Origin of the sequence: Bacillus coahuilensis m4-4 (assembly GCF_000171615.1) — a bacterium.
In the GTDB taxonomy this organism is placed as follows: domain Bacteria; phylum Bacillota; class Bacilli; order Bacillales; family Bacillaceae_K; genus Bacillus_T; species Bacillus_T coahuilensis.
The window spans coordinates 1-57,671 of sequence record NZ_ABFU01000060.3 but is presented as its reverse complement, the minus strand read 5'-3'; the positions used below and the strand labels follow the sequence as shown (position 1 = coordinate 57,671).

57 protein-coding genes and 6 pseudogenes (1 of these 63 running past the window's edge) are annotated in these 57,671 nt (G+C 39.5%); 31 read left to right on the top strand and 32 right to left on the bottom strand.

What is annotated here, in order from left to right; translation table 11 throughout:
• From M44_RS15595 to M44_RS25575, 4 genes are all read right to left on the bottom strand, one after another.
• Positions 1 to 583, bottom strand: the 5' portion of a protein-coding gene (locus tag M44_RS15595) for an NAD-dependent epimerase/dehydratase family protein (RefSeq protein ID WP_010175076.1). Its footprint begins 368 nt before the window's first position; only the first 583 of its 951 coding nucleotides appear in the window; its start codon is at positions 581 to 583; its stop codon lies beyond the left edge, outside the window.
• Positions 584 to 665: 82 nt separating this feature from the next.
• Positions 666 to 1,049 (bottom strand): YkvA family protein, encoded by a 384-nt coding sequence (locus tag M44_RS15590; protein ID WP_010175073.1) that lies wholly within the window; start codon positions 1,047 to 1,049, stop codon positions 666 to 668.
• Between the two features lie 42 nt (positions 1,050 to 1,091).
• A complete protein-coding gene (locus M44_RS15585) occupies positions 1,092 to 2,168 on the bottom strand; it encodes a hypothetical protein (RefSeq protein WP_153007730.1) in 1,077 nt (358 codons plus the stop codon).
• Positions 2,169 to 2,551: 383 nt separating this feature from the next.
• Positions 2,552 to 2,734 (bottom strand): hypothetical protein, encoded by a 183-nt coding sequence (locus tag M44_RS25575; RefSeq protein WP_010175070.1) that lies wholly within the window; start codon positions 2,732 to 2,734, stop codon positions 2,552 to 2,554.
• 48 nt (positions 2,735 to 2,782) lie between these two features.
• Here M44_RS25575 and M44_RS25570 point away from each other — a divergent pair, with 48 nt between their 5' ends.
• From M44_RS25570 to M44_RS15540, 10 genes and pseudogenes are all read left to right on the top strand, one after another.
• Positions 2,783 to 3,400, top strand: coding sequence for an MFS transporter (locus tag M44_RS25570; RefSeq protein ID WP_010175068.1), 618 nt, complete (start codon positions 2,783 to 2,785; stop codon positions 3,398 to 3,400).
• A gap of 76 nt (positions 3,401 to 3,476) precedes the next feature.
• Positions 3,477 to 3,707: a hypothetical protein gene (locus M44_RS25565; RefSeq protein ID WP_010175066.1), complete on the top strand. Its 231-nt coding sequence runs from the start codon at positions 3,477 to 3,479 to the stop codon at positions 3,705 to 3,707.
• Between the two features lie 103 nt (positions 3,708 to 3,810).
• On the top strand, positions 3,811 to 4,407 hold the full coding sequence (locus tag M44_RS15575; RefSeq protein WP_010175065.1) for a hypothetical protein: 597 nt from the start codon (positions 3,811 to 3,813) through the stop codon (positions 4,405 to 4,407).
• Between the two features lie 4 nt (positions 4,408 to 4,411).
• Positions 4,412 to 4,873, top strand: coding sequence for a hypothetical protein (locus M44_RS15570; RefSeq protein WP_010175064.1), 462 nt, complete (start codon positions 4,412 to 4,414; stop codon positions 4,871 to 4,873).
• A 578-nt stretch (positions 4,874 to 5,451) separates the two neighbouring features.
• Positions 5,452 to 6,231, top strand: a complete 780-nt coding sequence (locus M44_RS15565; protein WP_010175062.1) for a glucose 1-dehydrogenase — start codon at positions 5,452 to 5,454, stop codon at positions 6,229 to 6,231.
• A 21-nt stretch (positions 6,232 to 6,252) separates the two neighbouring features.
• The gene (locus M44_RS15560; RefSeq protein ID WP_010175061.1) at positions 6,253 to 6,678 is read left to right on the top strand and encodes a hypothetical protein; all 426 of its coding nucleotides are present in this window, start codon (positions 6,253 to 6,255) and stop codon (positions 6,676 to 6,678) included.
• The gene (locus tag M44_RS25560; RefSeq protein ID WP_010175059.1) at positions 6,668 to 7,204 is read left to right on the top strand and encodes an alpha/beta fold hydrolase; all 537 of its coding nucleotides are present in this window, start codon (positions 6,668 to 6,670) and stop codon (positions 7,202 to 7,204) included. Before M44_RS15560 ends, M44_RS25560 begins: the two co-directional genes overlap by 11 nt.
• A 59-nt stretch (positions 7,205 to 7,263) precedes the next feature.
• Complete coding sequence (locus M44_RS25555) at positions 7,264 to 7,713, top strand: hypothetical protein (protein WP_010175056.1); 450 nt, start codon at positions 7,264 to 7,266, stop codon at positions 7,711 to 7,713.
• 325 nt (positions 7,714 to 8,038) lie between these two features.
• Positions 8,039 to 8,296 (top strand): annotated as a pseudogene (locus tag M44_RS15545) (cation:dicarboxylate symporter family transporter); the annotation flags it as partial.
• Between the two features lie 326 nt (positions 8,297 to 8,622).
• Entirely contained in the window at positions 8,623 to 9,546 is a 924-nt protein-coding gene (locus M44_RS15540; protein ID WP_010175052.1) for a manganese-dependent inorganic pyrophosphatase, read from the top strand.
• Positions 9,547 to 9,681: 135 nt separating this feature from the next.
• Here the strand turns inward: M44_RS15540 and M44_RS15535 are convergent, their stop codons facing one another.
• The gene (locus M44_RS15535) at positions 9,682 to 10,059 is read right to left on the bottom strand and encodes a VanZ family protein (RefSeq protein WP_010175051.1); all 378 of its coding nucleotides are present in this window, start codon (positions 10,057 to 10,059) and stop codon (positions 9,682 to 9,684) included.
• A gap of 292 nt (positions 10,060 to 10,351) precedes the next feature.
• On the opposite strand from M44_RS15535, the gene M44_RS15530 reads away from it, so the two are divergent.
• Positions 10,352 to 11,383, top strand: coding sequence for a HEAT repeat domain-containing protein (locus M44_RS15530; protein ID WP_010175049.1), 1,032 nt, complete (start codon positions 10,352 to 10,354; stop codon positions 11,381 to 11,383).
• Between the two features lie 37 nt (positions 11,384 to 11,420).
• On the opposite strand, the gene M44_RS15525 is transcribed toward M44_RS15530, so the two are convergent.
• The 8 genes and pseudogenes from M44_RS15525 to M44_RS29090 all read right to left on the bottom strand — a co-directional run bounded on the left by M44_RS15525 (position 11,421) and on the right by M44_RS29090 (position 15,049).
• On the bottom strand, positions 11,421 to 11,888 hold the full coding sequence (locus M44_RS15525) for a hypothetical protein (RefSeq protein ID WP_010175046.1): 468 nt from the start codon (positions 11,886 to 11,888) through the stop codon (positions 11,421 to 11,423).
• A 96-nt stretch (positions 11,889 to 11,984) separates the two neighbouring features.
• A complete protein-coding gene (locus tag M44_RS28435) occupies positions 11,985 to 12,206 on the bottom strand; it encodes a capsular polysaccharide biosynthesis protein (RefSeq protein WP_010175044.1) in 222 nt (73 codons plus the stop codon).
• A pseudogene (locus M44_RS30035) lies at positions 12,133 to 12,567 on the bottom strand (CpsB/CapC family capsule biosynthesis tyrosine phosphatase); the annotation flags it as partial. The pseudogene M44_RS30035 and the gene M44_RS28435, both read right to left, overlap by 74 nt.
• 17 nt (positions 12,568 to 12,584) lie before the next feature.
• Positions 12,585 to 12,707, bottom strand: a complete 123-nt coding sequence (locus M44_RS29095) for a hypothetical protein (protein WP_010175041.1) — start codon at positions 12,705 to 12,707, stop codon at positions 12,585 to 12,587.
• Between the two features lie 166 nt (positions 12,708 to 12,873).
• Positions 12,874 to 13,260: an SMU1112c/YaeR family gloxylase I-like metalloprotein gene (gloA2, locus tag M44_RS15510; RefSeq protein ID WP_010175039.1), complete on the bottom strand. Its 387-nt coding sequence runs from the start codon at positions 13,258 to 13,260 to the stop codon at positions 12,874 to 12,876.
• Between the two features lie 44 nt (positions 13,261 to 13,304).
• Entirely contained in the window at positions 13,305 to 14,135 is an 831-nt protein-coding gene (locus tag M44_RS23730; protein ID WP_010175037.1) for a sensor domain-containing diguanylate cyclase, read from the bottom strand.
• A gap of 258 nt (positions 14,136 to 14,393) precedes the next feature.
• On the bottom strand, positions 14,394 to 14,726 hold the full coding sequence (locus M44_RS15495; RefSeq protein WP_010175034.1) for a rhodanese-like domain-containing protein: 333 nt from the start codon (positions 14,724 to 14,726) through the stop codon (positions 14,394 to 14,396).
• Positions 14,727 to 14,917: 191 nt separating this feature from the next.
• The gene (locus M44_RS29090) at positions 14,918 to 15,049 is read right to left on the bottom strand and encodes a hypothetical protein (RefSeq protein ID WP_010175033.1); all 132 of its coding nucleotides are present in this window, start codon (positions 15,047 to 15,049) and stop codon (positions 14,918 to 14,920) included.
• A gap of 187 nt (positions 15,050 to 15,236) precedes the next feature.
• On the opposite strand from M44_RS29090, the gene M44_RS15485 reads away from it, so the two are divergent.
• Together M44_RS15485 and brnQ are read left to right on the top strand one after the other, a co-directional pair.
• A complete protein-coding gene (locus M44_RS15485; RefSeq protein ID WP_010175032.1) occupies positions 15,237 to 16,115 on the top strand; it encodes a helix-turn-helix domain-containing protein in 879 nt (292 codons plus the stop codon).
• Between the two features lie 176 nt (positions 16,116 to 16,291).
• Positions 16,292 to 17,602, top strand: a complete 1,311-nt coding sequence (gene brnQ / locus M44_RS15480; protein WP_010175031.1) for a branched-chain amino acid transport system II carrier protein — start codon at positions 16,292 to 16,294, stop codon at positions 17,600 to 17,602.
• Positions 17,603 to 17,678: 76 nt separating this feature from the next.
• Here the strand turns inward: brnQ and M44_RS15475 are convergent, their stop codons facing one another.
• Entirely contained in the window at positions 17,679 to 19,904 is a 2,226-nt protein-coding gene (locus M44_RS15475; protein WP_010175030.1) for a sensor domain-containing protein, read from the bottom strand.
• Positions 19,905 to 20,099: 195 nt separating this feature from the next.
• Between M44_RS15475 and M44_RS15470 the strand changes: the two genes are divergently transcribed.
• Positions 20,100 to 21,266, top strand: coding sequence for a nucleotide sugar dehydrogenase (locus tag M44_RS15470; RefSeq protein WP_010175029.1), 1,167 nt, complete (start codon positions 20,100 to 20,102; stop codon positions 21,264 to 21,266).
• A 78-nt stretch (positions 21,267 to 21,344) separates the two neighbouring features.
• Here the strand turns inward: M44_RS15470 and M44_RS15465 are convergent, their stop codons facing one another.
• The 3 genes and pseudogenes from M44_RS15465 to wecB all read right to left on the bottom strand — a co-directional run bounded on the left by M44_RS15465 (position 21,345) and on the right by wecB (position 25,235).
• Positions 21,345 to 23,036 (bottom strand): formate--tetrahydrofolate ligase, encoded by a 1,692-nt coding sequence (locus tag M44_RS15465; protein WP_010175028.1) that lies wholly within the window; start codon positions 23,034 to 23,036, stop codon positions 21,345 to 21,347.
• A gap of 382 nt (positions 23,037 to 23,418) precedes the next feature.
• Positions 23,419 to 24,021 (bottom strand): YdcF family protein, encoded by a 603-nt coding sequence (locus tag M44_RS15455; protein WP_010175026.1) that lies wholly within the window; start codon positions 24,019 to 24,021, stop codon positions 23,419 to 23,421.
• A gap of 87 nt (positions 24,022 to 24,108) precedes the next feature.
• Positions 24,109 to 25,235: pseudogene (gene wecB, locus M44_RS23725) on the bottom strand (non-hydrolyzing UDP-N-acetylglucosamine 2-epimerase).
• A gap of 224 nt (positions 25,236 to 25,459) precedes the next feature.
• On the opposite strand from wecB, the gene M44_RS23720 reads away from it, so the two are divergent.
• The 6 genes and pseudogenes from M44_RS23720 to M44_RS15420 all read left to right on the top strand — a co-directional run bounded on the left by M44_RS23720 (position 25,460) and on the right by M44_RS15420 (position 33,221).
• Complete coding sequence (locus tag M44_RS23720) at positions 25,460 to 27,208, top strand: polysaccharide deacetylase family protein (protein ID WP_010175021.1); 1,749 nt, start codon at positions 25,460 to 25,462, stop codon at positions 27,206 to 27,208.
• Positions 27,208 to 28,469: pseudogene (locus M44_RS23715) on the top strand (glycosyltransferase family 2 protein). The gene M44_RS23720 and the pseudogene M44_RS23715 overlap by 1 nt, the downstream one beginning before the upstream one ends.
• A 25-nt stretch (positions 28,470 to 28,494) precedes the next feature.
• Positions 28,495 to 29,097: a glycosyl hydrolase family 8 gene (locus tag M44_RS15435; protein WP_029326924.1), complete on the top strand. Its 603-nt coding sequence runs from the start codon at positions 28,495 to 28,497 to the stop codon at positions 29,095 to 29,097.
• 5 nt (positions 29,098 to 29,102) lie between these two features.
• Positions 29,103 to 29,639 carry a hypothetical protein gene (locus M44_RS15430; protein ID WP_029326923.1) on the top strand — a complete coding sequence of 179 codons (537 nt, stop codon included), beginning with the start codon at positions 29,103 to 29,105 and terminating at the stop codon, positions 29,637 to 29,639.
• A gap of 404 nt (positions 29,640 to 30,043) precedes the next feature.
• On the top strand, positions 30,044 to 31,909 hold the full coding sequence (locus M44_RS15425; protein ID WP_010175017.1) for an alpha/beta hydrolase family protein: 1,866 nt from the start codon (positions 30,044 to 30,046) through the stop codon (positions 31,907 to 31,909).
• A gap of 259 nt (positions 31,910 to 32,168) precedes the next feature.
• Entirely contained in the window at positions 32,169 to 33,221 is a 1,053-nt protein-coding gene (locus M44_RS15420) for a YecA family protein (RefSeq protein ID WP_010175014.1), read from the top strand.
• Between the two features lie 87 nt (positions 33,222 to 33,308).
• On the opposite strand, the gene M44_RS23710 is transcribed toward M44_RS15420, so the two are convergent.
• Positions 33,309 to 34,364, bottom strand: a complete 1,056-nt coding sequence (locus M44_RS23710; RefSeq protein ID WP_237705309.1) for a plasmid pRiA4b ORF-3 family protein — start codon at positions 34,362 to 34,364, stop codon at positions 33,309 to 33,311.
• 188 nt (positions 34,365 to 34,552) lie between these two features.
• On the opposite strand from M44_RS23710, the gene M44_RS15410 reads away from it, so the two are divergent.
• Positions 34,553 to 35,050 (top strand): plasmid pRiA4b ORF-3 family protein, encoded by a 498-nt coding sequence (locus tag M44_RS15410; protein ID WP_010175008.1) that lies wholly within the window; start codon positions 34,553 to 34,555, stop codon positions 35,048 to 35,050.
• Here M44_RS15410 and treR read toward each other — a convergent pair.
• From treR to treP, 3 genes are all read right to left on the bottom strand, one after another.
• A complete protein-coding gene (gene treR / locus M44_RS15405; protein ID WP_010175006.1) occupies positions 35,040 to 35,750 on the bottom strand; it encodes a trehalose operon repressor in 711 nt (236 codons plus the stop codon). The two genes, M44_RS15410 and treR, sit on opposite strands and share 11 nt — an antisense overlap.
• 104 nt (positions 35,751 to 35,854) lie before the next feature.
• The gene (treC, locus tag M44_RS15400) at positions 35,855 to 37,537 is read right to left on the bottom strand and encodes an alpha,alpha-phosphotrehalase (RefSeq protein WP_010175004.1); all 1,683 of its coding nucleotides are present in this window, start codon (positions 37,535 to 37,537) and stop codon (positions 35,855 to 35,857) included.
• A gap of 21 nt (positions 37,538 to 37,558) precedes the next feature.
• Positions 37,559 to 39,094, bottom strand: coding sequence for a PTS system trehalose-specific EIIBC component (treP, locus tag M44_RS15395; RefSeq protein WP_010175002.1), 1,536 nt, complete (start codon positions 39,092 to 39,094; stop codon positions 37,559 to 37,561).
• 424 nt (positions 39,095 to 39,518) lie between these two features.
• Between treP and M44_RS29085 the strand changes: the two genes are divergently transcribed.
• The 5 genes and pseudogenes from M44_RS29085 to M44_RS15375 all read left to right on the top strand — a co-directional run bounded on the left by M44_RS29085 (position 39,519) and on the right by M44_RS15375 (position 41,555).
• A complete protein-coding gene (locus tag M44_RS29085; RefSeq protein WP_010175000.1) occupies positions 39,519 to 39,650 on the top strand; it encodes a hypothetical protein in 132 nt (43 codons plus the stop codon).
• 48 nt (positions 39,651 to 39,698) lie between these two features.
• Positions 39,699 to 39,842 (top strand): DUF4362 domain-containing protein, encoded by a 144-nt coding sequence (locus M44_RS26425; protein WP_010174997.1) that lies wholly within the window; start codon positions 39,699 to 39,701, stop codon positions 39,840 to 39,842.
• Positions 39,826 to 40,017 (top strand): hypothetical protein, encoded by a 192-nt coding sequence (locus M44_RS15380; RefSeq protein ID WP_010174996.1) that lies wholly within the window; start codon positions 39,826 to 39,828, stop codon positions 40,015 to 40,017. The genes M44_RS26425 and M44_RS15380 overlap by 17 nt, the downstream gene beginning before the upstream one ends.
• 278 nt (positions 40,018 to 40,295) lie before the next feature.
• Positions 40,296 to 41,213: pseudogene (locus M44_RS26420) on the top strand (IS1595 family transposase); the annotation flags it as partial.
• 84 nt (positions 41,214 to 41,297) lie between these two features.
• Entirely contained in the window at positions 41,298 to 41,555 is a 258-nt protein-coding gene (locus M44_RS15375) for a membrane protein (RefSeq protein WP_010174993.1), read from the top strand.
• 147 nt (positions 41,556 to 41,702) lie between these two features.
• On the opposite strand, the gene M44_RS23705 is transcribed toward M44_RS15375, so the two are convergent.
• Complete coding sequence (locus M44_RS23705; protein WP_272941201.1) at positions 41,703 to 42,983, bottom strand: putative bifunctional diguanylate cyclase/phosphodiesterase; 1,281 nt, start codon at positions 42,981 to 42,983, stop codon at positions 41,703 to 41,705.
• 433 nt (positions 42,984 to 43,416) lie between these two features.
• Positions 43,417 to 44,121, bottom strand: coding sequence for a transposase (locus M44_RS15365; RefSeq protein WP_237705314.1), 705 nt, complete (start codon positions 44,119 to 44,121; stop codon positions 43,417 to 43,419).
• Between the two features lie 509 nt (positions 44,122 to 44,630).
• Between M44_RS15365 and M44_RS29585 the strand changes: the two genes are divergently transcribed.
• From M44_RS29585 to M44_RS15355, 3 genes are all read left to right on the top strand, one after another.
• Positions 44,631 to 45,242, top strand: coding sequence for a Gfo/Idh/MocA family protein (locus tag M44_RS29585; RefSeq protein WP_337444136.1), 612 nt, complete (start codon positions 44,631 to 44,633; stop codon positions 45,240 to 45,242).
• 34 nt (positions 45,243 to 45,276) lie between these two features.
• A complete protein-coding gene (locus M44_RS29580; RefSeq protein ID WP_337444135.1) occupies positions 45,277 to 45,624 on the top strand; it encodes a hypothetical protein in 348 nt (115 codons plus the stop codon).
• Between the two features lie 198 nt (positions 45,625 to 45,822).
• Positions 45,823 to 46,410 carry a class D sortase gene (locus tag M44_RS15355; RefSeq protein ID WP_050771009.1) on the top strand — a complete coding sequence of 196 codons (588 nt, stop codon included), beginning with the start codon at positions 45,823 to 45,825 and terminating at the stop codon, positions 46,408 to 46,410.
• Between the two features lie 77 nt (positions 46,411 to 46,487).
• Here M44_RS15355 and M44_RS23695 read toward each other — a convergent pair whose 3' ends face one another.
• The 4 genes from M44_RS23695 to M44_RS23690 all read right to left on the bottom strand — a co-directional run bounded on the left by M44_RS23695 (position 46,488) and on the right by M44_RS23690 (position 50,717).
• Positions 46,488 to 47,117, bottom strand: coding sequence for a hypothetical protein (locus M44_RS23695; RefSeq protein WP_010174987.1), 630 nt, complete (start codon positions 47,115 to 47,117; stop codon positions 46,488 to 46,490).
• Positions 47,118 to 47,144: 27 nt separating this feature from the next.
• Positions 47,145 to 48,569 (bottom strand): signal peptidase I SipW, encoded by a 1,425-nt coding sequence (gene sipW / locus M44_RS29575; RefSeq protein ID WP_155814981.1) that lies wholly within the window; start codon positions 48,567 to 48,569, stop codon positions 47,145 to 47,147.
• A 132-nt stretch (positions 48,570 to 48,701) separates the two neighbouring features.
• Entirely contained in the window at positions 48,702 to 49,304 is a 603-nt protein-coding gene (locus M44_RS15340; protein WP_010174983.1) for a CalY family protein, read from the bottom strand.
• 576 nt (positions 49,305 to 49,880) lie between these two features.
• Positions 49,881 to 50,717 (bottom strand): nuclease-related domain-containing protein, encoded by an 837-nt coding sequence (locus M44_RS23690; RefSeq protein WP_010174981.1) that lies wholly within the window; start codon positions 50,715 to 50,717, stop codon positions 49,881 to 49,883.
• A 214-nt stretch (positions 50,718 to 50,931) separates the two neighbouring features.
• On the opposite strand from M44_RS23690, the gene M44_RS28420 reads away from it, so the two are divergent.
• Positions 50,932 to 51,147 carry a hypothetical protein gene (locus tag M44_RS28420; RefSeq protein WP_010174979.1) on the top strand — a complete coding sequence of 72 codons (216 nt, stop codon included), beginning with the start codon at positions 50,932 to 50,934 and terminating at the stop codon, positions 51,145 to 51,147.
• A 13-nt stretch (positions 51,148 to 51,160) separates the two neighbouring features.
• Positions 51,161 to 52,228, top strand: coding sequence for an HRDC domain-containing protein (locus M44_RS23685; protein WP_010174978.1), 1,068 nt, complete (start codon positions 51,161 to 51,163; stop codon positions 52,226 to 52,228).
• Positions 52,229 to 52,326: 98 nt separating this feature from the next.
• Here the strand turns inward: M44_RS23685 and M44_RS15325 are convergent, their stop codons facing one another.
• From M44_RS15325 to M44_RS15305, 5 genes and pseudogenes are all read right to left on the bottom strand, one after another.
• Entirely contained in the window at positions 52,327 to 53,172 is an 846-nt protein-coding gene (locus tag M44_RS15325; protein WP_010174977.1) for a GNAT family N-acetyltransferase, read from the bottom strand.
• Positions 53,173 to 53,302: 130 nt separating this feature from the next.
• A pseudogene (gene nagB, locus M44_RS23680) lies at positions 53,303 to 54,023 on the bottom strand (glucosamine-6-phosphate deaminase).
• Positions 54,024 to 55,208, bottom strand: a complete 1,185-nt coding sequence (nagA, locus tag M44_RS15315) for an N-acetylglucosamine-6-phosphate deacetylase (RefSeq protein WP_010174971.1) — start codon at positions 55,206 to 55,208, stop codon at positions 54,024 to 54,026.
• Positions 55,209 to 55,613: 405 nt separating this feature from the next.
• Positions 55,614 to 56,000, bottom strand: a complete 387-nt coding sequence (locus M44_RS15310; RefSeq protein ID WP_010174969.1) for a hypothetical protein — start codon at positions 55,998 to 56,000, stop codon at positions 55,614 to 55,616.
• Between the two features lie 182 nt (positions 56,001 to 56,182).
• Positions 56,183 to 56,887 (bottom strand): hypothetical protein, encoded by a 705-nt coding sequence (locus tag M44_RS15305; RefSeq protein ID WP_010174967.1) that lies wholly within the window; start codon positions 56,885 to 56,887, stop codon positions 56,183 to 56,185.
• Positions 56,888 to 57,671 lie beyond the last annotated feature (784 nt).

Sequence of the window (57,671 nt, the reverse complement as noted above, 5' to 3'; positions counted from 1 at the left end):
CCGTGATAATGGAAATGACTCCTGAATAAGGAGAAGAAGGATTTTGTCTAGTGCCATACACATTAAAGAATCTTGTAGCAGCTGTTGGTATTCCGTAAAGTCTTGAATACGCTAAAACATATTGCTCCGACGCGAATTTATCAATGGCATAAGGAGTTAAAGGACGAATCTCTGACTTCTCTCTCTTTGGAAGAGTAGGCTCATCCCCGTAAACAGCAGCTGAGGAAGCAAAAACAAAACGCTCGATACTTCCTACTTTACGTACTTCTTCAAGTAAATAAAGAGTTCCCTCTAAATTGGTTTGATGAGTTTCGAATGGATGTTCTACAGATGCTGCAACACTTGCTATGGCACCTAGATGAAAGACCTTTTTAAAAGAATGTTGCGCAAATACCTCTTGAATTGTTAAGCGATGTGAAAGGTCTCCTTGAATAAAAATAAGGTTCTCATGATCTTGAAGATTTGTCTTAGATCCCATTGATAAATCATCAAGTACGACTACTTTTTCTCCTCTATGTAAAAGATGGTCCACTAAATGTGAACCAATAAATCCTGCTCCACCTGTTACTAGAATACTTGTCATAATTAAACTCCCATACATGAATTTCTTACATTATTACATAAAGTAGCTACTTTTAGAATGAAAAAACCATAATATATCTAGCTTATAGTAGCTTATTGTCTACTTCCTTTGTATCAATATCACCCTTAAACCACTCACCTAGTCTATTCTTAGCTTTTGCTTTTATCTCGTCATCAATATACATACTAACCTGTACAAGAGCAATACCTAGTGCTCCTAAATCATCTGTAAATCCTAGACCGAGAGCGAAATCTGGTATTAGGTCAGTTGGTAGAATAAAGTATCCTAAGGCACCTATTATGGTCACCTTCACCTTTTTAGGAACATCTTCTTTTTGGAGAGTATAGTAAAGCAGCAGAGCGGCATAAATAACAGATTGTCCAGCTTTTTTCGCAACACGACCGACTTTTCTCCAGAACTTATGGTCTGAATAATAGGATTCACTTTTTTTTATCTCTTCTTCCATCACTATTCCTCCTTCTTATGTTTCTTCCTATAGTATATACCCTCAATTAGGAATTTCAATATTATGCCCATAGCAGAGAGATTCTTTCCTATAGGTACATGCATAGGAATGTTTTTCAAAGCGATGAGTGTATCGATATAATGTGTATGGTGCTCCCTTTTTCTTAGATACCGTATAAAATACGATGGTGGGATGTCCCTCTTCGTAATAAAAATGTGGATACAATGTAGATGGAAATTCTTTGATGGGGTAAACGTGTAGAGATTGAAGGTACTCTTCAACTGAAGAATAGTCATCAGTGAATGGTAGAACTTGTTCATTCATGAACACTCTATATTCCCCTACTGCTCCAAATTCGTGTAAATGATGATACACCATAGCAGCATGAAGGAAGGATAGACTGGATCGATCTCCTTTTAGGCTATGCATATAGTCTTCTCTTTTACCATTTAGTTGAGCCACTACTTTACACATGCCAGCGTCACCAGATTGATGACTAACAGCCACTAGGGTATAGCCCATTTTTAGTTCTAGAGTATGATAAGCATAGACACACATTTCTGGATTGATCGTTTCCTGCTGTATGCTTGTAGGCTGTGAAGACGGAAAGACTCTATAGAGCATGCGACTAGGTTTTGTTGCATACACCGTAAACTCTTCCTTTAAGGACTCCCCTTTAACTTCACCCTGAAACACTTGAAGAATTTGATGAATAATTGAGTCTCTATAACCAGTAGCTTTTTGATTGATATTATAGTAATCACCTGTGTCAGGGTGTTTGATTCCTAAGGTTTTGGTCTCAACCCTATTTAATCGATCCAACCATTCTTTCTTAGAGTTATTTAGATTCATCGTATGGTTTTGTTTTTGAATACCCCAGGATAAAATAATCCAAGGATGCTTCCTTAACTCTTCATCAGTAGGCATATAATCTTCTAATTGAATGATCCCTCTAGTAATGAATCCTTCAAATTGACCAAGAACATATTCAACTTTATCACCTTCAAATGGAATTAAGTAATAAATATAAAATCGTCCATTCAAAGGGGTATTGCCATACATGCTTTTCACTAATTGCTCCATTCTTTTGACTGAGCTACTTTTTGATAGTGAAGCCATTATCACCTCTCCTAGTAGAGGAGGTGAATCCGTGGAAAATCTTGAATATTTCGGATAAAGCATTAAACAACTTCCTATGCTTTCACTACTATCCCCCCATTGTAAAAAGGTTTCTATTCGGTATACCATTCTTCCCCTTAATAATATACGACTTACTAACTTCCCTTCTGACATCCTTTCACTCCTTTTCAACTTTTAAGAAAATTATACTTCAAAAATATTCCAGTAGGAGTGTGTGTCGAAAAATATTTATGGTGTTGGAGGAATTGGATAACTTTACCGGTACTATACTCTTTACATAAAGACGGAAGAAGCGTAAAATTTTCCACTGAATAATAATAAACAGTATATAAAATGATTAAAAGGGGTCTTTCTTTGAATACTCAAACATGGCTTTCATTTCGTTTTTTTGCCATTTTCTTCACTTGGGGAATATTTGTGCCTTTTTGGACTTCATGGTTAGTTACAAATAAAGGATTATCCGTAACCACAGTAAGCACAATAATGGCAGTTGGAATGATGGCTAGAGCATTATCAAGTTTTCTTGTTTTCCGAAACTTAGCCAAAAATGGACACTTTCTTCTATATTAAATGGAGTAACACTCTCTAGTGTTTTGGCACTACTATTATTTATTCCATTTCAAAACGTAGGGCTATTAATTCTCTTTATGGTCTTGCTTAACCTAATTTATCCTTTACTGCTTCCTTTAGTGGAAAGTATGGGAGCCATGATGGCTAAAGATGAAGGAATTTCATATGGAGCCAGTCGTGCATGGGGAAGTCTTGGATATACTGCCGCCCTACTTGTTGTAGGTTGGGTAATTTCTCTTTGGAATGAGGATGCTATATTCTATCTTATTCTCGTAGGTCTTGTTGGAATTTTGTTCATGGGAATACAAAAAAGTCCTGCTTCTATTAAAGCTCCAAGAAAGCAAGAGAGGCTTTCATTTCGTGAACTTCTTCAATCTAAACGCTTTATTTATGGTCTTTTAGCGGTTGTGATTATACAAGGAAGTCATGCTGCTTACTATAATTACGGAGTCTTGTATTTAAAAGATTTAAATGTTAGTAGTGGTTCTATTGGACTTTTCTTAAATGTAGCGGTAATTGCAGAAATTATTTTTTTCAGATACGCAGACAAAATAGTAGGAAATGTGTCAAGTAGTTGGACAATTGGTGCAGCTGGTCTGTTAGCAATGGTGAGATGGGGACTTTTATTTTTTATTCCCTAGTACAGCCATTTTCTTAGGTAGTCAATTTTTACACGCAGGATCATTCGCCCTTGCACACTTTGGATTTATGAGGTTAATGTACTCTGAACTGAAATCAGATCTTGTCCCTTCTGCTCAGGGAGTCTATACCTCACTAATTGGATTATTAACTGCGGTATGTACGTTTGCCGGTGGGCTATTATATGATATTGCTCCAACTTTTGCATTCCTTGGAATGGTGCTATTCGTCATTCCGAGTTTATATCTGTCATTCGTTGTGTTAGCTAAATATGAAAAAGCACCCATTTTTTCTAAAGAGCAGCTTTAAACAGCTGTTCTTTTTCTTTACCCTCCTCCTATAAAACTTTAAACCTTTTATCAGACATTTATTGGTATAATAAATTTGATACTAAGACACATAGGAGGTCACAATGAAACAGCGTATCCTAACAGCCATTGTCCTAGCTACCTTTCTTATTTTAGGAGCTTGCGGAAAAGAGCAAGAGGAAGAAGTAAAATCAAAAGCCTTAACTTTTTTAAAGGTCGCTGAAGATGCAGCGAAAGATGTTGACGCAGAAATAAGCTTCGCAGAAAGAAAAATACAATATGGTGATGAAGCATTTTCCCTTCCAGACCAAACTGTATTAGAGGATGCCACCGACGATTTGCGTATAGCTTTTGAAAAAATATCTTCATTAGATGAAAAGTGGAAAACAGAGAATAACATTGATTCAAGAATCGCTCACATTGAGGAAAGATTAGATAGATTCCATACTTTTGAAGAAATTATTGAATTAGGGAATTTAACTACACAACAACTAGTGGTTGTGGAGAATATACTACTAACTGACCCTCTATCGTTAAGACTCCAAGACGAAGCATCTATTTTAATAGAAGGTAACGCGTCTTTAATAGAACAAATAGAAGAATATGAGGATAACAGTCTAGAAAAATATGTAACAACATACATAACAAAAAATACAAGAGCGTGTAATAGAGGATACTCTGTCTACTATTCAATTTCATAAAACATTGGAAGAATTAGAAGGGCTTTCAAGTGAGGATTCATCCACACTTGAAAAACTTGAAGGAGAACTTGAAAATATACTAGTATCCCTATCATCTGAAGAGTTAAAAGAACAACTAAGTGCAGAAAAAGAACGACGTCTTCTTGCTGTTACTCCATTAGACGTAGTGGATGTGGAGGAAGTGGAAGCAGAAGAAGAGGCTACCGTTTCTGCTCCGGTTACTACTTCTCCGCAATCTCCTGTAAGTGGGGGGACTGAATCAGAAGAAGAGCAAGAAGAAGAACTAGAACCGGTTGAACCCGTTACCCCAACTGAGCCAGAGCCTGCAGAACCTGAGATACCACAGGAGCCAGGAACTGATGAGGGTGACGAGGAAGATGATAGTGAAGAAGACGATAACGAAGAGGAAGATGATGTTGAACCTGAAGATCCAGGTCCTACATTAGGGTATGATGCCTTTTCGTGAGTCGCTTTTCATTCATTTTTATGAAACCGCAGAATTTAAAAAGAGGTAAACTTTTAATAGGTTGGTATATCGATACTCGTGCAGGATGTAGTCTGCACGGGTTTTTTGTTTAAAATGGTACTGTTGGATTGACGCCGTTTGTATGATTGAGATGTTTTCCATTAGGATGAGCGCATAGATTACTCATTCTTTTCTTTCCTTGCATTGTTTTTGATCTCGTGTGCGTCTGTTTGGCCAATCCTTGCGTCTGCCTACTTGCTTTTTGTCGTTTTTTTACTCGTTTGCTGGCTATCCTGCTTTGTTTTTGACCTCTTCTGCGCCTGTTTAGCCCATTCTCGCGCCTTTTTCGTATACCCCTGCGCCTGACTACTTCCTTCTCACGCGTCCCCTTCTTCCCTCTCCCTATCCTGCTCGTACTTACAATCTAACATTTGCATATCTTTTATTCTTGTGCACTTTATGCGCTACGCAAGTTCCCTCTATTTAAATAAGGCGGGGGCTAATCTATCATTTCTCTCACAAGGTGATCGTTCCAGAAATAGAATAGTACGAACAGAATGAACACTGTGGAGGAAGAGGTGAGAAAGATAGATTCTTTATTTAACTCAATTACTGGAAAGACGGTCATTATTACAGGTGGTGCAAGAGGTCTAGGTCTTCACATGTCCTCAGCTTTTGCAGAAATGGGAGCCAATGTCGTTATATGCTCTCGAAATAAAGAGCTCTGTGACAAGGTTAGTGAAGCCATCTATCATAAAGGTGGTAGTGCAAGGGGGATGTTTTGTGACGTTTCCAATAAGGGTAGTATCGATCAAGTAATAAAGGAAACCGTTGAAGAATTCGGAACCATTGATGTCCTTATTAATAATAGTGGTACATCGTGGATTGCTCCGTTTGATCAATATCCAGAGGATAAATGGGATAAAGTGATGAACGTTAACGTAAAAGGTACCTTCCTATTTTCACAAGGTGTGGCAAGCATCATGAAGAAACAAGGTGGAGGTAAGATTATTAACCTTTCTAGTATTACAGGCTTTGGTGGCTCACACACCGATACACTGAACGCACCTGCGTATAACACAAGTAAGGGGGCGATTATGACGTTAACGAAAGAGCTTGCCGTTAAGCTTGCTCCCTTTAATATACAAGTAAACGCCATTGCTCCTGGATTATTTCCGACAAAGATGACCAAGGCGTTTGATTCCGTTCAGGATGAAATCTTAAAGGGCATTCCGGCTGGACGATTTGGTGAAGAAAAGGATATTCAAGGAGCTGCCTTGTTCCTGGCATCAGACTATGCCAACTACATTACGGGGCATGTTCTCGTGTTAGACGGTGGTATGACAGCATCTATTTAAAAAACGAAAGGAGAGCTTTTAATGACAGACTCTCAATTTGATGAATTTTATAAACAGTTAAAAAAAGTAGGCTCAACTGGCGAGGCGTTAGTAAATGATTGGGTCAAAACGGTTTTGGATAACGGTGAACTAGCAAAGCTATTAAATCTTTCAAGCAATGAAGCCGCTAAGTGGGTTGACAAGTTGAAAGAAAAAACAGAGGAATTTTCTATTCCACTAAACATACCTACAAAGGAAGACATCACTCGCACCCTACGGTTATTAAAGCAGGTAGAAGATAAGGTAGACTGGCTAATTGAGCAGTTAGAGATTCCAAAACAAGAAACTAGTGAAAGTGAAATGACCGAACCACTGAAGAAGCATCTAAAAAATGCGGACAAGCTCGCTAGGCTGCAGCTACTTCTTGATATTTGGAAAATTCCCGGGAAGAAACCTGATGCAGAATAAAGAAAAGGAGCGCTGGAGTAACTTTGTTCACGCACTTGCTACTAAAAAGTCTGTTACCATCCAACCAACACCTAGACAATCCGTTTGGAAATGGAATAAATCCACGCTTTGGTATTACCCGGCAAAGAAGAAAAAGTATGGGGTACCACTATTCCTAGTGTACTCTCTCATTAATCAACCTTTTGTGCTCGATCTTCAAAAAGGAAGAAGTTTGATAGAATCCCTTGTGACGAATGGATTTGATGTGTACCTACTTGATTTTGGCATACCAGCGTATGAGGATCGAAACGATTCGTTAGATGATTATATAGGTTTAATTGGAAAAGGGGTAAGAAAGGCCTTACGTCATTCAAATAGTCCTGAAATTTCTATTATAGGATTCTGCCTTGGTGGCACCTTAGCAGCCATTTATGCAAGCATCGCAAAAGAGCCGATTCGAAATCTAATCCTATCCGTGACTCCAGTAGATTTTTTCAACCCACATATTATCCTACTCTCACTAAGCTACTTAGACAAGATGAAATAGATTTCTCTCCTATACTAAGATCACTCGGGCTAATCCCAGCAGACTTTGTAGAAGCTGGCATGAGACTTATCACTTCTCCGTTCTACTACAGCCCCTATTTATCTTTACTAGCTAAAGCGGACTCTCCCAAATATGTTGAGAGCTGGAAAGCATTTAACACGTGGTCAAAGGGACATATTCCGATCAGCGGACGGGTAGTGGAAGAATTAATAAAGATGGTGAAGGATAACAGCTTAATCAAGGGTGAACTCCTTGTTCAAAATCAAAAAGTAGACTTAGCTGCTGTAACAGCAAACCTATTAGTAGTCGCTAGTGAATTGGATGCGCTTGTGCCCTATCGTCAGGTCGAGCCTATCATGAATAAAGTTAGCAGCCATGATAAACGATTCGTCCTACATCCCGGTGGGCACGCCCTTTCTCTTGTATCGAGTAACGGTACGTTACCAGACTATTTAAAAGACTGGCTTCCTTGTCGATCAACTCCTCTCACAAAGGAGGATGTCACATGACGGATTTAACACTATTATGTAGAGATTATTGGGGCTTTGCTGGATTTGTGTTTAGAGGTTGTTTTATTGAAGAAAATAATTTGTAATTCTCGCTATGGTTAAGTCTATTAGTATGTTATGGTCCCTTTTGAAGGGGCCATATTTATTTATGAATACAAATACAGTAAAGATCATTTAGGCAATCAGCACTTCTCTAAATAGAATTACAAAGTAACTTTTGGAATTTGGAAAGGTTTTTCTTGAAATAAAGGATTCCCACCTAAAATGAAATATGATTGAGTAGTATTTACTGAAAATACATTTGTCCATTACAGGAGTACATAACATGAAATCATTAGGTCTTTTACCCCGTATAATTGCCGCTATCCTACTAGGTATTCTAGTAGGTTCCATACCACCCCATGCGTTAATTCGAGTATTTGTTACGTTTACTAGCCTGTTTGGTGCTTTTCTTGGTTTTTCCATTCCCTTGATCATTATTGGGTTTATCGCTCCTGGAATAGGAAGAATGGGAAAGGGTGCTGGTAAGTTATTAGTCGTCACAACTGGGCTCTCATATAGCTCTACTGTTATTTTAGGTCTACCCCATCAATTGGTATTTGCCCGTAAGGTATGTGTAATTGCTCGTAACGTGTTGAATTTTGCCCGTATAGGCTAAAAATTGCCCGTAAGTACGTCGAATTTGCCCATATCCTTAGTGAATTTGCCCATAAATTAGTTTATTCTTGGGCATTTTAAATTCGCTCCTATTGATTCTAGGTAAACTATCATTTAGGCCATTTCGTCATAACGGAATGGCTTAATCTTTTGCTATAACCTATACATTTCTATCCCAATCCCTTTAATTCCTGACGGTTTGTGGTAAAATATAGCCGTACATATACTACCTTTTATAAAGGAGCTTGAATAATGGAAAAAACATTGATTTTTGGACATAAAAACCCTGACACAGATACAATCTGTTCAGCTATTGCGTACGCAGCATTAAAGACTGCCATTGGTGAAGAAGTAGAAGCAGTTCGCCTTGGGGAAGTAAATGGTGAAACACAGTACGCGCTTGATACATTCGGAGCAGAGGTCCCGCGCTTAATCGGAAATGTTGCCGCAGAAGCACAATCCGTGATACTAGTGGACCATAATGAATTCCAACAAAGTGCAGATGGAATTGAAGAAGTGAGCATTAAAGAAGTAATTGACCACCACCGAATTGCTAATTTCCAAACATCTGACCCTCTTTACTATCGTGCAGAGCCAGTTGGCTGTACAGCAACGATTTTAAATAAGCTATTTAAAGAGCATGGTGTGGACATCACGAAAAACGTCGCAGGCTTAATGTTATCTGCGATTATTTCTGACTCCTTATTATTTAAATCACCAACATGCACACAGCAGGACATGGATGCAGCAGCAGAATTAGCTAAAATTGCTGGAGTAGACCCTGCTGTATACGGTCTTGAAATGCTAAAAGCAGGAGCTGACCTAAGTGGTAAAACAACTCCTGAGCTACTCACAGTGGATGCAAAGGAATTCACAATGGGAGCAGCGAAGGTTGAGATTAACCAAATCAACGCAATTGACCCGATGGATATACTTTCACGTCAAGCTGATTTAGAAGCAGAAATCCGCAAAGTAGTAGCAGATAAAGGGCTAGCTCTTTATTTACTAGTTGTTACGGATATTTTGAATTCTGATTCGGTCGCATTAGCGATTGGACCTAAAGCGGATGTCGTGGAAAGAGCTTACGGCGTAACCCTTGATAACAACACAGCATTATTAAAAGGTGTTGTGTCCCGTAAAAAACAAATCGTTCCTGTGTTAACAGAAGCATTTTAATTGGAAAGAGTGCACGCATGAGATAGCGTGCACTCTTTTTGTTAGTCGGAGCTGTTATTGGGGCGATTCCTCATGAAATGGGTAGTATGGTTTCCGCTTGTAAAAGAGCAACTCCCCCCACCGTCCCAATCTTCATTAAACAGACAAACTATGGCTCTTATGAAAAATTCTTGTCCACGAACCTACCAGCGAATAGACCCCAACATACACCATAAATCCTGCCGTATTACACATTAAATCTTCCCACTCTAAACTGCCGCTTTTCGTAAGCTCTTGGTAAAATTCCACAAACACGGAAAATAGAAAAAATAGGCAAAGTGAAAGGCAAACAGACAGAATGGTCGTTCTACTTCCTACCAAAAAATATAAAATATGCTTCGTGATAATATAAAAAACAAGGCCAATGACTCCAAAAATGAGAAAATGAAGCTCTTTATCAGTTAGTGGCGTCGTTTGATCTGCTAATTTCAGGATAGAATCATGAGCATCCTGAAGGGAAGGGATTTTTGTCATATTCATTACTCCTTTTTACCAGTCATCATAGGCAAAAAAAGTACGAAGCATACAAACGGTTTGAGCGGATTTTATTTTACGGGCAATTTGGTGGGGGTTATGGGCAAATTATGGGGATTACGGGCAATTAAATGACCGTTATGGGCAAATTAATAAGAATACGGGCAATCTCCACTCACTTATGGGCAAATCAGCAAACTCCATCGCCCCGCTCCCCTCTCTGAAAGGCTTGAATCTCCCTACATCATTCGGTACACTCAGTCTAGTCAGAACAAAAGGAGCGAAAACTCACATGAACACATTTGTAGATAAAATCTTTCCCTATTTATTTAGCGAAGAGCCACCTCTTCAACGATTTGCTTTTCAAGCGCTAAACGAAACATTCTTATTACACCCTCACGCAACCTTGCGCATTATAGAGGAAAGCGAAGGGAGAACATCCAGCATTATTGGGTTTTTAGGAGAAGTAGCTGTGGATGAAGCAGTTTTACTTGAACTTTTAAAAAAAGTAGAGACTACCTCAGGCGAAGCTCAACAGCCCTATGCCGCACTGATGAAATATGCGAGTACATCCCTTTTAGTAAACTATCAAGATAACGTAAGGCCATATTTTACAGAAGAGGGGTTTGCACATATTATCGATCTAGCTAAGGAGAAAGATACCGAAAAGATTCTTCAACGTATTGCCGATAATTATGAGCGCTTAGAGGACCCAGATATCCCATTTGAAGAGAGTTTTGATTATGGAAAACGATTGATCGTTTCATTGATTGAGCGAGGAGACTATTCAACAGAACAAATTCAACAAGCGGTGTCTGAGGTGCTTGCGTCCGAAGAAGCACTTGACTATCCGGAAGTATTTTATGCGTATGCTGCAGGTGTTGTACGCGATGAACAGATGATTCCACAATTAGTGGGTATATTATCTAGGCAAGGAGAGGAGTTGGCGCAGCAAGAAGCCATGCACGCCTTAATTAAAATTGGTTCGGATGAGGTAGTTGACGCTGTCGCTCCTCTTGTTTTAGAAGAAGGAGATTTCTCGGTAGAGGTGTTAACAAAAATAAAAACGAAGAGGTCAAGAGATGTCTTGTACGAAAAATTTATTGCTTGTGAAGATCCTACGTTAAAGACCATTCTTGCCGACTCTCTGTGCCAACAATTAGCGGTTGAAGGAATCGATGATATTATTTTGTTTATGGAAGAAGGATATGATACAGGGATGTTGTTACTAGAGGAATCTGTCTACGGCTGCTGTGTAGTTTGCGAGGTAGAGCATGAGAAGATGAGTGATTGGAAGGTCACCATTGAAAGTACTAGTATGTAAAAGAAGGTCCCCCTCGCCAATAGAAGGGGGACCTTTCTTATTCCTCTCGGTACTCCCATAGCATTCGCCATTCCCCGTTTTCTTTTAGCACATAACAGGTTTGGCTCACCGTAATGACACCAAAAAGAGTTTTATTATAGGTTAGTTGCACAGGAACCTCTACGACTTCTGCGGCTACAACATCCGTATCTGGCATCTTCCATTCCTCGAGTGGCGTTGACTCCCCTACCCATAAATCAAATGTAGTCGAGCCCATTTCATGCATGAATACATGGGCTTTTCGTTCGATGTAGGTATCTTTCTTCATCTTTTCCTGCATATAAGGATGAAACATCTCCCATGAACTACCGAAATCACCGATCTGTTCAAACTCATAGAAGGTTTGAACAAAATCCTCTGGCTTCTCCTCCTCGTTAGGAGAACCTATACTCATGAATAGAACGAACAGAAGTAGTCCTACTCCCACAACAGCTGCAACAATGACTGGGGAACGGTTTCGATTCAATCCCTCACCCCTTTAACTTATCTGTATAGTTAGAAGATATGAGGACAACTTCTTTAATATTCTACTATGACGACGATTACTATTAAATTAAGCTATTTATAACCATTTACGTTTTGAAATTTTATGTGGAACTTCACGAATTAAGCTTTCTCCCTTTAAAAGAAGATAGGCATTTTCCTTTAGTAAAAAGAGAGCTTCTTTCCCTGCGCGCTTTTGAATGAGTTCGAATGCAGGCTGGAGAGGATTATTTCTTCCTTTTACATCTCCATCTTCTGAAGAAGCAACTAGGTGGATTAAGTTGGCTTGAAGCATCTCCATTACTTTTTTTCTTGAAGGTCTTCCCGTTATTTCCTAGAATGCTCTCAGCTGAAATCTGGGCTAACGCTCCATTTTTCACTAATTGATACAAGCGATTGGGATTTTGAATAAACTCTACATTCCGTTCAGGATTTAGAATAACCGGTGAATATCCTGCTAATTGGATTTCATATATAAGACGCTCCGCATACGCAGGCACAGTCGCGCGATGAAATTCCATAAACAAGTAAGGTTGAGACACAAAGGCTTGGATATCTTCCGTTGATTCACCGTAAACACTTAAATCTTGTTCTGGAAGTATATGCACACTCAAATCGTGGGATTCAAGCAGTTTATTTACTTCTTCTACCCTCGCTTTCTTTTTTTCTCGTTCTTTTACTAGTAAGCCAGTTTTGGCTTTTTCTGAAAAAAGATTGTCGTTTTTCCCGCTTTCAACTCTTCCTTCAGTTCTTCAAAGGTTTGCTCTATAGTAGGTGTCACTCCATCGTATTCCAATATCATATGTATTCATCCCCTTTTTTGTTCGCTATCAAGAACAATATAATTCTATTATAGAAATATTTTCAATAATATGCCAATATAACCGTTCTACAAATAGAACGGTTTTTCGACAGATACTGGAAATTCAACTTTTCAAGAATTGGGGTTGGGAGAAGAAAATTTCACCTTATTTCTCATACAGTTCAATGGGAAGTCCATCTGGGTCTTGAAAGAAAACAAATCGTTTCGTTGTATAGGGATCCCTTCGTATTTCCTCTGTTTCAATGCCAGCTGATTGAATATACTGAACCGCTTGTACCACATCATCCACAGAAAAAGCCAAATGTCGTAACCCAGCCGCTTCAGGTCGAGTAGGTCTCTTTTTGGGATCAGGGAATGAGAATAGTTCAATTTGGTAGACCCCGCCCACTCGGAGGTCTAGTTTGTAGGAATCTCTTTCCTGACGGTAAACCTCTTGTACAATTTCTAATCCTAATAGCTCTGTATAAAACTTTTTCGATCTTTCGTAATCAGAGCATATAATCGCTACATGGTGAATGCCTCTTATCTTCATGAATCTTGTCCCCCCTTATAAAAATTAGCCCTTATATATAAGGGCTAGTTGGAAATACGTTTATGTTTTCTTTTATTATGATACATGGCTTGATCTGCTTGAATAAATAGCTTCTCCATTTTACCTTTAGAGGATGGAAGATAGGAAAAACCAACAGACATATGAAGCATAGCATGAGTTGTGGATGTTAATCCATTACACTGTTCGTTTAATTTATCACTGTATTCTTGAACTTCTTGGTAGGAGGCTTCCTCTAGCAAGACGGCAAACTCATCTCCTCCCATACGGGCTACTGTGCCTCGAGTTCCTACTGTATTTAGTAAAATCTCTCCTGCTTTCTGAATGAGCTCATCCCCTGCTTTATGCCCTAAAGAATCGTTCACTAGCTTTAAATCATCTAAATCTGTCACAATGATTCCAACTGGCAGGTCACACACCACATCTAGCCTTTCTAATTCCTGCTCGAAGTAAGTCCGATTATAGAGATTCGTTAAGGCATCATGATGAAGTCGATACTCCAAATCCTGTTGGAGCATTCGTTGCTCCGTGATATCTCGTAATATACCTTGAAGTGCAACCAGTTTTCCATTTTTATAGATGGGCGTGGTTCTTTCCTCGAACCATGTGTAGGTGCCAGACTTATTTAATACCCTGTACGAGTTTGGCTTCGAATAATCAAAGTCCCCTGACATCTTCCGTTTGAAATCTATCAGATCTTCCGGATGGATTCTATTTAAATAGTATACCCCGTTCTTTTCTAACCTTTCACCTTCCTTTTCCCCAAGTAGCTTTGTTAAAGAAGGGACAACATATCGAAAGTGAACGGTAGGTGTTAACTCAACGTAGTAAATAATATCATTTATATTTTCTACCAATTCTAAAAACGTTTACCATTTTGCTCTTTTACATGTTCTCTGTGCTTTTTAAAAAATCTATTAAATAAAAGGCAACCTAGAATACCTGTAACGATACCTGCTGCAAAACCTTTCATCTCATCTGTTCATCCTTTCATACTCTCCGTCCATGGAAGCCTAAATAATCATACCATAGACCTATTGAAAAATATGTCGGATTGTGTAGATGAATGTGCTCTATTGTCAATTTATTAAACATGCCTAAACAGTAGCCGTGACCTAAGCCTTTATACAAACATATCCCTTAATTTGAAATCCGTAACGTTTTAGCATACGAACACTTACATTACGAAGAAGAGAATCAGAAACAATAATAACGACCTCTCTTGTAGGGATTTCTTTATAATAGCGCTTTAGATAGGCATGTGGGATGTGAAGAGATCCTTTCGTCGTCTCCTTCACTGCATTATAATCACGAACATCAAGTACCGTATATTCTTTAGAATAGGCTTCAATGTCCGGAATTCGTTTTAATCCGGATACAGGAAAGTGCCGATTGTAAACAACTCTCCCCATCACTACTATCAAGACAAGTCCAATCCACCACACCATAATATCCCCCTTCAGCTTTGTTTCATTTATCTTTGAGATTTTTATATACCCTTATAGGTATTATAATAATACGCTTATGAGTTTCATTCAATCTCTTCGCTTACCGCGAAAAAAAATTCCCGCTACAAAGTATGTAGCGGGGTTAATAGAATGCCGTTAGCTTAAAAGGGGTATTACAATTCAATTGAAGACTAATGTTCAGATGGCAAATCTTCGCCAAATGGTACGACCGGTGGATGTCCTAGAGCGACTTGTCCATGTGATAGAGATAGTAAAAATGCTAAAGTAATACTCGTCAAGACTGCTACCATTTTTCGCTTCATCAACAATCCTCCTCCCTTCATTAATCTAGTATCATCTTACTTAATAGCTAGTAAACTATAAATGTTGGTAAACAGGCAAAATCGCTCGTTACAACTATTGTTTCTATTCTTTTAGTTGAATTTCTACTGCTTTCGACCGATGATATTCCTATACGAATATCATCTCAAAAGTTTGGAGGTAAAAGAAATGAACCAGCCTGACTTTTCACAAATTGGCCAAGTGATTCGCGAACTGAGAGAAGCTTTAGGACTACATCAACAAGACTTATGCAAGGGAATTTGCACGCAATCTCAACTAAGTAAGATAGAGAATGGAATATCACTGCCTCAGAGTACAACTCTTTATATGATTTCTAAACGATTAGGCATTGATGTCAATACACTATTTGAATATACGACTACTTCCCGAATGGACTATGTCTTAGAAGTAGAAGCCTTAATAAGAGGCTATGTAAGAAAAAAGGATTACAAAAGTATTCGAGAAGTTGTCTTACGTGAAAAGCAAAGTCCCATTTTTTACAAAAATCATTATAATCTGCAACTCTTGCTCTGGCATGAAGCCATCTCTATCTACTATGTTGATCAAGACTCAGAGCGTAGCCTAATGGTATTAGATGAGGCGCTAAATCTTACTAGGAGCACGTCTAGCTACTACAATGAGAGAGAACTAGCAGTGATTAATAGTATGGCTGTTATTCACTTTGAAAGTGGAAATTACGAAGAGGCCGTTGAAATTTACCGTGAAGCCCTGACAGCGATTTCTCAAGTTCCTAAGGATCTCTATTCAGATAAAATTAGAATTCGTCTTTACTATAATCTAGCCAAGACATTGTTTCGATTAGAAAACTACTCAGGCTCCATAGAAATATGTCAAAAAGCCGTTTGTTTATGTATTAGGGATGAAACTTTCTATTTATTAGGGGAGTTAAATTACTATATAGGATTTAATTATGTGAAATTAGAAAATAATCTTTTGGCAAAGGAATATTTAGAAAAAGCCAAAGGTATCTTTGTTCTTACCGAAAACCATGACTATATAACTTATGTAGATCAACTAGTAAAATAATTTCTTTTATAATGAAGGAAAGAACGTATAGTATTTGACTGAAGAATAATAGTCTTCTTTTCCTTACCTCTGGGAATTATTGAAAAAATCAAATTTTTAATACAATTATGCCTTTATATGTGCTAAACTAACTTCTGTCGAAATTTGCTATTAGTTTTGTTGAATCAGGAGGATTTATGAACAAGACACTTTCTAACAATGAAATCATTGTCATTGGCTCCATGCTATTTGCCCTATTTTTAGGTGCTGGAAATATGATCTTTCCACCAGCTCTCGGACAGCTTGCTGGAGAAAATATATGGCCTGCTGTGATAGGATTTTTAATTACAGGCGTAGGACTTCCTTTTCTAGGAATTGTAGCGATTGCCTTATCCGTAAGCGATATTCAAAGTATTAGTAAGAGAGTTCATCCTTTATTTGGTCTGATTTTTCCGATTATTTTGTATTTAACCATCGGACCTTTCTTTGGCATTCCACGCACGGCGACAGTCGCCTATGAAATAGGTGTTAGTCCCTTTATCTCTGGAGTGAACGACAACATCGTCTTGTTTATTTACACCCTTCTTTTCTTTGGGGGGAGCTTCTGGTTATCCTTGAATCCAAGTAAGCTCGTTGACCGTATCGGAAAGCTGTTAACCCCAGTGCTCTTACTGGTCTTAGCAAGCTTAGGACTAGCCGCATGGTTAAAGCCAATGGGAGATCTACAACAACCTCAAGGGGAGTATATAGAAGGTGCATTTTTCAAAGGTTTTCTAGAAGGATACTTAACCCTTGATACATTAGGAGCTCTTGCATTTGGTATTGTCATCCTATCTTCTATTACTGACCGTGGAGTAACATCCCGTTCAGAAATTATGAAGATTTGTTTAAAAGCGGGTGTCATTGCTGCTGTAGGGTTAGTGATTGTGTATATAACACTAGCCTTTATTGGGGCCACGAGTGTACAGGAAATTGGGTATTGGGATAATGGTGGTGCTATATTATCTCGAGCTGCCACTAGCCTGTTAGGGTATGCGGGAGGTGCTATTTTAGCCATTGCCATTACTTTCGCTTGTCTAACCACTAGTGTAGGATTAATTTCAGCATGTGGTAACTTTTTATCCAAGGTGTTTCCTGGTGTAAGTTACAAAGTGACCATTGCGATTATAACACTCTTCAGTGCAGCCATCGCAAATGTTGGCTTAGCTCAATTAATTACGGTCTCCATTCCATTACTTTTTGCTATTTATCCTATTGCGATTGTATTGATCTTATTGTCATTTCTTGATTATTCGGTTGGACTTTCATCTACCGTTTATCAGTGTAGCTTGTGGGCTACTGCTATTATTGGAATAACAGATGGGCTGAAAGCGGCCAATGTACCTCTTGGAGCACTTCAATCACTACTAGCCTATATCCCTTTATACTCCATTGGATTAGGATGGGTGGTACCTGCCTTTGTTGCAGCGATCGTTGGGTTCGGCCTTACAGTCATAGTACGCCGCTAAAAGGAATGGAGTTTGATCAGAATGGAATAGAAGAGCAGAGTCTAAGTAATGACTCTGCTCTTTTTGTTCGCTCCTCTTATGTTCTTCCTTCATTCTCTGCCCACATCTTCTGAATCACGTCTTCCGGTACTGCCCTACTGTAAAAATAGCCTTGTCCGATTAGACAGCCATTGGCTAAAAGAAAATCCCTTTGCTCCTTCTTTTCAATTCCCTCAGCAATAACTAAAAAGCCCATGTTTTGCCCCATATCAATAATGGCTTTAGCAATACTGCTAGGGTTGCGATCACAGAGTCCACCGATATCATCAACAAAGGACTTATCAATTTTGATTTTATCAATAGGTAAATGCTTTAGATAGCTTAAAGAGGAGTACCCTTTACCGAAATCGTCAATGGAAATAGTCACACCTAACTCTTTCAGTTCAGAAAGAACCCGAATAGACTCTTCCACGTTTTGCATTATACTTTCGGTAATTTCTAGCTCTAAAAGACAGGAATCTCCCTGATATTGATTGAACTTATTTTCCACACTCCTCACAAAGCTTCGCTCTTGAAGTTGTCGAACAGATACGTTTACCGCTACTCGCGGATAAGAAATTCCTTGCGCCTTCCACTTTTTCTGATCCATTAACACTCTTTCAATGACCCATTCCCCAATGGGAATAATAAGACCTGTCTCTTCCGCTAACGGAATAAATTCACCAGGAGACACCATTCCGAACTGCGGATGATGCCACCTAAGAAGGGCTTCAACTGCCGTAATTTTCTCAGATTGCATATCATATTGCGGCTGGTAATAGACTGAGAGTTCATCTAGCTTGATAGCCTTTCTAAGTTCTGCTTCTAGCTTCATTTTTCTTGTTGTCAGCTTATTTAACGATGGATTAAAGAACTGAAAATTATTTTTCCCTTGATCCTTTGCTAAGTACATCGCTGTATCTGCATGCTTGATTAACGTTTCCTGCTCCTCTCCATCCATTGGATAGACACTAATACCAATACTTGTCGTCACAAAAAAATCTTCGTCCATGATTGTAAATGGCTTAGCAAAGCTTTTAATCAGTTGATTAGCTGTATGTTCAATGGCTTCCGTTGAGGTATTCTCCAGCAGTAGTAAGAATTCATCTCCACCTTGGCGAGACACTACCCCCGACTCTTTCACAACATCTGTTAACCTTCTGGCCACTAGTTGTAATAGACGATCTCCAATAGAATGCCCTTTTGTATCATTAATGACCTTAAAGCGGTCAAGGTCCAAGAAGAGAACCGCTAGCTTCTCTTCTGGATTTTCATTCAACCTTTTATCCACATGCTCTTTAAACATATTCCGATTGGGAAGTCCCGTTAGAGCATCATAGTAGGCCATATATTGAATCGTTTCATCGGCTTTCTTTCGCTCTGTAATATCTCTTCCTATAACCATCCTCGCTTCTTTCCCTTTGTAAACGATGGTCATAACAGACATCTCTAAGTCCAGCTTCCCGCCATCGGCTTTCACAACCTTAATTTCAAAGTGTTGATGATCATTCTTGTTTTTATCAAGTTCAATTAAATGCTCTTGTATTTCCCCCAGATATTCTGCTGCAACAAAAGGACGTATACGCTTTCCAATAAGGTCTTCCACTCCTTCATATCCAAGAAGTCGACTTCCTGATTCATTTAAATAGATAAACGTCCAATCTCTAATCACAGCAATAAAATCTGGAGACATTTCCACAAGACCTCTGTACTGATCCTCCCCTTCTTTTTGATCTGTCACATCAAAAAGAACACTCGTGAAATCAATAAAGTTTCCCCGTTCATCAAATGAAGGGATACCGCTGTCTTGTATCCAGCGTAAATCACCATCTTTGTGAAAAATACGATATATACTTGTCACTGACTTTTGCTCTTTCAGCTTTTCCCCACGTTCCTCTAGTACAGGAACATCCAGTGGATGAACAACTTTTCGCCAAAGATCGTGATCGTCGTAAAATTCATTTAAGGAATATCCATAGAGCTTTTCAATCCCCGGAGTAATCATAAGAGTATTCGTTCTCAGGTCATGAGACCAAATAGCCACATCAAGGAAGTCAAAAATACTATTTAATCGCTGATGGCTCTGATTTAACTCTTTCGTTTGTTTGCGCACATAAATCAATAGAATCATTAATGTTATAACAGGGATAGTATTAAGAAGCATATGAGCAATCGAAAACCCAAGATGATTGTTAGAATGTTTAGAAAATAAAAGTTGGTCGAATAGTTCTACTATAATGATGACAATGATTAGCGTAACCCACGTTCGTTGCATTTGTAACATGTTGACCCCTCACAATACTATCTTGCTATATTTACCATTGTAGCGTTTTCATCCACAAAAATTAAAGCTTTTGAATATTTTCTACTGATTATAGTTTTCTCGTTACCTCCCTCACACCACTCGTGCTTTTCTTTTCAACTTCAATTATAATAAGACAGGAAGTGACAAAATCTTAGATTGCAGGTGTATAAGAAAATGAAAATAGCAGTTGCAGGTACTGGTTACGTTGGGTTATCGAATGCTGTATTACTAGCACAACATTTCCCTGTTGTAGCCTTAGATATTAATGAAGAAAAAGTGGCGATGATTAACCGTAAAGAGTCTCCGATTGTAGACAAAGAAATCGAAGAATTTTTAGCTGAGAAGCCACTTCAATTGAAAGCGACAACGAACAAAGAAGAGGCTTATCGTGATGCAGATTTCGTCATCATTGCAACGCCTACGGACTATGATACGAAGCTTAATTATTTTAATACAAAAACGGTGGAGAGCGTGATTGAAGACGTTCTTGCTATCAATCCGAATGCTGTGATGGTGATTAAATCAACGATTCCAGTGGGATACACAAAAAGTGTTCAAGAAAAATACTCTACTGAAAATATTATGTTCTCTCCGGAATTCCTGCGCGAAGGAAAAGCATTACATGATAATCTGTATCCTTCTCGTATTATCGTAGGAGAGACATCCGAGCGTGCGAAGCAGTTTGCGGGACTATTGTTAGAAGGTGCACATAAAAAGGATGTTCCTGTACTGTACACAAACTCTACTGAAGCAGAAGCTGTTAAGCTATTTTCAAACACGTATTTAGCCCTTCGCGTTGCGTATTTCAACGAGCTTGACACATACGCTGAGATGAACGGTCTTGACGCACAGCAGATTATTGAAGGTGTCGGCTTAGATCCGCGTATCGGAACCCACTACAACAATCCTTCATTCGGATATGGCGGTTATTGCTTACCAAAGGATACAAAGCAATTAAAAGCAAACTACCAAAACATCCCGAATAATATTATTACAGCGATTGTAGAGGCGAACTCTACTCGTAAAGATCATATCGCGAGCATGATACTAGAACGAGAGCCAAAAACGGTTGGAATTCACCGCTTGACGATGAAAACAGGCTCTGACAATTTCCGAGCTTCTTCTATTATTAGCATTATGAATCGCTTAATGGAAAAAGGTGTAGAGGTCGTTGTCTATGAACCAGTATTAGACGAGGCTCTCTTCCAAGGAGCAAAGGTTATAAAGGACCTAGAAGAGTTCAAAACCATTTCAGATGTGATTGTCACAAACCGACTATCAGATGAAATTAAAGATGTGAAAGAGAAAGTGTATACGAGGGACTTGTTTAGTAGGGATTAATTCGTTACATGTCACATCATATATAAAGCATGCCAAGATACTTACCATCTGGCATGCTTTTTTTATCTCACCTAAAGCTTAAAACAACCCAACAATCTTCCCATCATTCTCCACTGTCATATTTAGCGCAGCGGGTACCTTAGGTAGCCCTGGCATCGTCATCACGTCCCCTGTTAAGGCAACGAGGAATCCAGCTCCAACCGACGGCTTAAATTCTCGAACCGTAATCGTGAAGCCTTTCGGTCGACCAAGCTGGCTAGGATCATCGGATAAGGAATATTGTGTTTTCGCTACACAAATGGGCAAGTTATCCCACCCTAGTGCTTTATACTGTTGGATTTGCTGTAATGCTTTTTTACTAAAGCTAACGCCATCCGCCCCGTAAACCTTTTGCGCAATCGTTTCTAGCTTTTCTGGAATAGAATCAGATAAGGCGTACAGATGATTGAATGTGTTTTCAGTACTTTCAATCGCTTCCATCACTTTTTCTGCTAGTGCCACTCCACCTTCTCCACCTTTTTCCCATACTTCAGATAAGGCAACAGGATACCGATGATCCTTACACCAAGATTGTAACGCTTGAATTTCTGCCTCTGTATCTGTAGTAAATTTGTTTAGCGCTACCACAAAAGGAAGTCCAAATGATTGAATGGTTTCAATGTGTTTTTGTAAATTCGCTACTCCTTTGAGCAGAGCTTGAACATTTTCGGCTTGAAGTTCGTTTTTCGGCACTCCTCCATGCATCTTCAGCGCACGTATCGTCGCCACCACTACAACGGCACTAAGCTCAAACCCCGCTTGACGTGCTTTTATATGTAAAAACTTCTCAGCCCCTAAGTCCGCTCCAAAACCGGCTTCCGTAATAACGTAATCGGCAAGCTTTCTTGCAAAGGTAGTAGCAATCACACTATTACATCCGTGAGCAATATTCGCAAATGGTCCCCCGTGAACAATAGCTGGGGTATTCTCTAATGTTTGCACAAGATTTGGCTGAATAGCTTCTTTTAATAGCACAGTTAAAACACCATCAGCACCAAGGTCCCGTGCGGTAATTGGTCGATTCTCACGGGTGAACGCGACGACAATATCACCAACTCGCTTTTTTAAATCCTGAAGGTCTTTCGCTAAGCAGAAAATCGCCATAATTTCTGAAGCAACCGTAATATCAAATCCGTCCTCACGAGGCACCCCCTGAACAGGACCACCTAGTCCCACAACCACTTGACGAAGCGCTCGGTCATTTAGGTCTACAACACGCTTCCATACAATACGCCTAGTATCAATCTCTAGTTCATTACCTTGATGGATATGATTATCAATCAGAGCGGAAAGAGTATTGTTGGCTGTCGTGATCGCATGAAGATCTCCAGTAAAATGAAGATTAATATCTTCCATTGGCACCACCTGGGAGTATCCACCACCTGCCGCCCCGCCTTTGATCCCCATAGTAGGGCCTAAAGAAGGCTCTCTTAGTGCAATAATAGACTTCCTCTTTAACCTTTCGAACGCTTGACCAAGCCCTACTGTCACCGTGGACTTTCCTTCACCGGCTGGTGTCGGATTTATGGCCGTTACTAAAATCACCTTGCCATCTTTTTGGTCATGAAAACGATTCATGGCTTCAAATGTAATTTTTGCTTTATATTTTCCGTACATCTCGATATCGTCTTCTTGTAACTCAAGCTTCGCTGCAATCTCACGAATATGCTTCATCTTAGCCTTTTGAGCGATTTCAATATCTGATGGAACCTGGTTCGTATGTAAACTCATTATCGGAACCTCCTAGAGAATAGTCTTGATAGAGCCTATTGTATCACTTTTTAGTGGAAAGAGAATGTGTGAGAATACTTTAAAACGATCTAACGGCGACATCAATGTGAACCCCGAATGGTTTCTTTCAATTGAAGGTGAAATAAGAAAGAGCTCTGCCATTTTTTATTTTTACTTTCATCCGTCCCTCTGCCCATTTGCCCGCAAATTAAAAATTTTGCCCGTAACCACGTAAGATTTGCCCGTAAACGAAATATTTTGCCCATAAGCTAACTCCATTTGCCCGCAAACTAATAATTTCACCCATAACCACTACCCTTTTTCACGTAAATCTATCAACAACAAAATATCCCCCTTAAGTCCAAGGGGGATATTTCTATTGTCACAGCCTGAACCATTCCCACACATACTTTAAAAGCTCACTAGCCCCTTGTTTGCGTGTTTCATGGGTCTGCCACCAGTCGGAGCCAAATTCTTCTTCGCGAACGGGAACAGATATGACTTCTATTCCTTTTTCTTTCAGTGTTCGCTCAAATATCCATTTGGCACGGCCAGAGTGAAAGGAACTGGTGGTTAGGATCATTTTACGAACAGCAAGTTCCTCTAATAACGGAACGGCCTGCTCTGCTTCTTCCCGAGTACTTGTTACATCACCATACGTCAAAATGGCATTGTCCGGCACACCTAAATGGATAAGGTGCTCACGCATTATATCACCTGTATACGTATTCCAGCCCACTTTGGCCATTGAAACCACGATGGTGTCAGTATACCCTTCATGGTAGAGCTTAGCCGCTTCCGCCTCTCGTTCACCTTGTGCTCCTCCACTTAATACAAGGATCACATCAGCAGGCACAGGTGGATTCTTTTCTACTAGTAAGGTATGACTTCTTTTAAACAGGAGAATCATAGCTAGAACCAAGACCATCACGAAGATAAATAGAAACCAGACCATTTTATATTGAATTAAACTTTCAATCCTCATCTTTTACACTCTCCTAAATTCTTCTATCTTATTCTAGCATGTGTTCACACCCACTAGAATGTAAAGAGTGTAAATTTGATGGCCCTATTAAACAAGTACTCTGCCTCCCACGCGCTCCCACAAAATTGTAGCGATTCTCTCCGCAGCTTTCCCATCACCGTATGGATTGGACGCTTTTGACATAGATTGATAAAGATATTCGTTTGTTAATACATCCTTTGTGTGATGATAAACCCCCCGTTCACTTGTTCCAACGAGCTTCAACGTACCTGCCTTTACGCCTTCTGGCCGTTCCGTTGTATCACGTAACACTAAAACAGGTACACCAAGGGAAGGGGCTTCTTCTTGCACGCCACCTGAGTCTGTCAAAATAAGCGATGCCCGTGCAGCGAAGTTATGAAAATCCAACACTTCTAATGGATCGATTAAATCTACTCTGTCAATTCCACCTAATAGGTCATAGGCATCTTTTTGAACGAGGGGATTTAGATGGACAGGGAAGACGACATGCACATCTTCATGCTCAAGGACGATTCGACGGATCGCTTTGAAGATATTTCTCATAGGTTCCCCTAAATTTTCACGTCGATGAGTAGTTAAGAGGAGCAATCTTTTGTTCTCTAGCTTAGATAAGATAGGGTGTTGATAGTGAGGCTGAACGGTCGTTTGTAATGCATCAATAGCCGTATTGCCTGTGACAAAAATGGTTTCTTGGGATTTTCCTTCTAGAAGTAAATTCTGTGCGGATTGTTCTGTAGGAGAGAAATGAAGATCAGCCATAACGCCTGTTAGTTGACGATTACACTCTTCTGGATAGGGTGAATACTTATTCCATGTACGCAAGCCTGCTTCCACATGCCCTACTTTTATTCTATGGTAAAAGGCAGCTAAGCTTGCAACAAAGGTCGTGGTAGTGTCACCATGAACTAATACAATATCTGGATTTGCCTCTGCCATTACTCGATTAAGACCCTCTAAAGCGCGAACGGTGACATCCGCTAGAGTTTGACCCTTTTTCATTATATTTAGATCATAATTCGGTGTTATTGAAAATATGGATAAAACTCCGTCGAGCATTTCTCTATGCTGAGCAGTGACTGCGACAATGGACTCAAATTGGTGAGAATTTTTTCAAGCTCTAATACAACTGGTGCCATCTTAATGGCCTCGGGTCTTGTTCCAAAAACCGTCATCACTTTCACTCTCTTTGTCATCCTATCTCCTCCATTTGTGGGAGGGGACAGGGACCTTGTCTTATAAGACAAGGTCCCTGTCCCCTGCTTTTCATCTTAGGGACTTTTCAATTTAGGTATGATGTACTATACTACATAGTATACACGTTCTTTATTAAGAACAAAACTATTTTGTTTGTTCTTAATCGAAAATATTCATTCACTTTAGTGTGTCAAAGGATGCCATTAAAAAGGAGATGGAGGCTATGAAGGTATATAGAAATAACGCACGATTGTTTGTTTTTATCCTGTTGTTGAGTCTATGTCTAATCACGAGCGCAATTTCTTTCGTACCGGCTGTGGATTCAAAAGGTGTACCAGATTCCATGAAGGTTTTAGTGATATATTCAAATGAATCAGGGGAGTTAAGCGAGAATCAGAGATTACTAGATATGCTCATAGGTCACTTTACTACGAACATACAATTTGTTAGTAGTTTAAAAGTTTCCCCTAACGATACACAGGGGGTTACACACTTATTCTATTATGGTGAGCAGTATGAAACGCTTCCTAACACAGTTAGGGAAATCTTTGATGATTTCATTGGGACAAAGATGGCGATTGGTCATAATGTGGAGCAGCTCGGAGACTCCTATTCCTTTGTTCGTACGAAACGCGCTGTGACTATTAACGAGATATCCATGGATAAAACCACATTACCAACCGTTCAGGACCGATTAATTAAACATATCATCCTTGATCAAGGCGTAACGATGCATGTAAGTGCCCATAATGGTGCTTATGAGTATCCTCTTCTTATTCAACAAAATGAAAACTACTACTATGGAGCGTTTAAATTAGATTCATTATTTTCTACCTTTTTCGCTGAAAAGCTTCACACGTTTTTTAAAATTGAACACGAAGAATTACATCATGCCTATCTTCGGTTAGAAGATATCCATCCTTTGACTGATCCGAATGAACTTAAAAAAATTGGCGATATTTTATATGAGAAGAATATCCCTTATATTTTGTCGGTGATTCCTATCTATGTGATAAGTGAAACTGGGAAAGAAATACAGTTCAAGGATTCTCCTAGATTAGTAGAGGTGTTACAAGATTTACAAGACAAGGGAGGAAGCGTGATTTTACATGGCTATACCCACCAGTACAGAGGAGACGAAACGGGAGAGGGCTTTGAGTTTTGGGATGTTGAAAATAATATGCCGATATCTGGCCCTGCTGATGTGCCAATTGAACCCTTAAATCCTGACAATTTCAGTACGAAAGAGGAATACGAATATGAACGATTGAAGCGAGTAGAGTTTGAAACAGACTATGTTCAAACAAAGGTGGAAAAAGGAATTGAAGAGCTTGTTAGTTATGGTCTCTACCCTGTAGCCTTTGAAGCCCCTCACTATACAATGTCACAGAACGCCTATCATATCGTTGGGGATTATTTTTCAACCTACATCGGCCAGCTACAACTTAGTGATGAAAATTGGAAGATCATGCAACCATCCCCATATGAAACATCCCCTTCTTTCTTAAATGGAATGAAGCTATTACCTGAAACAGTGGGCTTTGTAGATCCAGAGAATCCACATGTTTTGGTGGACATTGACCGAGCCATTGAGCGGCAGCTTGTAGTACGAGACGGGGTGGTGGCAGGCTTTTATCATTCGTATCTTGGTGTGGAACGCTTTAAAGAATTTCTTGCTCTTCTTGAGTCCACTCCCAATATTCAGTGGATAGACTTAAAGAGCTATAGGAGCGTAACGGCGATAGACAATGTTTCCATTGAAGTGAATGAAGAAAGCGGAACATTAGTTCATATTGATTATTTAAAAGCTGCTCGAGATACGCCACAGTTAGTCGATCAGCTTATACAAAAGATTACGAACAACGTTTTATGGTTTATTGTATTTATCGCTGGCGGGATGGTATGTATCTTCTTTTTTACTGCAGCTGTCTTCCATTTACGAAATTCTTCCCAAAAAGGAGAGCTTAGGTGATGGTGAATGGGCTGTTTTATTCCTGCTTATTTCTTATTTGGGGAATGCTTTTGTATCATATGTTCTTAATGCTCGGTAGTGTCTTTCATTATTTACAAGGGAAAAAGTTGATTAAAAAATAGGAAAAAAGTCAAATTACGCTCACTACCGACCGTAAGTGTCCTAGTCCCCGCTCATAATGAGGAAGTCGTCATTGAAGATACGATTAAAGCCATGCTTAAGCTCCGTTATCCAAAAGATAAGCTTGAGATTATTATTATCAATGATAATTCTTCAGACGGGACTGGAGCAATTGCCGACAGATATGCAAGACGATACCCTTTCCTAAAGGTTCTTCATACAAGGCCACCCCATGCAGGAAAAGGGAAATCTGGAGCACTCAATCAAGGATATAATATGTCCTCAGGTGAAATCGTGGTCGTCTATGATGCAGATAACACTCCTGAACCTGATGCTGTAACGTATTTGGTTATGGGGCTTGTGAATGATCAAAAGGCAGGAGCGATGGTAGGTAAATTTCGAGTGATCAATGCCCATCAATCTCTACTCACTCGCTTCATTAACATTGAAACTATCACCTTTCAATGGCTTGCTCAAGCTGGGAGATGGTTTTGGTTTAAGCTTTCAACCATTCCAGGCACCAATTTTGCCATCCGTAGGTCTATTCTTGAAGAGCTAGGAGGATGGGATGAAAAGGCTTTATCTGAGGATACTGAACTGAGTATTCGCGTTTACAACCTTGGCTATCATATTCGCTTCTTTCCTGCCGCCATCACATGGGAGCAGGAGCCAGAGACCTGGAGAGTATGGTGGAAGCAGCGAACTCGCTGGGCAAGAGGAAATCAATATGTCATTGCAAAATATATCTTTTCTTTTATGAAATTAAAACGAAAACGAGTGTTTTTAGACTTATTTTACTTTTTATTTACGTACTTTCTTTTTCTTATTCAGCGTGCTCGTATCTGATGTGATTTTCGTGATGAATTTTGCCTTTGATTTTAACCTCGCCATTGGGCCTGTATCTCTAGCATTATTGGTACTTGCCTTTCTTTTATACGTAACAGAAGTCTTGGTCGCTCTCAGCATAGAGCGTGGGCAATTAACGGTAAAAAATGCGCTCATAGTCATGCTCATGTACTTTACGTATTCTCAAGTATGGATAGCTCTTGTTGTCTATTCCTTGTACCTTGAAACAAAGCGAGTTCTCTTAAAGCAAGAATCAAAATGGTATAAAACAGAGCGGTATAAAAAAGCTTCTTAATTTAATAAGGTTGGAGGACATTTGAATGAGACGAGCAAGGAGAGTGAATAGAAAGCGTTCGTTTGTTAAAACGTTTGCGGTCATGCTGGTCATGGTGTTCACCTTATCAGGTGTTTGGCAGTTGGTCGATATAAAAAGGAGTGTGATGGCTATGAGAACAAGCTTACATCCGACTCATTATTTTATAGAAAATCATTTGATGAACCCAAATGACACCATTGCTACGTATGTAAAAGAGGATACAAACAAGGATAGTGATTTTGTTAAAGGCCGAGAAGCCATCTCTGAATCCCTTGGTCTTTGGATGATGTATGGAATCGAGGTGTCTGATCAAGCTCTATTTGATAAAAGCGTCCAGTCCCTGCAAATCTATTTTTTAGACAGGAGAGGGATGGTTTATTGGAGGCTTGACCCCCTAGGGCAACCAAACGTATCCACCAATGCATTAGTAGATGATTTGAGGATACTAGAGGCCCTTCACTTAGGATATGAAAAATGGGAAGATACTCGGTATCTTGAGCTCTTCCAAACAATAAGTGATTTCATGCTTTCTCATAATGTAAAAAATGGGTACTTTATTGATTTTATGACGAATCCTATCAATTGGCGGCTGATACTATCAGTCTGACGTATATGAATCCAGTAACATTGAAACGGCTCTCTGGTCGTTCTGATCGCGGGGATGCAGCAATTGAAAAAACGCTCCAACTATTGAAACAAACTCCAACTGACGGTTCCTTTTACCCGTTACGATACTCTGTAGTGACAGAGGAGTATGAATACAGTGAAACAGTGAATCTGATTGACCAAACGTTCATTGCAATCAATTTAAGTAGTATAGGCGTAGACACCTCTGATTATGTAGCATTTCTGAGAAATGAATGGGAGCGTCAAGGTGTGGTGTACGGCATGTATGATGCGAAAACAAAGGAGCCTACTGTGTCTCATGAATCACCTGCTCTCTACAGCTTAATTGTCGACTATGCCTCAAGCATCGGCGAAACAGAAATCGCAACCAAAGCTTATGAAAGAATGATAGAATTCCAAAATAAACATATCGTCTCTCCCTATTACGGAGGCTACTCTATCGGACTAGCACCCGGCGACCAAAATTCCCATAGCTTCGACAACCTCCTCCCCCTCCTAACAGAAGCCAAACGCGGGGAGTGAAACAGGGGACAGGGACCTTGTCTTACAGGACAAGGTCCCTGTCCCCTGCTTGCCGTTTGTCCTACTATTTCGTTTTCCGAATATTTTTAATTGACAGGTTTTTGTAGTACCTATATACTATGGATAAGTTGATATTTGTGGGAGAGATGAAGAGAGCACACTGGTTACCCTATAGTCTTGGGGGAGCTGTGTGCTCTTTTGTATTCTTTTTTCTGTCCTAGCTTGTACTCTGCACTTTAAATGTATCAAGGTTTTTGAGTATTTTTTGCTAAATTCCAATAATATCCTTAGTATATTTTAGACTAGTTGTCTATAAATTTAGTAATAAGTCAGTATGGTCATACTTTCCTATATGGGTAAGCGCTGATCGCTGATTTATATATAGATTAAAAGGGGTGAAAGAATTGAATAAAGGAAAAGGACCCAAGTTTTATGTGATAGTCTCTATTGTGTTGTGTTTGATTAGTATGGTCGGAGCATCTTTTGTCCAAACATCAGGTGGTCAAGTGGAGATGAAGGATTTACGATGGGAAACAGCTTCCGGTCATATGATGAGTGCACTTTTACTTATTCCTGAAGATGTAAGCGTATCCAATCCTGCACCTGGGATTGTGACGAGTCACGGGTGGTATAACAACCGTGAGATGCAGGATTTGAATTATGTTGAATTAGCACGTAGAGGGTACGTGGTGATGTCCATTGATATGTACGGACACGGGAACTCCGATGCCGTTACTCCTGAAGAGTGGGCTAACCAGGGAACTGGCATGTACGATGCGGTTGAGTTAATGGCCGATCTACCTTATGTGGATTCCTCTAATATTGGGGTGACGGGTCACTCCAACGGTGCACGTGCCGCTAACTGGTCAGTGAAAGCAGATAATGAGAAGCCAGCTGATGAGCAATTGATCTCCTCTGTTTTACTTGTCGCAAATGATGCGATGTATACGAATGATCCGAATGAACCAATCTACTGGTCACTTCGTACAGGAGAAGAAGAATATGCGAACGTATATGGTACCAGAGATGTTGGGATTATCGCCGCTCACTATGATGAATTTTTCTTTAGAAGCTTGAACGGAGGAAATCCAACGGTTCCACGCGATTACATTGATACAGAGTATGCCCAGTCCTTCCTACATTTTGGGATGGATCCTGCAGAAATCACCAGTACACGTGACAGCTATTCCTTTTACAAACAGGATGTAGACGGAGTCGAAGCAACGCGCGTGATTTACAATCCAGCTCAAATTCACCCGTGGAACCATTTTTCTAAAACGGTTGTGGAAAGCACTCTTGAGTACTTTGATGAGACGATGGGGACACCTGATCCTATTTCTCCAAGCAATCAAATTTGGCAATGGAAAGCCGTTTTTAACTTTATTGGACTGATCGGATTTGTCATGTTTGTCATCAGCTTTACAGGCCTACTAGTCGAGACGAAAGCCTTTGCTTCGTTAAAAGCTAGCAAAATCCCAACACAACAGGACGCACCTCGAGGGGTTGGAAAGGCTTGGTTCTGGGGCGGTTTAGTCGTCAGCGCCTTTATTTCAGGGTATACGTATTTGAAATTGTATCCGTGGAGTGTAGAAAATATCTCAGGCTTCTTCCCGCAATTCCCGGTCTTTTATATCGGAATATGGTCCCTTGTGATGGGTGTGGTAACACTCGTGATCTTGGCTCTATCTTATTTCTTCTTTAACAAGAAGGCTGGTTTGAATCTAAGAGAAACTGGCGTCATCATCGGCTTCAAACCGTTACTTAAAACCATTCTTTTAGCTGTCGTAGTCACATCCGCAGCCTTCAGCTTAGTCTTTATTGCCGACTACTTCTTTAAAACCGACTTTAGACTTTGGGTATTGACCATCAAGGCATTCGAACCAGATAAAATACTTATCATGTTAAAATATTTACCATTCTTCCTTGCCTTCTATGTGGCAAACTCCATCGCCAACAACGTCTTCAATTACGTGGCAGTCGGAAAGAAAGAATGGATGAACACCGCATTACTTACTCTCTTTAACGGCCTAAGTGCTATCGTGTTAGTCGCAATTCAATACACGAACTTCTTTGTAACAGGTGAAGTTTATTTTACAAGCGTATCTCCTATTATCGGCATCTGGTTATTCCCAATTATCATTGTCATTCCACTTGCCGCCATCGTGACACGCAAAATCTACCGAGCAACAAACAACCCGTACCTTGGTGGAATCATATACGCCATCATCGTCACCATGATGATGGCCTCCAACACACTGACACAGCTGTAGGTGGTTTTGGGGACAGGGACCTTGTCTTGCCCGCTCTGCCACAGGGTGACAACAGGGACAGGGACAGGGACTTTGTCCTACACCCTTGCTTACTCGTCAAGATGAATGAAGAGTGAATCTTAGGATTCGCTCTTTTTTTAATGGCTGATGGACTCTATTAAGTTTTCGAAATTTTACAAAATTTACTCCTCTCTCCCTTTTCGATTCTACTAGACGTGCTATACTATTTAGTAATAGATTCATGCTGGGAGGTAGTTAAATGAGTGTTGGTCGTAATGAGCCATGCCCTTGTGGGAGTAGAAAGAAATATAAGAAGTGTTGTGGATTGGAGAAGGTGGTTTCTTTAGACAGTCTATGGTTAGAAGAGTTACATAAGATTCAGGTGTTTTTTGTTCAAAATTTTACGAAGGAATATGAAGATGACATTATGTCTCTAGCCATGGATCTTCTAGAAGATTATGCTATTCCTGATGAAATACGGGAAATTTTCACCTTTCTTGTTACGGTTGATATGTCAACGAATACTGATCAAGAGGAAGAAGAATCTGCCTTTGATTATTTTATCAACTATCAATTACCTAAAAACTTAAGAGGTCGTACGATTGACACATTAGTAAAGTGGATCGACTGTAGGCCGTCTATTGTCCAGCTTCAAGAGATTCAAAAGGACAGATTAATAGGAACAGACTTAGGAACAGATCAAATTGTACATATACGGGCAACACAATCAGATGAAAAAGAAGAGTTTGCACACTATACTCCGGGTACACTTTTATTCGGAACATTACTTCCACTCAATGACCAGGAATCCACATACTTTCTAGCTCCAATGGCAACGCCACCTGTTAATTCTATTAGAGAATTCTTAGAAGATAATTCCCAGGCTAATGGTGAGGTAGGCTCTCTCTCAGATGGTATTCAGGAGAACTTCTTGTTACTCTATTTAGAAATACTAAGCGCACATAGCCATGATGTGATCGACATCAACGAAATCGAATGGCCCACCCAAAAGCACTATAACGTGGCGGCGGCTTTTGAGGATATGATGAGTGACCAGCCCGTCCCACCTGAACTGATTGAAACAGGCCTAATGGTTTGGCACATGTATTGCGTAGAAGTAAATCCTACCATTCAGAAGGAAGCGATTTATATTGCAAGCCTTCTCTATTTTATTGATCATCTTGAAGGAGCACCCAAAATCTTCACTTATAGCCAGCTAGGTGACCTATTTAAAGTGGGGCCCGGTTCCATTAAAAAGAGATATCATGAATTAAAGGAACTATTCGATGAGATGGTGGAACAAGCTCGGTGAGGGGGCAGGGGCAGACAGGGGGACAGACAGGGGGACAGGGACTTTGTCCTTCAAAAGAAGGACAAAGTCCCTGTCCCCTCCCCCACCTTAATTCCGCAGTCTCAAATTGATCTTTTCTTTGTCAAATTCTCGCGACTGTTGATGTTTCTCCCACTCTTTCATATTTTTATAATCAGGATGGCTAGGATCACCAATGACGGTTAAAAAGTATTCATATCCTGGTTCCCCACCAACATCTTCAGGTGGTCTTTTACCAGTGCCATCTAAGCAAACCGCATAATTCTTTTTGTAGTCTTCAATCTTTCGAACTATCTGAATATCATGCTTCCAATCATCCCCAAAATCATAAACGTATAAAATGCGAGCTGGCATATATTCATCTATTCGTATACCGCCTTCCATCATCGTAGGAATATCTTGTTGATCATGAAAAGCTTCTCTATTCATCACTAAATGCATCACTGGCTTTTGATCAAGGGGAAACGCCTTGGTTTGTTCATTCTCTGCTTCTGGATAAATATAGAACTCATGCAAATGAGAGTTATGCCAACCAAACGTTCGTTGAATAATTTTATGTAACTCCTTAAACGTAGTGGATAGTGGAACCGCCACTTTTCTCCATACCTCGTGATTTTCTAACATCAGTGTAATTTTAAGCTCCCATGCTCCTACTTGGAAAATAGCTTCACCTGCTAATTCCTCTAAGTGGTTGTACATTTCCTTGTGTGGATAGAGATAAGAATTTTTTCCGTTTCCAACCATAAATTCATTCATCCTGACACTCATCTGCGGCTGTATCAGGGATTCGCCATCAATCATATCAAATAACACATACATGGTTTCAGCTGACTTGTTCATCCGCGCAACAGAAGTTCTGTCCTTCGTTTTCGTATAAAAGACTTTCCCAGCCTTCTCTAAATACAGGTCGATTACAGTATCTTTTATTTTTTCCTGGCGAAGCGTTTCTCTAATGGCCTCAGGGATGATCGCATCAAGTCGTTTCAAGTCCTTTGCCTTTAACCCAAACACCACAACCACATAGCGAGTCAAATCATTCACAAGGACAAGAAATTGATAGCGACCTTCTTTAATCAAATTACCGTGCCATGAATAAAAAAGGATGCTCCTCAACCTCCATATCACTTGGCTTCACCTTCAACGCATCAAGCAACTTCTTCGTACCTTGAATCTTCATCTAACCATCCTTTCTGAATGGGCTTTTTGAGGGGACAGGGACTTTGTCCCCTCATCAGTTTAGCCCGTCTTATTTTTGTTAATACTAGTTTAAAGTATTAATAGGTTATATGGTAGTGGGAGGAGAGAGGAATAAAATGATTCTTCAATTAAAGGTTACGTTAAAAGGGATGGAGCCACCTGTTTGGAGGAGATTATTAATAGAGGATTCTATGAAATTTTATGAGTTTCATCTTGTACTTCAAACGCCATTTGAATGGTTGGATATGCATCTTCATGAGTTTAGTATGGTCAAAACAAATGGGGTACAACTTTTTAGGAGTGTCGACATAGCGCAAAACCATCCGGATGCCTATACCACATTTGAATACGAGGAGCATAAAGAGTTAGTAGGAGATTGGTTTAAAGATAAATGGGACAAAGCCATCTACACATACGATTTTGGAGACAATTGGCAACATATCATTGTCTTAGAGAGAATCGTGCAAAAAGATCCAAAGCGAACCTACCCGAATTGCGTAAAAGCCGTAACAAATGCACCTCGAGAGGGTAGTCGAATTGATGGGACAGGGGGACAGGGACTTTGTCCTTCAAAGAAAGGACAAAGTCCCTGTCCCCTCCCCCTCATCGCCTAGCAAAATCCACAAAACGGAATTTATCCAACCGGTGCCGTGACTCTGTATACTGAAACAGCTGCGCATGGTCAAGATACACGTAGTTCTTTACCACCACCACATGGTCATACTCCAATAAATCGAGCCACATCTTATCATCTTCCGTACACGGCTCGACCACAATTTCTTTCTTGGCAAAGCTTATTTGAAGACCCACTTCGTTCTCTAAATACTCATAAATCGATCCCTTTGCAATCTCCGCATCAAGTACCGCCACATACCGCTTCAGGAAATAATCAATATCTAAAATAATGGCTTCTCCGTCAATCTTCCGAGAACGAACGACCTTATACACCTGCTCGTCCTTCCCTATATTCATCTGGCTCTGCAGCACATGATTCGGCTTCTCCACCGTCACACTATGCACGATGGTCTCCGCATCTTCATTCATCTTTTTCATAATCTCTTTAAAGCTCACAAGCCCTGAAATCGGAAAATCAAACTTGTTAATATCCAGCACCACAGAGCCCTTTCGGTGGATTTTCTGAATATACCCCTTCTGAGACAACAAGTTTAAAGCCTTTCGAATCGTCTCACGGGAGGTTTGATACGTATCCACTAATTCATGCTCTGACGGTAGCTTCGTATGGGGTGGATATTCTCCACGTTTAATCCGATCTGCCAATTCTTCAAAAATAAGTTGATATTTTACCTCTTTCATTCTTCATCACCCCCCCTATTATACCACTGAGACGAAGACGAGGGGACAGGGACCTTGTCCTGTTGATACCAACAAGACAAGGTCCCTGTCCCCTAAAAAACCTTCTATTTCGTCAAGTGCACAACAACCGACTCATACGGACGCAGCAACATGTTTTTCACATCGGCCTTCGAATCACTATAATTCGAAATCAACACACGTCCTTGGAATCCAGAAATGTCCTCACTCTCTGGTAAACGGAACGTGGCGTCTTCGCCGTAAAAATTATTGACCACTACTAATTTTTCATCCTCCGTTTCCCTCACATACACAAACAACTGTGCATCATCCTTAAGGAGCAAACGATACGAACCATCTGTCACAATATCATAGTCCTTGCGAATCTGATTCAAGCGTTGATAGTGATAGAAAACAGACTCCTTATCTAAAAGAGCAGCCTCCACGTTAATCTCCTCGTACCCTTTTCCTACTTCAATCCAAGGCTCACCACTTGTAAATCCTGCATGCTGGCCGCTCGTCCACTGCACCGGAGTACGTGAATTATCACGAGACTTCTGCTGCAGAATCTCAAGAACCTCTTCCTCGGATTTTTCGTCTTCCTTCAGTAAACGGTACATATTAAGAGACTCCACATCACGATACTGCTCAATGCTCGTGAACTTTGGATTTGGCATCCCAATCTCTTCACCCTGATAAATGTACGGCGTTCCCTGCATCATATGAATGGTCGTCGCCAGCATCTTTGCCGACTCCACTCGGTAATTCTCATCATCACCGAAGCGCGACACAATACGAGGCTGATCATGATTGCACCAGAACAACGCATTCCAACCGCCACCGCGGTTCATGCCGACCTGCCACAGAGATAAAATATCTTTTAACTGAATAAAATCAAATGGTGCTTTTGTCCATTTGTCTCCGTTCGGATAATCCACCTTTAAGTGATGGAAATTGAACGTCATCGATAGCTCCTCACGCTCTGGATGCGTATACTTCACGCAGTGATCAAGAGTCGTCGAAGACATCTCACCCACCGTCATGGCATCATAGTGAGAGAACACTTTTTTGTTCATTTCATGCATGTATTCGTGCACACGAGGACCATCTGTGTAAAATTTTCGTCCATCCCCAGGTGCCACAGAACCATCGTCGTTCGGGAAATCTTGATTCTTTGAGATTAAATTGATGACATCTAATCGGAATCCGTCTACCCCCTTCTCAAACCAGAAGCGCATCATATCGTATAGCTTCTCGCGAAGTTCTTCATTCTCCCAGTTCAAGTCTGCCTGCGTAACATCAAACAAGTGAAGATAGTATTGCCCTGTCACCTCGTCATACTCCCACGCATTTCCGCCAAACTTTGACTCCCAGTTCGTCGGAGGACCACCGTCGACTGGATCCTTCCATATATAGTAGTCTCGATAAGGGTTATCCTTGGACTGCTTCGCCTCTTGGAACCACTCATGCTCTGTCGACGTGTGATTCACGACAATATCCATAATGATTTTCATCCCGCGTCTATGACTTTCAGATAATAAACGCTCCACATCCTCCATCGTTCCAAATTCCTCAAAGATCGAGAAATAATCACGAATATCGTATCCGTTGTCTCGTTGCGGAGAATCATAAATGGGCGTTAACCAAAGCACATCAACACCAAGCTCCTTTAAATAGTCCAGCTTCTCTATAATTCCATTCACATCACCCACGCCATTACCAGTCGTGTCATTAAAACTTCTCGGATAAATTTGATAAACTACGGCCTTCTTCCACCAAGGCTGCTTCATACTCTCACCGCCTATATTTATTTAGGGGACAGGGACTTTGTCTCCCCATTTCAAATTCAACAAGGAGACAAGGTCCCTGTCCCCAAACAAGGGAAGGCTGACCTTCGCAATGTGTACCTGCGGTGGCCAACCTCTCCTCTTTTTTATTTTTCTTTTTTCTACTTTTGCTGTAATGTACGTCAACACGGTTGGTACGACAATAACAATCGCCATTCCGATAAAGAACACTACCCACTTTTCACTTGGAATAGATAAGAATCCTGGTAGACCTCCTACCCCAATGGAGAAGGCTTGTACTTTATTTAATGTGATGAACAATCCAGCAATCGCAGATCCAATTAATGCGAAGATGAACGGATATTTAAATCTCAGGTTCACCCCGAACATCGCAGGCTCCGTAATCCCAAGGTACGCAGATACCGCTGAAGTTAAGGAAAGACCTTTTAACTTCTCGTCCTTTGTCGCAAACATCATCGCTAGTGCTGCAGATCCTTGTGCAATATTAGATAAGGCAAGCATCGGCCATAAGAATGTGAAGCCAGTGCTTCCAATTAACTGAAGATCAACCGCTAAGAACGTATGATGCATCCCTGTAATAACAAGTACTCCGTAGAATCCACCATAGATTAGTCCCCCAATAGCCGGAACCATTTCGAAAATCCATACTAACCCATCCGTTAATGCATTGGCAATCGTAAAGGTAACAGGTCCAATGACCAAGAATGAAACAAATCCTGTAACAAGTAGAGCAATTGGTGCCACTAACAATAGCTGAATGCTATCTGGAATTCGTTTACGTAAGAACAATTCTATTTTAACCAGTACCCAAGACGCGATTAAAATTGGTAGAACCTGTCCTTGATAACCAATCTTTTGAATCTCTAGTCCGAAGATATTCCAAACCGGTACCCCTTCACCTTGAACCGCAGAAGAATACGCCCACGCATTTAAAAGATCAGGGTGAACAAGCATCAATCCGAGCACCATACCTAGTAGCTCACTGCCACCAAACCTCTTCGCTGCTGACCAACCAATCAATCCAGGTAAAAAGACAAACGCTGTATTCGCAATTAAGTTAATAATTCCAGCAAGGTCGGCCCACTGAGGGTATACCTCAATTAATGATTGCTCATCAAAGAAAATTCCTGCACCTGTTAAAATATTATTGATCCCCATTAATAAACCAGCCGTAACAATCGCCGGTAGAATTGGGATAAAAATATCCGCTAACGTCTTCACTGCTTTTTGCAGAGGATTTAAATTATCCGCAGCCGCATTCTTAACCTCTTCTTTTGACACTTGCCCAATCCCAGTCTGCTCTGCCATCTCTTGGTACACCTTATCCACTGTACCTTGTCCAATTACAACCTGGAACTGGCCATTCGTAGAAAACGAACCTCTAACTACATCAATTGCCTCTAACGCTTCTTTATCGACAACGCTTTCATCCTTCAGCGCAAAACGTAAACGCGTCACACAATGCGTCGCTGCCGCAATATTCTCTTTCCCACCAATAGCTTTCACAATATCACGAGCTGCACCCTCATATTGCCCCATACTTTCTCCTCCTAACATGGGGACAGGGACCTTGTCCTCTCTTCGGACACTGGTACCATGTCACCTACTAGTTTTTCTTTTTTTTAGAAGACCCTTTTTTTACACTCAAATCTTCACTGAACCTTTTCAACAAACTGTCACCGCTTACATACAGGTGAATAATAAAGAGACTATCCTCTTTTATACTTACCTCGATCTATGAGTCCAAAACAAAAATAATAGAAACAAACAAGCCAAGATCTTTTCTTGCGCATCATCTTGTATAGACAAGATGTGAATTCCCTTACATTGTATCTTGTATAGACAAGATAGTCAATATGAAAACGCTAACTTTTTAGAGGGACAGGGACCTTGTCTTCCTGTAACCCCTTAAAAAATTTTCCGTCTTATAGACAAAACAATAATGGAAACAGGAGGAATGCGAATGAAAAGGAACGCCGCACGTTTCATACTCTTCATCTTTTTTGTCACAGCTTGCGGAACAACGGAAAACGGAATGGAACAAAGCCCGCAATTTAGCAATTCTTCTTCTACTCTACAGGTTAAAGGGGTCTAAGATGTTGATATTGTCAATGCCCACGGAAGTGTTGAAGGAATCGAACGGATGGAGGAATTTTACGATCATATGCAAAACGGCCAAGAGGACAAAATTCGGATGGTTCAGTACACGATTGAAGGATATCCGGTGGTCAAGGATATTTTATACAACGGAGAAGAACTAACGGTAACCGATGCAAGACAAATTTGAAATTGAGTTAAGGTACGGGCAAGATTTTTCTAATCACATTAGTACAATTTCTGACGAGAAAACGGAGATTTTACCCGGGGGTGAAACCGTTACAGAGTCAGATTTTGACCTATCCGATTCTGTTATTCAAGAGGTTTACAAAAGACTTGTGCTTGCTAATTACTTAGGAGGATAATAGGGACAGGGACCTTGTCCCTTCATCCTAAGACGTGACGCCATCCTTCTCTAAAGATAGAGGGGACAGGACAAAGTCCCTGTCCCCATAAGAGCTCCTTGCAGTTGGATCAATGGTGCAAAAAGGTCTTTTACATGGACGAGAGGAGGGACAGGGACCTTGTCCCTTCATCTTAACATGTGAAGCCATCCTTCTTTAAAAATAGGCTCTGTAAAAGGTAAATGTTAATATTTAATACCTGTCTGAATTCTATATATAAATAACATAAGAACAAGTGTTTGTGTTTAAATGCGAGCAAAGCGTTTAGCAACTTGTTAAAGTATATCGACAAATTACCATACACCCAAAAAGAACAAGTATGTCAATGGGTTAAACGATATGTTGACCCTTCTTTCTCTGCTGGTGGTCGTTTAATCAATGAAATAAGAGGAACTCGCTTTAGGGAAGGATTTGAGTGTCCTCATTGTTCATCGGAACACGTTGTTCGGATCGGAAAATATAATGGTCGGCAACGCTATCTCTGTAAATGTTGCACCAAGACTTTTACCGATACAACCAACACCGTCTTGTACCGTACTCGAAAAGGCACCGAATGGATTACATTCGGTGATTGTATGTTCAATGATATTACCTGCGAAAATCGGCTGAAATCGTAGGGTTACTTGGTTTACGTTTTTTTACTGGAGACACAAATTGTTTTCCGCCTTAAAACAAATGAAGGTTGAATATTTTTGATGGTATCGTTGAAATTGACGAGACCTATTTCCTATACTCTCAAAAGGGACAACGAGGCATTACAGACCGTAAGCCTCGTAAACGTGGCGGTTAATCTAAACACAGAGGAATTAGCCACGAACAGGTTTGTGTTCTCGTTGCAAGAGACCGAACAAAAGCAGCCGTTTCTAAAGTTGCTTGTATGGGGCGTATTGTAAAACCAAAAGACCGAAAAAAACACTATTAAGGGCTTGTATCACATTCTAAATGTAAATGGTCTCTATTCTCGTTTGAAACGATGGATAGACCGTTTTAAAGGCGTAGCTACAAAGTATCTTGATATTTACCTTGCGTGGTTCTTATTTGTGGATAGTCGTAGTAACGAAAGCACTAAACAACATATTTAAGAATTCTTACTATCAACATTTGTATTTGAATTGACGGATACTTATGATAGCTTATGCCAAGCAAAGATTAGTATATATATCTCTATTAAAGTGCTGTTTACCGAATTATCCTTTATGGTTTATTATGGAAGTAAAGGATATGAGAGGTTGTGTGCTGAATTGAAGACTATTATTCAATCATTAGGTATTTCCTTCCTAATTCATTTAATTTATTTAGTCGGAACTGTGGGAGTTGGCTATATAAAAACAAGGAATTATAAACCTGATATTGAGAATAAATGGGGAAATATCGAAACACTTCAAAATGAAGTTTCCTTAGGGATGGTTGGTTCACCACTATTTTTTCTGTTTACCTTCTTAGGAGTAGCATTAATTTGCGGATTAATAATTATTTCCTATCGAAAGTTTGTTTGTTAAAATGTTTCAAATTTACAAGAAATAATACAGCGAAACCTACATTTATTGAGATTCCCCATTAATTTTTTTCTTATTTTCAACATTAAAATTTAACAGAGCCTAAAAATAAAGGGGGACAGGACAAAGTCCCTGTCCCCATAAGAACTCCTACCACAACTCTCTAGCCGGCACCGGGTATCCTATCCTGTAGCCTTGAGCTTTGTCACAGTTGGCAGCTTTTAAGTAAGCATAGTCTTCCTCTGTTTCGACCCCTTCTGCCGTCACTTCTAGGCGAAGGTGCTTTGCCATGGAAAGAATGCTAGCTACGATGGCTTGATTGTTTTCATCTTGTTCAATATTTTGGATAAACGATCGATCAATTTTCAATGTATCTAAGGGATACTTGGTTAAGTAGCTTAAGGAGGAATAGCCCGTCCCAAAGTCGTCCATTGAGAGGGTGACACCTAACGCTTTAAGAGTATGAAGACGGTCACTCATCACTTTCTGATCAAACATGGCGATGCTTTCTGTTACTTCTAAATCAATGAGGCTTGGTTCTAGGTCTGCCTCTTCCAGTAACCTCTTAACATTATCTACGAAATGTTTATCGAGCAGCTGTCGGACAGATATGTTGATGCCCATTTTCACAGGAGGATGCCCTTGTTCTTGCCAGCTTTTACACTGACGAGCCGCCTCTCGAATGACCCATTCTCCTAGAGGTAAAATGAGGCCCGTTTCTTCAGACACAGGAATAAATTCCGCGGGAGAAATCGTTCCAAGCTCTGCGTGATGCCAGCGTAGTAACGACTCAACACCTACAATATCCCCCGTCTCCACTCGCACGATTGGCTGATAGTATAGCTCCAGCTCTTCTCGTTCAAGGGCACCACGAAGCTCTTTCTCAATGACCATTTTTCGGTAAAAGTGCTGATGCATATCTTTGGTGAACAGTTGATAGTTGTTCTTCTCACGATCCTTCACATAATACATGGCAGTATCCGCATTTCGCATGAGTGTTTTAAGGTCTTCCCCTTGCTCTAGGTACACGCTAATTCCGATACTCGGCGTAATATAGAACTCTTGGTTATGTAAAATAAAGCTTTCATTGAACGCAGTGACCAGTCGCTTCGCAATCTGCTCGGCCTTTTCCGTTGAACAGCGTAAATGAAGCAAGGTAAATTCATCTCCGCCTAGACGGTACACCTTCGAGTACAAAAGCAAACTCTTTTCTAAGAATTGCTGCAGCCTCTCCGCGACTTGCACCAATAATGAATCTCCATAATCATGACCAAGAGTATCATTAATATATTTAAAGCGATCCAGATCAATAATCATAACGGCCACACGCTGATCCTTCGCATCCTCACTTGAAATCGCCTGACTTAAATCCTCTAGAAACATGCGGCGATTTGGGAGTCCCGTTAGTTCATCATGATTGGCCTGTTGAATGATCTCATCCTCATAGGCCTTCCGCTGTGTAATATCATGGGATACGCCTAAGAGGCCATGGGGACAGGGACTTTGTCTTTATATATGTAAGATAGCGATAGTTATATATTGTACAAATGACAGACTCAACAATGAACGAATAGATGAATAAGTAGTTTTTCTATTACTACTCACAAAAAAAGACCATAAAATGGTCAAGAGCAAGGAAAGTAAAAAAATATTCATAGGAAAAGGAGCTTGAGCTTTAACTCACCGTTAATCAAACTATGAGGTCTATTCAAAGTTTATACACTTCATAAACAGTACAGAAAAGACAAGGTCCCTGTCCCTACAGGTTTTAGCCATTGAGGCGCCATGGGGACAGGGACTTTGTCTTCTATATAATCAAACAATGAAATTAGTTAAACAAGAATTACCCATAACCTACCTACACTCACCGAATCTTCTCAATCACACTCTTCGAAATCCCAGTAACTCTTGAAATCTGTCGTATGGAAACCCCTCCCAAATCTCTTAAGTTTATTAAAATAGCATTCCTATCTTTCTGACTCATCTGCTGTAATTCACTACTTGTGACGCCAAGCATTTTAAGATACTCTATCACTTCACTATCTGATCTCTTCACACTATACTCCAGACACTGGTCATCGTTATCTTCCTGCATAAAAAGCTTGAATTGATCAAGTGCCGATTTTCTATCTTCAGAGAACAGTTGAAGCCCCTTAGCGGTATCCACAAAGTCTGGTTCTTTCACATACTCTCGGATACTCGTCCACTTGCTTTCCCAGACAGACGTAGACAACCCCGCCTTCAACGGGTTCTGGTGTATGTAACGAAGAACCGTAAGAAAATAGCGAGAATCCTCGACCACTTCACTTTTAAAGCGCTCTTGAAACAAGTGTCCACATCTGGCGTACTTGGAATTATACCAGTGAACAAAGCTTGAACTGATTCTCATCATCACTTTCGAGATCGGCTCCTCCGCTTCCCTTATTAAAAGGTGGACATGATTATCCATCAAACAATAGCTATATAGTTCATATCTACAAATGTCCTTGTACTTTGCTAAAGTTCGTAAAAACGCATACTTATCTTCTTCTTCCTCAAAGATCATTTGCTGGTTAATACCACGTATCATCACATGGTATATCCCCGTACAACTTTTCTTTCGAGCTTTTCTTGGCAAATTGGATATCACCTCTGTCTGTTGTAGTGTGGTTTTGGAATTTGGGGTAAAAATAGAAGGGAAAGGGAGAGAGAATAGACGGTTTCGATGTGGATTTTTGGAGACTATCTCTATCTTATGGATTCTCCAAGAATAGAATAAATCCCTGCTAACTAGATTGAAAATTTTAGGGGACAGGGACCTTGTCTTACTTTCACTTCTTCGATATGTATCCACCATATAGAATAATGTGATGTAACCATTGAATTGTATACATTAGCATTTCGGAATACTAATAACGACAGGGACGAGTAAATATTTAGGAAAATTACTACACACAAATCCCGCCCAATCAAACGTTTGAACAGACGGGTCTTGCAGTTACAGGGACCTTGTCTGTATAAGACAAGGTCCCTGTCCCCTTAAATGGTATACTTTAGGTAAGTCCTTTTGGAAGGAACATACGGAAAGGAGAGAGTAGAGTGAAGTTGAACAAAGTACGTTGGGGGATTATTGGGTGCGGAGATGTAACAGAAGTCAAGAGTGGGCCTGCCTTTCAAAAAGTTCAGAACTCAGAGTTGGTTGCGGTTATGCGGAGAACAGGTCATCTTGCTGAAGACTACGCAAGAAGGCACAATGTTCCAAAGTGGTATGATAACGCGGATGATCTGATTCATGATCCGAATGTTGATGTGGTCTACATCGCTACACCCCCTGGTTCACATATGGAATATACTCTGAAAGCTGCAAAAGCAGGGAAACCTGTGTATGTGGAAAAACCAATGGCACGGAATTTCACTGAATGTGAACACATGATAGAAGCTTGTCAACATGCAGGGGTTCCCTTATATGTTGCTTATTACCGGAGGGCACAGCCCCGTTTTTTAAAAATAATAGAGCTTCTAGACAATCAAGTCATTGGAGATATCCGTTCAGTTAGCACGACCCATTTTCAACCAGTCTCTGAGGATATCCTCACTTCCGATCGTCATCTCCCTTGGCGACTACAACCTGAAATTTCAGGTGGTGGGCTATTTTTTGATTTAGCTAGCCATACATTAGACATTTTGGTATTTTTTATTAGGCCCGATTAAAAGTGTTCAAGGCTATGCTTCCAATCAAGCAGGTTTGTATCACGCAGAAGACACCGTTACCGGAACGTATCTTTTTGAATCCGGCGTCCACGGTATCGGTAATTGGTGCTTTTCTTCATTTGAACAAGCGGATACGAATAAAATCGTTGGGAGTAAAGGGACCATCACATTTCCCACTTTTGAACATCATCCAGTTGTATTAACGACAGCAGAAGGAAAAGAAGAATGGCATTTTGATCCATTAGAACATGTCCACCAACCTTTAATAGAGACGATTGTAGCTGAATTAACCGGGAATGATGTGCAGTGCCCAAGTACTGGACCATCAGGAGCTCGAACAAACTGGGTTATGGATGAAATGGTGAAAAATTATTATCAGTAATATAGGGGACAGGGACTTTGTCCCCTGCTGATTTACCAAAATATTAGGGACAGGGACCTTGTCCCCTGCTAATCATCCACAAGACAAGGTCCCTGTCCCCTTGATAACTCCCAAGTTGTTCGTTATAATGAACAGTAACGTTGGGATCTTTTCTAAAACGGGAAATTATCATGCTCAAAGGGGAGCTGGTCATTGGTTATGATCAACAGGGTGATGAAGTACGCCGGTATATTATTGTTGTTGTCTGGGGTTGGTTTGATTTCCTATGCTAGTTTTCATCTGTTCATTCAACAAGAGGAGCAAAATATGGCGCTGAATGAAGCGAAGGCGCAGGTTTTTTCTGCAGAGAAGGAAGTACTTGGAGCAAGCACCTCTACGTATTCTTTTGAAAAGGGCGATATCATTGGAGTTCTAGTAATTCCTAAGCTAAACCGAGAACTTCCCATTATTGAAGGAACGGATGAGGAAGAGCTTGAAAAAGGGGTTGGGCATTACTCTTCAACTAAGCTGCCAAACCAAAAAGATCGTATCTTCTTAGCGGGTCACCGGGATACTACATTGCGGGAGATGGGGAAGCTTGAAGAAGGGGATTATTTATTGATTGAAATGACAACTGGAACCTATACCTATGAAATTTTCGAAATGTTTGTGGTCCATGAAACCGATATGTCTGCTGTCCAATCTACCAAGCCTAATGAAATCCTCACGCTTTCTACCTGCTTTCCTTTTGATTACATTGGAAGTGCAGAAGAGAGATATATTATTAATGCGAAACGAATATATTAAACGAAACATTCAAAAGCCGAGCTCTCTGATCAACAGAGAGCTCGGCTTTTATGTATTTTAGAATGCCTATGAGCCAATCATCTTGTCAACTCTGATCTATACCTAAGTAGCTTATTTACCATAACCAAACTGAATCCAGCAGCCGTCAATAATCCACCGATGGCAAGCAGTGTAAAGGTACTCGTTGCCGTATCAGGTAATCGCGGTCCATCTACTGGCAGCAACCCACCAATTGTACCCTCTACAAAAAACTTGAATTCTACTTCTGTTTGGAGTCCTTGATAGTCATTCCCAAGTTGGGCGGGAAATTCAACAGTATAACTCAACTCTTCTTCTTCTGATTTAGCGAGCATTCTGGAGTCTAGTCCTTTAAAATCCCCAATCTTACCATAATAGAGCTCACTCTTAGAATCCGACACCCTTACCATCAGTTCGTTATAGAGTTTCTTTGAGCCTGACTTTAGGTGTACTGTCATTTTATAAGTAAAATCTTCTCTCCCTTTGTTGCTCACCATAATGCTTCGATCTGCCCAATCACCAGGCTTCATGTTGCTTACATCGAAGAGCACACCTGTTGGAGTTGTTGCAATGTCCACTTCCGGTATGGTGTCATTTGGTGCAGCGGCTGCATAGTTTACACCCGTCATACACATGAGGAGAACAGGGAGAAGGATGACTAGATATCTTAACAACGAACGATTTCTCATATTTTCACGTCCTTATCTTTGGACATTTTATGAAGCCTTATTTTCAACCGATTTAGTATGTTTAGATTGTAATTCAATCTCTGCTAGCGCTCTCCAAATCGTGTACAGGGAATAGGCAATGAGTAAGAGCCCAGGGATAAGTAATAGAAACGCACCGTTCTTAGAGTTTGTAAAATTGATAAAATACCCTAGATACGGGATCGTAAATCCTTTGTATTCAGCGACAACATTGTCCGAAAGAACGGGATTACGATCTTCCACATCATTATTATCCCCTTTTGTTCTATACATCACTTGGTCCCCGCTCTTCATAACCTCTGTAATTCTATGCGTGACCAACACATCTTCTTCCTGTAAAAAGGTAATTACATCGCCTTCTGCAAATCGAGTCATATCCCCACCAGGCTTAACAGCAATGATGGAACCTGTTTGTATATCTGGTTCCATGGAACCAGATAAAACTGTTTTCAGCTGATATCCAAATGCCTGAGGCTCTCCACCAGAAGCCTTTGATGAAATCACTACAATAGCCATAAGAATTAACACAACATATAACACAGCTGTTGCTGCATTGCTGAACCATTTCAATAGCTTTTTACTATTCATGTGTATCAACCTTCCTCTGAATTCTTTTCTATTTTTTCCATCTGGTTCTGGTACCTCTGGGGTCTCTGGTTCATTCTTTTCAGGATCTTCCACGATGACGTCTGATTCCTCTGTATTCGCTGGAGTCTTTGGCTCTTCCGGTTGATCTTCTCCCTCTGTTGGTTCTGGTGTCTCTTCTACAGGAGCTTCTACTTCCTCCTCCTTGTTTTCAGGAGAATCTGTAACCGGCTGCTCCTCTTTGGTCTCTTTATTATCAGACTCTACTTCTTGTGGTTCTTCTATCACTTCTGGTTCCTCTTCAAGGATTTCCTCTTCAGGCTGGTCACAACTTACCACGATCTTACTACTCCATATTTCTGTTCTTCCTTCATCGTTCTCACCATAGCCAGGTCGTTGATACACCTTAAACATATAGGCCCCATCTGCACTAGCTTGATAGGAGAGTGTAATTGACCCGTTTTGTTCAATCGGTTGAATTTGACCTTCCTCCACCTTCTCCCCATTTTGATTTGGTTCCCCATCAGTAGAGTAATAGATTTCATACTCTGTTGGCCCAGTCATTGAGAATCCAGTGTTTTTCACTACTACTTGAAGTTCTTCCTGAGGACAAGCTGCTATGGTCTCCCCGTTATGACCCCCAACTTGTAGATTACTCCCATCAAACCAGGTTCCTGCCTGAATGGACAGGGTCTCATTAGAAGAATCACTAAAATAGGCCGTTGTATTGGAAGTTAAATAGGATACCGTAAAAATCATCACGTAGCCAATCAGCATGATTTTACCCGATATCATCAGTTTTTGATTGCTTTTCGGAAATCTTCTTAGCCTTGAATATCTCAAATTCAACCACTCCCCGCCTACACTCTGTCAATAAAAAGCTATTTATTTTATCTCGTCTAACTACTAAGCCATACCTTACACGACATAAAATAAATTAGAGGAAAGGTAAGCAGATGCTTACCTCTCCTAACAAGATTGTTATCTTCTTTCTCCGTCCGTTTGTTTTGCTTCAAATGTCCACTCAAGAGAAAGAGAATCTCCCTGGAATTCATTTTGATCATCTTGATTATCTACAAACTCAAATTGAACATAGAAATTGTCTGAAGTTCCAGTTTTCAAACCACTGTTTTCTCCAAAGAATGACCAAATTTTCTCTTGAACAGCATCTGGAGCAGTTCCCTTTAAATCATGTAAAGTCGTTGAATAGATGATATTATTGGGTTTCACAATGCCACTCTTATCTATGTTTTGAAGGAAATTCACCCGAATATGTTCACCCATATCATTAATATTATCTCCACCTGCATCCGTGACTGAATAATCTGTTGTAAGAAGTACCCGTGAAATATCAAGAGATCCATCATTGTTTAATTTGAATGTTCTATTCATCCAGTCACCAGGTTTAATATTGTCAACATTAATAATCACCTCTGGATCAACTGATAAATCCAGAGTCCCTGCCGCGAATGTGTTAGTTGATGTCTCTGTGTCATTAAAGTACGCATATGTACCCCCACCAACCAATGACAAACCTAATGCCGCAGACGCTACCCCTAAACCTAATTTTTGCTTAATACCCATCTTATAATTCCTCCTAAAGAATTTTTATCGTTCGCTAAAATGAATATTTGTTCGTTTTAACGAACTTCCAATGTGAGTATATTCTATATATGCTTGAGATGCAAAACTCTAAATAATCTAGATATCTTTAAAATTAGTGTATAAATCTCCTATTTTCTCATGAATACTCTACTATTCTTACTATTTTGTTCTTTATAACGAACGTATAACTTTGTAAAAGGGTTTTCTTTCCATACTGGAAGGTGAAAATATACTCCATTATTTTTATATAATTAAAAGTAATTAATTGTAAATGAAATTGACACTCTAGCAGTGTTCTTACCTTTTTATTAAACCGTTGACTCACCAAAAAAAGGAACAAAGACATTGTCCTTGTTCCTTTTACTTAGAGAATATCTTTTAAAAGAACTTACAACATAGTTCCTTTTAAAAGCTTCCTCATTACAAATTCTTTTTTTAGTAATCTAATGTCAGTATTCTATTTGGCGATACATTTTAAGCAGTATGAAAAAACCACGATTTAAATTATTCTTCCTAACTTCACTTTATCTATAAGTAGTATAAAAAAGTTCCACTTTAGCTGGATTGAAATTGACTATAGAATGTTTTTGAATACTGCTTATCAATATCGGAAAGTATCTGAGCTATTCTATCCCTTGTATCTACTGTAATATTGGAATCATTTTCTTTCGATACATATTGTATAAAAGGTTTAACACGCAATATGGGACAAGTGTTATCCTGTCTCCCTTTCCATTCACCATGAGGGTTTGTCAAAATAACAACTGGCTTTATTTCTACGTAACATCCATGTTTTTCGAGAAGTTTTTTTAGTTGATTTGCGTGATAAATAGACTGATGTTGAGGATTTTTTACGACCGTCTTCTTATGTACTGTTCCTTTACTATTGGCTGGGTACCACAACCATCCATCTTTATGAGGATAAAACTTTCCAGTAATGTCTTTTGTCTCGATGCAATAAATCGTATCTTGTCCAATTAACACATGATCTATCTGTGTTCCTTGTACTCCATTAGGGATCACTAGGTCATTCAATAATAAAAAGTGATTAGGTAATTGTGTTTCAATGGCCTGTGATACTTTATTCTCTCCGGCTTCACCTAACTGAAGATTTATCTTTTGATTTACCTCTCTTAACTGCTGTCTTTGGTTTTTACATAGCTTTCTAAGAACCATTTCACGACCTACAAACCATCCAACAATAAGACCTACAGGGAAAACGTTATATAACATGACTCCTAATACCGTCATCCAGATGAGCGATTGTTTCGTTAACTCCTTTTTATTTAATTGCTTTATCTTGGCGATCTCTTTTTCTAATGTATCTTTAACGTATTTCGCCTCTTCTCTTTGCTTTTGCACAACTGTTTGCCTCTTTACAACTAAAGCCATAATTATTCCATCCCTTATAATTTTTTACAAATAAATCCATGTAGTACAATTACGACAAGGAAGTGTAAATACCTTTAATTTTTTACATTTACCTCCATAAAGTTACCTCATGAATTGCCCTCTATTAATATTTTTTTGCTATAATGAATCCATCACTTACAAAAAGTTACATATTTCTTACTAGATTTTATATTGTCGAAAGTGGGGTAGAAAAATGTCTTTTCTTACAAATGTATTAAATGCCTTTACAGATAAAAGAGAGATGAAAGAACCTGAAATTTACAAAGAATTCAATGAAACATCCCATATGATAGCAAATTTGACTAGATTAATAGAAAATAAAGAACCAAACATTGATCTAAAAAAGGTACGAAAAACATTTGAAACTATTTACCATAGGGCAAACAGGAGAAAGAAATGTCCTATTTGAACTTCAGAATTCTATGCTTCCTCTGGTAGTACTACATGACGTTTACCTTGAATACAAGGATTATAGAGCCCAATTAGATTTTGTTATCATTACTCATCAGTTTATTATGGTCCTAGAAGTGAAGAAATTGTTTGGCAATATCCACGTTACAGATAAAGGTGAATTCCAACGAGTCATCACTAGGCATAACAAGGTCGTTAACAAAGAGGGCATGTATAGTCCCATTAACCAAGTAGAAAGACATGTAGCCATTCTCGAAAAACTCCTTAAGGAAAATGGTATAGTTGAAAATTATCCAGTCAAATATGCTGTTACTTTTGCTAATCCTAAGACCATATTGGACATTTCTAAAGAGGCACCAGCTAGTATACAATCTAGTGTAATTCGACATGACCAAATCAAATCTTTCATTAAGAATGAATTAGACAAAAAGAAGCGCGTGGTTATAACTGACCAGAAGGTCTACGAAATTGCTGAAATTGTTCTAAAATATAATAAAGAAAAAACTTTTAACATTGAAGATTATCAAATAGAACAACAAGAGGCAATCGAACAGGATTTATCAAGTAAAAAAGCTGCTACAAATATAACTACTGTTAATAGTGACTTAAAGAAAGCCTTACTAGATTACCGTTTAAAACGCTCCAAAGAACTCAATGTGAAGCCTTACTATATATTTACGAATAAAATAGTAGATAGTCTTCTAGAAAGAAAGCCCCAAACAGCAAACCAACTACTAGACATTGAAGGCATTGGTCAGAAAAAAGTCGAAGAGTTTGGAGAGGATATAGTATCTATCTTAAATAAAAACGAAAGCCCTGAGGGCAAAAAACCATTTACTACCGTGAAGAATCAATCAGAAAGCAAAAGCAGAGAAGAAATAAAATCAGCTTTAATTGCATTTAGAACAAGGCGCTCCAAAGAATTAAATGTTAAGCCCTATTACATTTTTAAGAATACCACCTTAGAATCTATTCTTGATAAGAGGCCTACCACCATTCATGAACTTTTAGAAATAGAAGGAATCGGACCCAAAAAAGCAGAAGAGTTTGGTCAGGAAATAGTGAGCATTATAAAATAATGGTAGGGACAGGGACCTTGTCCCCGGCAAGACCTAGGGACAGGGACCTTGTCTCCAACTAATCAACTTAGCCACAAGACAAAGTCCCTGTCCCCTCGTCACGTCCATGTGCCGTATAGTCGCCACGGTTGTTGGATGTCAAATATTTCTGGTTGCTTGATGTTTTGAAATGCTTGTGGGGAGAGATCAATCCAGCCGATGGATTGTTCCTGTTGTACATGGAGGGCAATCGTGTTCCACAATCCTTTTTGTTCAAAGAGGTCGTTCCAGAAATACTTTACTTGACTATAAAATTCCCCTTTTTGGTTTTCATGGATAAAGAAAAAGCGAGAAGAGTCGTAATTTTCATAGCAAGTCATCTTATGTAAGTATTCATCGGATAGATCTCTTTCAGATAATGGGAGTGGGTAATAGCATTCATAAGGAAACATTCCTAGAGCATTTTCCTTCAACGATCGTAGCCTAATTCTTTTTTCGTTGACCGTTTCCACTGGAGTCCAGGTTGGACCATTGTCTTGGAGCTTAGAAAAATCTCTACATGTAAGGCAATGAAACGTAACCAGCTGCTCCAATCCTAATTTTTGACAAACTTTATTAGCCGAAACATTAGGTTCGTTTGTGGCTGCCCCTATAAACGAAATCGTCGGATTGTTCTTCATTTCCTCTATGATTTCCAAAAGTAGCTTCGTAGCATATGCTCTCGAAAGATATCTTCTATCTGTTCGAAGTCTTCCTAAAATGGCAAACCGATTCGCAAACACTGAATATCCAGCAACGGTCACAATTCGTTCGTCCTCCAGAAGACCATACAGGAAGTTATCTGGGCGTTGAAGAAGATTCTCAAAAGCTCGTACAACGTAATCATCTTCTATCCCAGTGTCCATCTCTTTTATTTTTGAGAAATCATCTAATGATAGTCTTTTTACTTTCATTGCTGAGCACATCAAATCTTCACCTCTTTTGCTGAAGGGACAGGGACCTTGTCCCCTACTAAATTATTCACTACCAAAGATAGGCACCCTGTCCCCTACTCCATTACCCACCACCCAAGACAAAGTCCCTGTCCCCTCCTCCTCACCCAAGTGCTTCGTGGTCTGCGAATATTTTGACATTCTTGTGCTGACAAAGTGCGGAGGCAGGAAATTCTTCAGATACTTCTTTGTTCATTAACCTTCTTAACGCCGCGGATTTCCGTTCTCCTGATACAAGTAAAACAATTTCCTTACTCTTCATAATGGATTGAATTCCCATGGTAATCGCATGAGTAGGCACTTCGCTCATGCTGGAGAAATAGCGAGAGTTTGCCTTTCTCGTGGATTCAGTGAGCTTGACTAGATGGGTAGTAGAGAGAAATGAGGTACCAGGCTCGTTAAAGCCTATATGCCCATTCTCACCAATGCCTAAGATCTGCAAATCCATTCCTCCAGCTTGATCCTAGTTTTTTTTCATACATCTCGCATTCCTGCGCCACGTCTGTACACATTCCATTTGGTATGTGCGTATGGGACGGAGGAATATGAATATGGTCAAATAGATTCTGTTTCATATATGTATAATAGCTATTATGATGACTTTTGTGGAGACCAAGATATTCATCCAGATTAAACGTTTGAACATGCTGATAGCTTGTTTCCTTGTTCTCATAATCCTGAATTAAATACCGATAGGTTTGTAGAGGCGTTCCTCCCGTTGCCAGTCCAAGAGTCATGGTTGGTTCCTCTCGTACACGAGTGGCAATATAGTCCGCTGCTTGCTTACTCATGGACATGTAATCAGGTGCTTCAACTAGCTTCATTTACCATCCCTCTTTTCGGTAGACGATTTTTCCTCGACAACAGGTTAACAGGACATCCATTGAGTCGTTCACAACAACCAAATCTGCATCTTTCCCTACACGAATACTACCTTTACGGTCCAATACGCCCAGTTGCCCAGCTGGATTTTGCGATGCCATGAGAATCGCTTCACGAACACTGCATCCTGTAAAGGTCATCATATTGTGAATTCCTTCATTCATTTTGAGCACACTCCCGGCCAATGTTCCGTCCCGTACTGTCGCCCGGTCTCCTTTAACGGTAACTTCTTGACCACCTAACTCATATCTTCCGTCAGCTAGCCACTTTGCTCTCATTGAATCAGTGATAAGCGTAATCTGTTGGGCCCCTTTTGCTTTAAACGTAGTCTTCATCACCTGCGGATGAACGTGCACTCCGTCTGGGATCAACTCGACGATAAAGCCGTCCATGGAAAGGGCCGCTCCTACAACCCCTGGTTCACGGTGATGCATCCCTCGCATTTGGTTATATAAATGAGTAACTTGATTTGCACCGCACTCATACGCTAGCACCATGTCTTGATAACGTGCATCACTGTGGCCAATTGAAACGGTGATTCCAAGTTCTCTTGCTCTTTCTACAAACACCATGCCATTTTCTTCTTCTGGTGCCACTGTGACAACTTTTATAGACTGACCACTTTCCACATACCACTCATGAAGCTGTGGAACGGATGGCGGAACAATACAACCAACCGGCTGAGCTCCTGCACGATGGGGAGATATAAAAGGGCCTTCTAAGTGAACACCCAACAATTCCGCTGCTCCTACCCTCAAATCCTCTTGATACTTTTTCACATTATGTAAAGCTGCGCTGATCGCCTCTTTGCTCTGGGTGATGGTCGTTGCAAGAAAGCTGGTCGTTCCTTCTTTCGGTAAAATGGCAGCCATTCTTTCTAAAGCTTCTTCCGTCGCATCCATTGTGTCAAACCCATCTGCCCCGTGAATATGACCATCTATAAAACCGGGAAGAAGAGAGAGTGTCGAATCCATGGAAAAGTCGAGTACTTCCTCTTCCTGGCCTTCAAGCAACTCCTCTAATTTTCCAACCTCCACTATTTTCCCATCGTTTATTCTCACATAACCACGTTCAATGGTTGAGGCCTCTTCATATACCTTAATTCCTTTAAGTAAAAGCTTTGACATAAGCTCACCTCTGTTTTGGATTGAGATCGTTTAGATTGGCCTTTATTCTATTCTACAATATGCACGCGTAAACTCCAGTTTGCGATATAAGAAAATAATATAGGGACAGGGACCTTGTCTTTAGCTAAATGGTTCATTAGCTCGGACAAGGTCCCTGTCCCTTAAATCTTGAATTCCTAGAAAATGGACTTAGAAATTTGGAATTGAAGAATCAACGGTAAAGCTTATTGAGTAGAATAGGAGTATATTATTCACCCCTCTTATTTATACTCCTGTTGTTTATTCACTTATGATTGCTAGGAGCTTTCAAGGGGACGGAAAAATAATAGAAAATTCTGATTAAAGCGTCATTGGAACCGTCCCCGTGGTTCCCTGTGGTTCCCTGTAAAGTCAGTGGTATGGATTTCAAAGACTTTCACCCTTTTTATCTGTAAAGTCCCTAATAACAAATATAAAAGATGAATCTGAGTGTGTTTCTTGCCAATTTGCTTTTAAAGTCTTGCGAATTAACTGAACAATCACTCTTGCTCTTGAAAAAAAGACAATTCTTCCTGCTAGTTCCTTAGTAATATTCTTTGTTATTTTGTTTAGGATATTATTGCTGTTAAAAAAATCTCCCGCTATTCCAGTAGAAACGTTTTCACAAAGCTTCACTATTTTTTGTCCGTTATTATTAAATGAAGTCAATTTACCACTCTCTGTATAGCCCGTAATACGGCTGTCAGCCGATAATAGAACTCCTTGATTTTCCCCGAATAAATCAGTTACTACTAATGAAGATATTAAAGTCATCTTTATCACTCTCCCATTTCAAGCAGTTAAGACATTTTTAATATATCAACTTCATGCAAATCGTCATTACACTATTCTAATAAAGGATAATAGATAAACAAGCAATTAAAATTAACCCAAAGAAAGTTTGGTAAGTTATTACTATCTTTTCGAATCCTTTCATACCAGTACCATCCCAGGATTTATTTATAGCTTCTGGACGCCCATTCTAAACTAGAGTTTTTACTCTCACTCATTTTATTTTCAATACTTTGGCTGAGTTCCGATAAGTGGATGTATGAAGAGATTTCCATTAGGTATGTTAACTTCCCAAAAAAATCTTGATATATTTTAATAATACCATTTGATATAAGAACTACCCCAATAAATGCTATATATAATGTAAGAAAAGATGTACCCCCTTTTATATTCCCAACTCTAATTTCGAAGAAAGCGTTTGTTAGTAACCCCGTTATTAATAAAGCAATACTTAACTGCCTCAGAATATCGCCCAAGGGAAATTTACTCCTTATTTTAATGAGTTCAATTTCTTTATCAATTAACTTACTTAATATTAATAATTCTTCATTTGTAGTAATGTACAACCTTTTCATAACTACATTAAACTCTTTTGTTCCCAAAATACGATAAGGATTAGATTTTATGGTTTCATTTAACTTATACTTACTTTGTTTGTTAGCTACAATAAAAAGTAATATATAAATAGCCAAACAAATTAGCATCCCTACATTATTTTTGGTATAAAAGAAATACAATAAAAGCCCCGCATCAACCACATATATGAATAGATATAAAAATATTAGTTTGTTTATTTTTGAGCTTCTTTTTAAGGAAGCTCTAAAACCAAAAGCCTTTTTATACTCATCTAGTACTCTCTGGATAAACATTAACTTTCTCCCTATTTAGTATGATTTATGATTAGCTCTTTAAAGAAAGCTCTAAAATTTTAATTTTCCTCAAAATCTAATAACAATAATTTTTCGTAGCTTTCTTGATTGATGTTTTTTGCAGTCTCCATAAATATTTCCTTCATCCGTTTATCAGAAATCTCTTTTCCCTCTTTATTTTCTTCTTTTACTCGTTTCCACTCAGCCTTTAAAATAACTTGCCTTAAATAATGTAAACATTTAAGATTTTTTCTATATGTATAACCTCATTTTTATACATTGCAGAATCCTGTAGTAATAATTTTGTTGTTTCATCTTGCAGTTTTATTTAATTTTTTGATACTACCTCTGTAGGATTAAGATACAGTTCTATATGATTATTTAGGAATACAATCTCATTTGTTATTGAATTTAGTTTAGATTTACCTTCTTCCAAGATATCGTTAAACATCTGCATTTGATGATATGCATTCTTGTCATATTGACTAAATAAATCTCTTACATTATTTATCCACTTAACCCTTTCATTATTAATACTATTAATAAATCTGTTCTTACTGGCTAGTTAATTATTTCTTATTCCAAGTAAAATAGTCACACCAAAACCGAGAAGTCCTAACCTACTGTAACATAATCTTTTAATTCCATATGTAACCTCCGTAATTAGTAACTACATTATTTAATATGACTTATTTAAGAGTCCATAATATAATCATAACAAAATACACTGAAAAATAATTAAAAATAAATCCACATTTTTACTGATATTATGAAATGAGTTTAC

Coding starts and splice junctions, on each gene's coding strand:
- M44_RS29085 (WP_010175000.1), top strand. CDS start 39,519: ATGAAAAGGAACGCCGCACGTTTCATACTCTTCATCTTTTTTGTCACA.
- gloA2 (WP_010175039.1), bottom strand. CDS start 13,260: ATGAAGATAAGAGGCATTCACCATGTAGCGATTATATGCTCTGATTAC.
- M44_RS29090 (WP_010175033.1), bottom strand. CDS start 15,049: ATGAAGCGAAAAATGGTAGCAGTCTTGACGAGTATTACTTTAGCATTT.
- M44_RS15365 (WP_237705314.1), bottom strand. CDS start 44,121: ATGATACGTGGTATTAACCAGCAAATGATCTTTGAGGAAGAAGAAGAT.
- M44_RS15420 (WP_010175014.1), top strand. CDS start 32,169: ATGAGTGTTGGTCGTAATGAGCCATGCCCTTGTGGGAGTAGAAAGAAA.
- M44_RS23685 (WP_010174978.1), top strand. CDS start 51,161: ATGCTTCCTCTGGTAGTACTACATGACGTTTACCTTGAATACAAGGAT.
- M44_RS15325 (WP_010174977.1), bottom strand. CDS start 53,172: ATGTGCTCAGCAATGAAAGTAAAAAGACTATCATTAGATGATTTCTCA.
- M44_RS23690 (WP_010174981.1), bottom strand. CDS start 50,717: ATGGCTTTAGTTGTAAAGAGGCAAACAGTTGTGCAAAAGCAAAGAGAA.
- treC (WP_010175004.1), bottom strand. CDS start 37,537: ATGAAGCAGCCTTGGTGGAAGAAGGCCGTAGTTTATCAAATTTATCCG.
- M44_RS26425 (WP_010174997.1), top strand. CDS start 39,699: ATGGAGGAATTTTACGATCATATGCAAAACGGCCAAGAGGACAAAATT.
- M44_RS15380 (WP_010174996.1), top strand. CDS start 39,826: ATGCAAGACAAATTTGAAATTGAGTTAAGGTACGGGCAAGATTTTTCT.
- M44_RS15435 (WP_029326924.1), top strand. CDS start 28,495: ATGAGACGAGCAAGGAGAGTGAATAGAAAGCGTTCGTTTGTTAAAACG.
- M44_RS15590 (WP_010175073.1), bottom strand. CDS start 1,049: ATGGAAGAAGAGATAAAAAAAAGTGAATCCTATTATTCAGACCATAAG.
- M44_RS15305 (WP_010174967.1), bottom strand. CDS start 56,887: ATGTTTATCCAGAGAGTACTAGATGAGTATAAAAAGGCTTTTGGTTTT.
- brnQ (WP_010175031.1), top strand. CDS start 16,292: ATGAACAAGACACTTTCTAACAATGAAATCATTGTCATTGGCTCCATG.
- M44_RS25565 (WP_010175066.1), top strand. CDS start 3,477: ATGTACTCTGAACTGAAATCAGATCTTGTCCCTTCTGCTCAGGGAGTC.
- M44_RS15455 (WP_010175026.1), bottom strand. CDS start 24,021: ATGAGGATTGAAAGTTTAATTCAATATAAAATGGTCTGGTTTCTATTT.
- M44_RS23695 (WP_010174987.1), bottom strand. CDS start 47,117: ATGAGAAATCGTTCGTTGTTAAGATATCTAGTCATCCTTCTCCCTGTT.
- M44_RS15430 (WP_029326923.1), top strand. CDS start 29,103: ATGAATCCAGTAACATTGAAACGGCTCTCTGGTCGTTCTGATCGCGGG.
- treR (WP_010175006.1), bottom strand. CDS start 35,750: ATGAAAGAGGTAAAATATCAACTTATTTTTGAAGAATTGGCAGATCGG.
- M44_RS15410 (WP_010175008.1), top strand. CDS start 34,553: ATGATTCTTCAATTAAAGGTTACGTTAAAAGGGATGGAGCCACCTGTT.
- M44_RS15530 (WP_010175049.1), top strand. CDS start 10,352: ATGAACACATTTGTAGATAAAATCTTTCCCTATTTATTTAGCGAAGAG.
- M44_RS15470 (WP_010175029.1), top strand. CDS start 20,100: ATGAAAATAGCAGTTGCAGGTACTGGTTACGTTGGGTTATCGAATGCT.
- M44_RS15485 (WP_010175032.1), top strand. CDS start 15,237: ATGAACCAGCCTGACTTTTCACAAATTGGCCAAGTGATTCGCGAACTG.
- treP (WP_010175002.1), bottom strand. CDS start 39,094: ATGGGGCAATATGAGGGTGCAGCTCGTGATATTGTGAAAGCTATTGGT.
- M44_RS25560 (WP_010175059.1), top strand. CDS start 6,668: ATGCAGAATAAAGAAAAGGAGCGCTGGAGTAACTTTGTTCACGCACTT.
- M44_RS29095 (WP_010175041.1), bottom strand. CDS start 12,707: ATGATATTGGAATACGATGGAGTGACACCTACTATAGAGCAAACCTTT.
- M44_RS28435 (WP_010175044.1), bottom strand. CDS start 12,206: ATGGAGATGCTTCAAGCCAACTTAATCCACCTAGTTGCTTCTTCAGAA.
- M44_RS15560 (WP_010175061.1), top strand. CDS start 6,253: ATGACAGACTCTCAATTTGATGAATTTTATAAACAGTTAAAAAAAGTA.
- M44_RS15475 (WP_010175030.1), bottom strand. CDS start 19,904: ATGTTACAAATGCAACGAACGTGGGTTACGCTAATCATTGTCATCATT.
- nagA (WP_010174971.1), bottom strand. CDS start 55,208: ATGTCAAAGCTTTTACTTAAAGGAATTAAGGTATATGAAGAGGCCTCA.
- M44_RS23720 (WP_010175021.1), top strand. CDS start 25,460: ATGAAGGTATATAGAAATAACGCACGATTGTTTGTTTTTATCCTGTTG.
- M44_RS15535 (WP_010175051.1), bottom strand. CDS start 10,059: ATGACAAAAATCCCTTCCCTTCAGGATGCTCATGATTCTATCCTGAAA.
- M44_RS15310 (WP_010174969.1), bottom strand. CDS start 56,000: ATGACTTTAATATCTTCATTAGTAGTAACTGATTTATTCGGGGAAAAT.
- M44_RS15465 (WP_010175028.1), bottom strand. CDS start 23,036: ATGAGTTTACATACGAACCAGGTTCCATCAGATATTGAAATCGCTCAA.
- M44_RS15575 (WP_010175065.1), top strand. CDS start 3,811: ATGAAACAGCGTATCCTAACAGCCATTGTCCTAGCTACCTTTCTTATT.
- M44_RS15355 (WP_050771009.1), top strand. CDS start 45,823: ATGATCAACAGGGTGATGAAGTACGCCGGTATATTATTGTTGTTGTCT.
- M44_RS25555 (WP_010175056.1), top strand. CDS start 7,264: ATGAGACTTATCACTTCTCCGTTCTACTACAGCCCCTATTTATCTTTA.
- M44_RS28420 (WP_010174979.1), top strand. CDS start 50,932: ATGTCTTTTCTTACAAATGTATTAAATGCCTTTACAGATAAAAGAGAG.
- M44_RS15585 (WP_153007730.1), bottom strand. CDS start 2,168: ATGGCTTCACTATCAAAAAGTAGCTCAGTCAAAAGAATGGAGCAATTA.
- M44_RS15495 (WP_010175034.1), bottom strand. CDS start 14,726: ATGGTGTGGTGGATTGGACTTGTCTTGATAGTAGTGATGGGGAGAGTT.
- M44_RS15340 (WP_010174983.1), bottom strand. CDS start 49,304: ATGGGTATTAAGCAAAAATTAGGTTTAGGGGTAGCGTCTGCGGCATTA.
- M44_RS15540 (WP_010175052.1), top strand. CDS start 8,623: ATGGAAAAAACATTGATTTTTGGACATAAAAACCCTGACACAGATACA.